45 protein-coding genes and 2 pseudogenes (1 of these 47 running past the window's edge) are annotated in these 57,671 nt (G+C 60.3%); 32 read left to right on the top strand and 15 right to left on the bottom strand.

All coding sequences use genetic code 11. The features are described from left to right. Together EAH78_RS23290 and EAH78_RS23295 are read right to left on the bottom strand one after the other, a co-directional pair. A protein-coding gene (locus EAH78_RS23290; protein WP_140669618.1) for a methyltransferase domain-containing protein crosses the window boundary here: on the bottom strand, positions 1-518 show its 5' portion. Its footprint begins 232 nt before the window's first position; 518 of the gene's 750 nt are visible here — the first part of the coding sequence; it begins with the start codon at positions 516-518; its stop codon lies off the left edge, out of view. Continuing rightward, positions 518-820: a MazG-like family protein gene (locus tag EAH78_RS23295; protein WP_130206432.1), complete on the bottom strand. Its 303-nt coding sequence runs from the start codon at positions 818-820 to the stop codon at positions 518-520. Before EAH78_RS23295 ends, EAH78_RS23290 begins: the two co-directional genes overlap by 1 nt. A 144-nt stretch (positions 821-964) precedes the next feature. Between EAH78_RS23295 and EAH78_RS23300 the strand changes: the two genes are divergently transcribed. Next, complete coding sequence (locus EAH78_RS23300) at positions 965-1,258, top strand: hypothetical protein (RefSeq protein ID WP_140669776.1); 294 nt, start codon at positions 965-967, stop codon at positions 1,256-1,258. Between the two features lie 162 nt (positions 1,259-1,420). Further along, positions 1,421-2,770 carry an MATE family efflux transporter gene (locus EAH78_RS23305; RefSeq protein WP_140669619.1) on the top strand — a complete coding sequence of 450 codons (1,350 nt, stop codon included), beginning with the start codon at positions 1,421-1,423 and terminating at the stop codon, positions 2,768-2,770. On the opposite strand, the gene EAH78_RS23310 is transcribed toward EAH78_RS23305, so the two are convergent. The 7 genes from EAH78_RS23310 to EAH78_RS23340 form a co-directional block, all read right to left on the bottom strand. Further along, positions 2,764-3,639, bottom strand: coding sequence for an alpha/beta hydrolase (locus tag EAH78_RS23310; RefSeq protein ID WP_170219157.1), 876 nt, complete (start codon positions 3,637-3,639; stop codon positions 2,764-2,766). The two genes, EAH78_RS23305 and EAH78_RS23310, sit on opposite strands and share 7 nt — an antisense overlap. An 18-nt stretch (positions 3,640-3,657) precedes the next feature. Then, positions 3,658-4,455: a DUF4123 domain-containing protein gene (locus tag EAH78_RS23315; protein WP_140669621.1), complete on the bottom strand. Its 798-nt coding sequence runs from the start codon at positions 4,453-4,455 to the stop codon at positions 3,658-3,660. Further along, entirely contained in the window at positions 4,452-5,528 is a 1,077-nt protein-coding gene (locus tag EAH78_RS23320) for a contractile injection system protein, VgrG/Pvc8 family (RefSeq protein WP_140669622.1), read from the bottom strand. Before EAH78_RS23320 ends, EAH78_RS23315 begins: the two co-directional genes overlap by 4 nt. A 233-nt stretch (positions 5,529-5,761) precedes the next feature. Beyond that, a complete protein-coding gene (gene speA / locus EAH78_RS23325) occupies positions 5,762-7,675 on the bottom strand; it encodes an arginine decarboxylase (protein WP_140669623.1) in 1,914 nt (637 codons plus the stop codon). 219 nt (positions 7,676-7,894) lie between these two features. Then, entirely contained in the window at positions 7,895-8,266 is a 372-nt protein-coding gene (locus EAH78_RS23330) for a translation initiation factor Sui1 (RefSeq protein ID WP_140669624.1), read from the bottom strand. Between the two features lie 269 nt (positions 8,267-8,535). Then, positions 8,536-9,093: an NUDIX hydrolase gene (locus tag EAH78_RS23335; RefSeq protein ID WP_140669625.1), complete on the bottom strand. Its 558-nt coding sequence runs from the start codon at positions 9,091-9,093 to the stop codon at positions 8,536-8,538. Positions 9,094-9,096: 3 nt separating this feature from the next. Beyond that, complete coding sequence (locus EAH78_RS23340) at positions 9,097-10,164, bottom strand: DUF2333 family protein (RefSeq protein ID WP_140669626.1); 1,068 nt, start codon at positions 10,162-10,164, stop codon at positions 9,097-9,099. 286 nt (positions 10,165-10,450) lie between these two features. Between EAH78_RS23340 and EAH78_RS23345 the strand changes: the two genes are divergently transcribed. The 15 genes and pseudogenes from EAH78_RS23345 to EAH78_RS23415 all read left to right on the top strand — a co-directional run bounded on the left by EAH78_RS23345 (position 10,451) and on the right by EAH78_RS23415 (position 30,756). After that, positions 10,451-12,121 carry a response regulator gene (locus tag EAH78_RS23345; RefSeq protein WP_140669627.1) on the top strand — a complete coding sequence of 557 codons (1,671 nt, stop codon included), beginning with the start codon at positions 10,451-10,453 and terminating at the stop codon, positions 12,119-12,121. A gap of 1,492 nt (positions 12,122-13,613) precedes the next feature. Continuing rightward, positions 13,614-14,120 (top strand): annotated as a pseudogene (locus EAH78_RS33445) (methyl-accepting chemotaxis protein); the annotation flags it as partial. 181 nt (positions 14,121-14,301) lie between these two features. Beyond that, a complete protein-coding gene (locus tag EAH78_RS23355; RefSeq protein WP_140669629.1) occupies positions 14,302-16,047 on the top strand; it encodes a protein-disulfide reductase DsbD in 1,746 nt (581 codons plus the stop codon). A gap of 131 nt (positions 16,048-16,178) precedes the next feature. Further along, positions 16,179-16,634 (top strand): type II 3-dehydroquinate dehydratase, encoded by a 456-nt coding sequence (aroQ, locus tag EAH78_RS23360; protein WP_007947649.1) that lies wholly within the window; start codon positions 16,179-16,181, stop codon positions 16,632-16,634. Between the two features lie 24 nt (positions 16,635-16,658). After that, positions 16,659-17,117, top strand: coding sequence for an acetyl-CoA carboxylase biotin carboxyl carrier protein (accB, locus tag EAH78_RS23365; protein WP_140669630.1), 459 nt, complete (start codon positions 16,659-16,661; stop codon positions 17,115-17,117). A 17-nt stretch (positions 17,118-17,134) separates the two neighbouring features. Then, positions 17,135-18,493, top strand: coding sequence for an acetyl-CoA carboxylase biotin carboxylase subunit (gene accC, locus EAH78_RS23370; RefSeq protein ID WP_140669631.1), 1,359 nt, complete (start codon positions 17,135-17,137; stop codon positions 18,491-18,493). A 200-nt stretch (positions 18,494-18,693) separates the two neighbouring features. Next, positions 18,694-20,076, top strand: coding sequence for a Fic family protein (locus EAH78_RS23375; RefSeq protein ID WP_140669632.1), 1,383 nt, complete (start codon positions 18,694-18,696; stop codon positions 20,074-20,076). 326 nt (positions 20,077-20,402) lie between these two features. Next, on the top strand, positions 20,403-21,281 hold the full coding sequence (prmA, locus tag EAH78_RS23380) for a 50S ribosomal protein L11 methyltransferase (RefSeq protein ID WP_140669633.1): 879 nt from the start codon (positions 20,403-20,405) through the stop codon (positions 21,279-21,281). Positions 21,282-21,311: 30 nt separating this feature from the next. Then, positions 21,312-22,526: a DUF3426 domain-containing protein gene (locus EAH78_RS23385; protein WP_140669634.1), complete on the top strand. Its 1,215-nt coding sequence runs from the start codon at positions 21,312-21,314 to the stop codon at positions 22,524-22,526. A gap of 185 nt (positions 22,527-22,711) precedes the next feature. Next, positions 22,712-23,722, top strand: a complete 1,011-nt coding sequence (gene dusB, locus EAH78_RS23390) for a tRNA dihydrouridine synthase DusB (protein WP_140669635.1) — start codon at positions 22,712-22,714, stop codon at positions 23,720-23,722. Continuing rightward, a complete protein-coding gene (gene fis / locus EAH78_RS23395; protein ID WP_007907419.1) occupies positions 23,719-24,039 on the top strand; it encodes a DNA-binding transcriptional regulator Fis in 321 nt (106 codons plus the stop codon). The genes dusB and fis overlap by 4 nt, the downstream gene beginning before the upstream one ends. Before the next feature lie 81 nt (positions 24,040-24,120). Further along, positions 24,121-25,728: a bifunctional phosphoribosylaminoimidazolecarboxamide formyltransferase/IMP cyclohydrolase gene (gene purH, locus EAH78_RS23400; RefSeq protein WP_140669636.1), complete on the top strand. Its 1,608-nt coding sequence runs from the start codon at positions 24,121-24,123 to the stop codon at positions 25,726-25,728. A 190-nt stretch (positions 25,729-25,918) separates the two neighbouring features. Then, on the top strand, positions 25,919-27,214 hold the full coding sequence (purD, locus tag EAH78_RS23405; protein ID WP_140669637.1) for a phosphoribosylamine--glycine ligase: 1,296 nt from the start codon (positions 25,919-25,921) through the stop codon (positions 27,212-27,214). Between the two features lie 100 nt (positions 27,215-27,314). Beyond that, a complete protein-coding gene (locus tag EAH78_RS23410; protein WP_140669638.1) occupies positions 27,315-30,095 on the top strand; it encodes a hybrid sensor histidine kinase/response regulator in 2,781 nt (926 codons plus the stop codon). Positions 30,096-30,159: 64 nt separating this feature from the next. Then, positions 30,160-30,756, top strand: coding sequence for a MarC family protein (locus EAH78_RS23415; protein ID WP_140669639.1), 597 nt, complete (start codon positions 30,160-30,162; stop codon positions 30,754-30,756). Between the two features lie 21 nt (positions 30,757-30,777). On the opposite strand, the gene EAH78_RS23420 is transcribed toward EAH78_RS23415, so the two are convergent. After that, positions 30,778-37,875: a TcdA/TcdB pore-forming domain-containing protein gene (locus EAH78_RS23420; RefSeq protein WP_170219158.1), complete on the bottom strand. Its 7,098-nt coding sequence runs from the start codon at positions 37,873-37,875 to the stop codon at positions 30,778-30,780. 74 nt (positions 37,876-37,949) lie between these two features. After that, positions 37,950-38,774 carry a hypothetical protein gene (locus EAH78_RS23425; protein ID WP_170219159.1) on the bottom strand — a complete coding sequence of 275 codons (825 nt, stop codon included), beginning with the start codon at positions 38,772-38,774 and terminating at the stop codon, positions 37,950-37,952. A gap of 265 nt (positions 38,775-39,039) precedes the next feature. Here EAH78_RS23425 and EAH78_RS23430 point away from each other — a divergent pair, with 265 nt between their 5' ends. Then, entirely contained in the window at positions 39,040-39,690 is a 651-nt protein-coding gene (locus tag EAH78_RS23430; protein WP_140669640.1) for a hypothetical protein, read from the top strand. Positions 39,691-39,751: 61 nt separating this feature from the next. Here EAH78_RS23430 and cobJ read toward each other — a convergent pair whose 3' ends face one another. The 4 genes from cobJ to cobG are packed head-to-tail and all read right to left on the bottom strand — an operon-like array spanning position 39,752 to position 44,112. After that, positions 39,752-41,455 (bottom strand): precorrin-3B C(17)-methyltransferase, encoded by a 1,704-nt coding sequence (gene cobJ, locus EAH78_RS23435; RefSeq protein WP_140669641.1) that lies wholly within the window; start codon positions 41,453-41,455, stop codon positions 39,752-39,754. Continuing rightward, positions 41,455-42,186 carry a precorrin-2 C(20)-methyltransferase gene (locus EAH78_RS23440; protein WP_033049173.1) on the bottom strand — a complete coding sequence of 244 codons (732 nt, stop codon included), beginning with the start codon at positions 42,184-42,186 and terminating at the stop codon, positions 41,455-41,457. The genes cobJ and EAH78_RS23440 overlap by 1 nt, the downstream gene beginning before the upstream one ends. Beyond that, complete coding sequence (locus EAH78_RS23445) at positions 42,186-42,812, bottom strand: precorrin-8X methylmutase (RefSeq protein ID WP_140669642.1); 627 nt, start codon at positions 42,810-42,812, stop codon at positions 42,186-42,188. The genes EAH78_RS23440 and EAH78_RS23445 overlap by 1 nt, the downstream gene beginning before the upstream one ends. Then, positions 42,805-44,112, bottom strand: coding sequence for a precorrin-3B synthase (cobG, locus tag EAH78_RS23450; protein ID WP_345789808.1), 1,308 nt, complete (start codon positions 44,110-44,112; stop codon positions 42,805-42,807). The genes EAH78_RS23445 and cobG overlap by 8 nt, the downstream gene beginning before the upstream one ends. 144 nt (positions 44,113-44,256) lie before the next feature. On the opposite strand from cobG, the gene cbiE reads away from it, so the two are divergent. The 14 genes and pseudogenes from cbiE (at position 44,257) to EAH78_RS23525 (ending at position 57,513) form a co-directional block, all read left to right on the top strand. Next, entirely contained in the window at positions 44,257-45,468 is a 1,212-nt protein-coding gene (gene cbiE / locus EAH78_RS23455; RefSeq protein ID WP_140669644.1) for a precorrin-6y C5,15-methyltransferase (decarboxylating) subunit CbiE, read from the top strand. Continuing rightward, complete coding sequence (locus EAH78_RS23460) at positions 45,461-46,558, top strand: cobalt-precorrin-5B (C(1))-methyltransferase (protein ID WP_140669645.1); 1,098 nt, start codon at positions 45,461-45,463, stop codon at positions 46,556-46,558. Before cbiE ends, EAH78_RS23460 begins: the two co-directional genes overlap by 8 nt. Then, a complete protein-coding gene (locus EAH78_RS23465) occupies positions 46,555-47,274 on the top strand; it encodes a cobalt-precorrin-6A reductase (RefSeq protein WP_140669646.1) in 720 nt (239 codons plus the stop codon). Before EAH78_RS23460 ends, EAH78_RS23465 begins: the two co-directional genes overlap by 4 nt. Positions 47,275-47,527: 253 nt before the next feature. After that, positions 47,528-47,841, top strand: a pseudogene (locus EAH78_RS23470) (DNA-binding protein). Between the two features lie 34 nt (positions 47,842-47,875). Beyond that, positions 47,876-48,274, top strand: coding sequence for a DUF2946 domain-containing protein (locus EAH78_RS23475; RefSeq protein ID WP_140669647.1), 399 nt, complete (start codon positions 47,876-47,878; stop codon positions 48,272-48,274). 48 nt (positions 48,275-48,322) lie between these two features. Beyond that, complete coding sequence (locus EAH78_RS23480; RefSeq protein ID WP_140669648.1) at positions 48,323-48,802, top strand: copper chaperone PCu(A)C; 480 nt, start codon at positions 48,323-48,325, stop codon at positions 48,800-48,802. A 20-nt stretch (positions 48,803-48,822) separates the two neighbouring features. Continuing rightward, the gene (locus EAH78_RS23485; RefSeq protein ID WP_140669649.1) at positions 48,823-49,272 is read left to right on the top strand and encodes a DUF2946 domain-containing protein; all 450 of its coding nucleotides are present in this window, start codon (positions 48,823-48,825) and stop codon (positions 49,270-49,272) included. 224 nt (positions 49,273-49,496) lie between these two features. Beyond that, positions 49,497-51,614 (top strand): TonB-dependent copper receptor, encoded by a 2,118-nt coding sequence (locus tag EAH78_RS23495; RefSeq protein ID WP_140669651.1) that lies wholly within the window; start codon positions 49,497-49,499, stop codon positions 51,612-51,614. Positions 51,615-51,742: 128 nt separating this feature from the next. Continuing rightward, the gene (locus EAH78_RS23500; protein WP_140669652.1) at positions 51,743-53,125 is read left to right on the top strand and encodes a PepSY-associated TM helix domain-containing protein; all 1,383 of its coding nucleotides are present in this window, start codon (positions 51,743-51,745) and stop codon (positions 53,123-53,125) included. A gap of 241 nt (positions 53,126-53,366) precedes the next feature. Continuing rightward, entirely contained in the window at positions 53,367-54,155 is a 789-nt protein-coding gene (locus tag EAH78_RS23505) for an ABC transporter ATP-binding protein (RefSeq protein ID WP_140669653.1), read from the top strand. Next, on the top strand, positions 54,152-55,099 hold the full coding sequence (locus tag EAH78_RS23510; RefSeq protein ID WP_140669654.1) for an ABC transporter substrate-binding protein: 948 nt from the start codon (positions 54,152-54,154) through the stop codon (positions 55,097-55,099). The genes EAH78_RS23505 and EAH78_RS23510 overlap by 4 nt, the downstream gene beginning before the upstream one ends. After that, positions 55,096-56,106, top strand: a complete 1,011-nt coding sequence (locus tag EAH78_RS23515; RefSeq protein WP_140669655.1) for a FecCD family ABC transporter permease — start codon at positions 55,096-55,098, stop codon at positions 56,104-56,106. Before EAH78_RS23510 ends, EAH78_RS23515 begins: the two co-directional genes overlap by 4 nt. Positions 56,107-56,568: 462 nt before the next feature. After that, the gene (locus EAH78_RS23520) at positions 56,569-56,940 is read left to right on the top strand and encodes a DUF6124 family protein (RefSeq protein WP_140669656.1); all 372 of its coding nucleotides are present in this window, start codon (positions 56,569-56,571) and stop codon (positions 56,938-56,940) included. A 273-nt stretch (positions 56,941-57,213) separates the two neighbouring features. After that, complete coding sequence (locus EAH78_RS23525) at positions 57,214-57,513, top strand: hypothetical protein (protein ID WP_140669657.1); 300 nt, start codon at positions 57,214-57,216, stop codon at positions 57,511-57,513. The last annotated feature ends 158 nt before the right edge of the window (positions 57,514-57,671 follow it).

The raw sequence follows: 57,671 nt of genomic DNA on the forward strand, positions 1-57,671 counted from the left end.
TGCTTTTCGCCAGCCATGTCGTTCTTGCGCATCTTGCGAAAATGGCCCTTGAGCAGGTTGCGGTAAATCAGCGCATCGCGGTTGTAGAAGGCCAGGGACAACCAGCCGTCTTTTTTCGTCAATTGATGCAATACCGGCAAAATCGCGTGAGGTTCTGCGAGCCATTCCAGCACGGCATGGCACAGCACCAGGTCGTAGGGCTCGGTGAGCTGACCGAGCAGTTCCTGCCACGGCGCTTGAATGAACGTCGCGCTCTGCCCGGCTTCGGCGAAACGTTGACGAGCGCCTTCGAGCATCGGCTCGGCGGGCTCGGCCAGCGTGACGTCATGACCGCGCTGCGCCAGCCACAACGACATGTGGCCCAGGCCGGCGCCGATGTCGAGCACACGCAGCGGCCGGTCCGGCAGGGTTTCGGCCAGGTCGGCCTGAAGCACCGCCAGGCGGATCGCGCCTTTGGCCCCGCCATAGATTTTTTCGGCGAAGCGTGTCGCCAGTTGATCGAAATGACGATCGCTCATCAGCTGAACCTCCGTTCGCTGTCGGCGAGTTTGCTGCGCACCACTTCGTTCATGTCCAACCCCAACTCGCTGCACAACAGTAAGAGATAGAGCACGATGTCGCCGACTTCCTGCCCGGCGTGGGCGAGCTTGTCGGCCGGCAGCTGACGCGACTGGTCTTCGGTCAGCCACTGGAAAATCTCCACTAGCTCGGACATTTCCACGCTGGCGGCCATGGCCAGGTTTTTCGGGCTGTGAAATGGGCGCCAGTCGTTGCGGTCACGGATGGCGTGCAGGCGTTCGGTCAGTTCAACAAGGTTCATCGGGCTCTCCTGAAGGCGTATAGCTTCGGGGGGATGATGAGTGAAGGCAAGCGGCAAGCGCTGCAAAACCACTATGCTTGCAGGGAACTCGCCACTGCGATCAATGGCCCAAGGCTCAACCACTTTCATCAGGACGTTAACGACATGCAGGTAGAAGGTTTTTTCGAATGGCTCGGCCAGGCACTCGGTTCGGTCATCCGCTTTATCGTTGACGCCCTCAGTGGCTTGTTCAACCTGTTGAGCCACGCCGGTGGCAACTTTGTCGATGGGCTGTCCCGGACACTGGGGATGGACACTTCGATCATCAGCATCATTGCGCTGATCCTGGGGTTGATGCTGTTGTGGTCGGCGATTCGGGCGTTCATGAATGCGTCGGTCATCATGGGGATTATCTGGTTGTTGCTGGGGCTGTGGCTGCTGAGCTGGATCATTCACTAACACCAAAATCCCAATGTGGGAGCGGGCTTGCTCGCGAAAGCGGCGGTACACCCAACATTGATGTATCAGACAGACCGCCTTCGCGAGCAACCCCGCTCCCACAATGGAGCGCTGCAGATTTCGAATGTGTCGCTACAATGCCGGCTTCGCCAAGGAGCCTGCATGTCCAACCTGATTGCCGACTGGCGTGACCGCCCGACCCATCGCCGGGTCTGGGCGCTGGCTGCGCCGATGATTCTGTCGAACATTTCCGTACCGCTGGTGGCGCTGGTCGACAGTACGGTCATCGGCCACCTGCCCCACGCCCATCAATTGGGCGCCGTGGCAGTCGGGGCCAGTTTGTATACCTTCCTGGCCTGGGCCATGGGCTTTCTGCGCATGGGCTCGACCGGTTTCGCAGCGCAGGCTGCCGGACGCGGGGATGGCGCGGCGTTACGGCAGATTTTGCTGCAAGGCCTGTTGCTGGCCGTGGGCCTGGCGATTGTCCTCGGTGCTGTGGGTGTGCCCTTGAGCGGCGTCGCGCTGCACTTCATGCAACCCTCGGCAGAACTGGATCAACTGACCCGCGAGTTTTTCCACACCCGACTGTTCGGACTGCCGGCGGCGCTGGCCAGTTATGCACTGGTCGGCTGGTTCCTCGGTACCCAGAACGCCCGGGCGCCGCTGGCGATTCTGCTGAGCACCAACCTGGTGAACATCGCGCTGAACCTCTGGTTCGTCCTCGGGCTGGAATGGGGCGTGGTCGGCGCAGCCCGCGCCTCGGTGATTGCCGAATGGACCGGCGCACTGATTGGCTTGCTGATGACGCGCAGAGCCTTGCGAGCCTACCCCGGTCACATCGTCTGGGCCGCGTTGGCGCTGTGGCAGAGTTGGCGACCATTGCTGGCGGTCAATCGCGACATCTTCATTCGAAGCCTGGCGCTGCAATCGGTATTTTTCCTGATCACCGTGCAGGGCGCGCGACTCGGTGACGCCACCGTCGCCGCCAACGCCCTATTGCTCAACGGCTTGCTGCTGACAGCCCATGCACTGGACGGTTTGGCGCATGCCGTGGAAGCCCTGTGCGGGCATGCCATCGGCGCCCGTGACCGCGAGGCGTTACGGCGCTCACTGGTGGTCGCCTGCGGCTGGTCATTGCTGGCGAGCCTGGGCTTTGCCGTGCTGTTTGCGTTCGCCGGGCATCTGTTTATCGAGATGCAGACGAACATCCAGAGCGTGCGCGAAACCGCGTTCATTTACCTGCCCTACCTCGCCGCACTCCCGCTGATTGCGGTGTGGAGTTACCTGCTCGACGGGCTGTTCATCGGCGCCACGCGCGCCCGGGAAATGCGCAACGGCATGCTGCTGACCGTGGTCCTGTTGCTGCCCTTCGCCTGGCTGCTGCAAGGCTTGGGCAACCATGGACTGTGGATCACCTTTTTACTGTTCATGGTGTTGCGCAGCCTGACCCTCGGCGCGATAGCCTGGCACTTGCGCACGAACGATGGCTGGTTCACCGGCAAGGTTCACTGAGTCGGCGTGGCGTTGACGAAGGCCGTGACCTCATCCAGCACGGGCGCCAAATCGCGCAGGGGCCGGGACAGCGTCGCCACCAGCGTGGCGTGACTGGTGCGGGCAAAGTAAAAGTCCTGAACCGGCACCCCGGCCTGGCGCAATTTCAGTGCCAGGCCTGCGGTGTTGCGGGTCGGATTGACGACATCATCATCGCGTGAAGCCATCAACAGCGCGGGTGGAGCGCCTCGACTGACGTGGTTGATCGGCTGGGATTGGGGGGGAGAATCCGGCCAGAAAAACACCGGGCGCACCTCCAGATTTTGTATGGGTAAAAAATCATAAGGCCCGGCCAGGCCAATCCAGCCACTGAGGTCGTGCGGCGACATGCCCTGCGCGCCCAGCAACCTCGAATCCAGCGCCAGCATTGCAACGTTGTAGGCCCCGGAGCTGTGCCCCATCAGGTAAAGGCGCTGCGGGTTTGCGCCAAACTGGCGAATGTGTTCATGCGTCCAGGCCACGGCTTTCGCCGCATCTTCGAGAAACAACGGATACCGCACCTGTGGATACAGCCTATAGTCCGCCACGACCGTCACCATTCCCCGAGACGCCAGCGCTTCGCCGACAAAACCGTAATCACTACGTGACCCGCTGTTCCAACTGCCGCCGTAGAAAAACACCACCACTGGCGTGTTTTCCATGGCGTGTCGCGGTACGTAAACATCGAGTTTCTGTCGCGGGTCATCGCCATAAGCAATGCCCTCGGTTTTGTCGAACGTACCGTCAGGGGTCAGGGCATTAAGCATGTTCAATGGCGAGCACGCCGTTATCACGGTCAGCAAAAGTGCGCCCATGATCAGTCCGAACCAAACGCGGATTTGACTCACCATCAATGGGTAACCTCGTGTTCAGGGCTGATCGTTCTGCCACAGGTTGCGAAGGCTATCAAGACGCTCCTGCTGGGTGAATCCCGACAACGGCTGCTCAGGCGAAGCGTCGGGGTACTGCAAGCGTAGCCATAACCAGTCATCGAGCACCGGCCGCTCGCTGAAGCCCAGTGCCAGCCCTTCCCTCAGATGGGACCATAGTCGGGTGTAGTCTCGACCGGTGGATCGGCTCCAGTGCCAGGCGTGCTGTTCCAGCAGGCAGGTTTGCAAAGCGTCCCGCTGACGCGCACTGAGGTCTTCCTCGATGCCTAGCGGTTTGACGACAAGCCCCGGATTGAACAACTGCTGCCAACCCTGACAACCAATGGCCCGATCAGCCCAGGTTCCACCGAACCAGCGTATCTGGTTGATCGGACCGAGCCACCGACTCAGTTCCCGGGCATCGCACACATCGAAAAAGTAGCTGGCGGTGTGGGGATTGTAGTAACTCAGCAAGGCACGGTGATGCAGGCCAACGGTGACGGTGAGCATGCGGCGCAAATGTTCGAGCAACTGCGACGGCGGCGCCTCACTGATCAGCCACAACCCGCTCCAGAGATGGGGGTCGCGATGGCACCGGTCGGCCAGTTCAGGGCATTCCTTGAGATCAACCAACACCGGCCCGTGCTCCCTCAACGGCTGCCATTCGGTGTCGTCGAACAGCCAGAATTGCCGGACATGAGCAAGTTGCTGGCGCAGTGCACTGCCGGCCCGAGGCTCGCCCGGTGTATCGAGTAGCAACCATTGCGATATGGCGTCAGGAGCCAGGGCGGCAATCATGCAACACCGCTCTGGCCAAGCCGCGTCGCTGCCCGGCAAGCGCAAAGGATTTGTGTGCAATGAACGAAACTGCCCCCGCCGGGCAGCAGACACAGCAACACCAACGGTTCGCTGGCCTGTAGCAGGCGCAACAAGCCATCAGCCGATACCTTGTTATCGGTCACCGCAGCGGGCTGAGCATCGGCCAAGCCTGGCGCCTGGATGACTGGCGGGCCGCAAAGAAATCCGGTGATGAACGGTTGATCGGGATCGCCTTCGATAAAGCTCACCAGCACCTCAAGACCTTCTCTCATTGGCATGTTGTGGGCGCCGCTCAATTCAGGCGCTATCGGCAACCAACAGTGGCTGGGGGCCGCGCCTTCCCCCTGATAGAGCCAGTCAAATTGCACCGCGACAGGTCTGGTTACATCGGGTTGAGGCTCATCGACTTCGACCACCCAAGCCCGTTGCAGGCTGTGCATTCGGGGGCCAATAGCCAAATTCTTCGGCACAAAAGGCCACTCTGCGCCATCCTGAACATGCCCGTCACCCAAGACCAGACAATGACCACGCCTGCGGTGCTCGAAGTGATAATGCAGGCGTTCCTGCGCGCATAGCCTCTGGAAAAACTGCAGGTCCGATTCCTGAAACTGCGTGCAGAAATCCCGAGGCGGGTAATCGCCGGTTAACTCGAAACGCCGGTCCTTGCCAGCGATGCCATGCTCCTTGAGCACTAGGGCGAGGATCTCAGGGACCGAACGGTTGCTGAAAATACGCTGGCTGAACCGCTGGGCCAGACAAGCCAGTTTCGGCCTCAGGCGCACTCGACAACGCCTGGGTGTGGCGCCCTGTCCGGCCTGGACAAGCTCATGCAACTGTCCGTGAAAACCTTTTCCCGGCGGACCCAAATATAAAAAGGCCGGCCGGTACAACAGGCTTGCCAGGTCCAGTGCCGGATCATCGATCAGCAGCTCCATGTTGAACTCAAAAGGTTCGCTGATCGCTTCACTGCCGGTAAAGGCCAAGACCGCAAAGGGATCAGGCAGGCCCTCTACATCCAGACGAAATGACGGCTCGTTGGCTGGATCGAACATCGGCGATTCTCTACAGGAGGGGCGGCTGGGGATTCTCTCCGAGAGAGTTGGCCGAGTAGAGAGCTGAACTACAACTTAGGAAATGACCTACGCGAAAAGAAGACCACATTGCAGGGATAGACGTGGATGTGAGTCATTTCGCTGGAAAACCAAGACGCGTCGCACCAGGTCATCTGAAATTTCCGCAGCGTGCGGTACATTTTCAGACAACCTGATGAGAGCAGTGACCTACCTTACGAAGACAGGTAAGACGAACGGGTCAGGCCCAGGCGCAGAGCGTCGAGGAACTGGGTGCGCTCGGCAGCGGTGATGCGGGCACTGGCGCACTTGTCGCGGTAGTGGGTCATCAACTCTTCCGGCGACAAGTGCACATAACGCAGCATGTCTTCAATGGTGTCGTGGGTTTCGATACCGGCGTGGTACACGCTGCCATCGGCGTTCTGGTAGATGTTCACCGAGTCGGTGTCACCGAACAGGTTGTGCATGTCGCCGAGGATTTCCTGGTAAGCGCCGACCAGGAAGATCCCCAACAGGTAGTCTTCACCGTCGTTCAGTGCGTGCACCGGCAAGCTGGTTTCGATGCTCTGCTCGTCGACGTATTGCTTGATCTTGCCGTCGGAGTCGCAGGTCAGGTCTTGCAGCACGGCGCGGCGCAGCGGCTCTTCGTCGAGACGGTGCAGCGGCAGGATCGGCAGGACCTGGCCGATGGCCCAGGTGTCCGGCAAGCTCTGGAATACCGAGAAGTTGCAGATGTACTTGTCGGCCAGCTTGTCGTTGAGTTCGTCGAGCACCTGACGGTGCGAACGCTGACGGGCTTTCAACGAGTTGTGCAGGCGACGGCACACGGCGAAGTAGCATTGCTCGGCCAGGGCTTTTTGCGCCAGGGTCAGCTTGCCATCGGCGTACTGGGTGGCCACGTCGCTCATGTAGTGCGTCGCGCGCCAGTAGGTTTCGGTGACCATCTCGATGTCGGTCGGACCCAGCAGATCAACCAGCCACTGCACGGTTTCCGGCAGTTCTTCCTTGTTGTCGATCTGCGGCACGTCGTCGTTGTGTTTCTCGACGTCGGTGACCTGCACCACCAGCATGGCGTGGTGAGCGGTCAGGGAGCGGCCGCTTTCAGAGAAGATGTTCGGGTGCGGCAGGTTCTGCGCGTCGCAGAATTCCTTGAGCATCCCGACCACGACACCGGCGTAATCGTCCATGTCGTAGTTGATCGAACTGGCGTTACGCGAATGCGTACCGTCGTAGTCCACGCCCAGACCGCCGCCCACGTCGATGTGATCCACCGGCAGGCCGAGGTTGCGCAGCTCGCCGTAGTAACGAATCGCTTCCTTGAAACCGTGCTGGTAGTCCGCCAGGTTGGCGATCTGCGAGCCCATGTGGAAGTGCAGCAGGCGAATGCCCTGATCCAGGCCAGCGGCACGGAAACGCTCGACCACCGACAGCAACTGCGCCGCCGACAGACCGAATTTGGATTTCTCGCCGCCAGTGTCCGCCCATTTGGACGAGGCCAGGGACGACAGACGTACGCGCAGGCCGACCTGAGGCTTGACCTTGAGCGACGCCGCTTCTTCGATCACCAGGCCGACTTCGGATTCTTTCTCGATCACGATAAAGACGTTGTGACCCAGCTTCTGGCCCATCAGCGCCAGACGGATGAACTCGCGGTCTTTGTAACCGTTGCAAACGATGGTCCCGCCTTTCGGCGCCAGTGCCAATACCGCCAGCAGCTCAGGCTTGGAGCCGGCTTCCAGACCGATGGAGACGTCCTGGGTGGCGATGATGTTTTCGATCACCGCTTCTTGCTGGTTCACCTTGATCGGGTACAGCGCGGTGTACTTGCTCTGGTATTCCAGACGCTCGATGTTTGCATCGAAGGCGCCGGTCAGCTGACGCACACGGTCTTGCAGGATATCCGGGAAACGCACCAGCAATGGCAAGGACAAACCGCTTTTGCGCAGTTGGTCGACTTGCTCGAACAGATCAATAGGCGAACTGGTCGGACCGTTCGGACGAACTTCGACGCGACCGGCGTCATTGATCGCGAAATACCCGGCCCCCCAATGGCGAATCCCGTAAACACTGCGGCTGTCCGCAACTGTCCATTGGCTGCCATCGTCTTTGCGTGTGCGTCGTACGGACATTGAAGTCCCCTATAAAGAAGTCATAGAGCGTCGCCTGGGTTCAGGCCGGCGCAGTCTAAAGAATGAAAATGACGATTAGCCTGCATGCAAGGGCGATAGACCGCACATTCAGGTTTGAGTTTAGAAACCGGTCAGAACAGGCTCTGTGAAAACCATGTAGACGACGCCAGAACCGTTGTCAGGACTGGATCAAGCCGAGGGTGGTTTTCACAGAGGCTGCTAGCCGCCGGACTTCTTCGCTTTGAAACCGAGTTTGATCAGCTCGCCCAAGAGTAGCTCGACATGATCGCCCTGGATTTCAATGATCCCGTCTTTCAACGCACCGCCTGTGCCACAACGCTTCTTCAACGTAGTGGCCAGTTCCTTGAGCGCGTCTTCGGCCAACGGCACGCCGGTGATGGTGGTCACCGTCTTGCCGCCACGCCCCTTGCTTTCGCGACGCACGCGAGCGACGCCGTCGCCGGCAGGGATAACGGTCTGTTTGCAGATACAGGCGTCCACCGGTTTACTGCAATCCGGGCAATGACGACCTGCGTCGGTGGAAAATACCAGGCCACCAAGGGCGGCGAAGGATGCGGCTTTTTTGGCCACCGGCAATCCTCTTGGGAGGACAAAGACTGGTCGCGGCAACCTGGGCAGGTGCCATCGACCGCGAAGCCCCACTCAGGCAGGGGCAGCGCTAATGAAACAGTACAAACCTGTAGGAGCCGAGCTTGCTCGCGATGGACGTCAACGATAAGGCGCGACATCAGACAGCACGTATCGTCCATACGCTCTCTCGCGAGCAAGCTCTGCTCCTGCAAAAGGTCGCGCAGTGTAACGGCAAAAAGCCGACTTGCTAAGAGCCAATCGGCGCCAATTTATAGCTCTTTTGCGACGCCATCCCGCTGCGCGCTCAGATAGCGCTTCAACGCCGCCAGAGAGTCCGGGCAATAAGGCTTTTGCTGGATTTCCAGCATGACCTGATCGATGGGCAGGAAGCGCGCTTCGATCACCTCTTCAGGCTGCAGAATCAGTGGCCCGTCCCATACCGCCGAAAACGCCGAACACCAGAGCCGGTTGCCGGTGTCTTCAAAGAAGAAGTGATCGTGGGCGGTCAGTTCCACGCCGCTCACGCCCAGCTCTTCCTCAAGCTCGCGGGCGGCTGACTCGGCGTAGGTTTCGCTGGCGAGCACCATGCCCCCCGCCGCCACGTCCCAATACCCCGGATAAATGGCTTTGCTCAGGGTTCGGCGGTGCACACAGAGTTCACCGGCCGAATTGAACAGCATGATGTAGGTGCCGCGCCCGATCAGCCCGCGCTCGCGCAGGTCGGAACGGACCAGGGCGCCAAGCAGGTTGTCCTGCTCGTCGACCCAGGCGATCTGTTCGGCATCCGAGGCCGCACGGTGGGCGGCCTCTTTGGCGTTATCAACCATGACTCAGCCTTGATTGAGCAATTGACGCAGATCGATCACTGCCGCGTTGGCCCGGGAAATGTAGTTGGCCATGACCAGCGAGTGGTTGGCCAGCACGCCGAAGCCGCTGCCGTTGAGGATCATCGGGCTCCAGACCGGCTCTTGCGATGCTTCCAGCTCACGAATGATCTGGCGCACGCTGACCGTGGCGTTTTTCTTGGCCAATACGTCGGCGAAGTCGACTTCGATGGCGCGCAGCAAATGCGAGAGCGCCCAAGCCTGACCACGCGCTTCGTAGAACACGTTGTCGATCTGCATCCACGGGGTCTCGACGATTTCTTCGTCAACCTGTGGCACTTGCCCTGGCGCAAGGACTTCGGTTTTCAGCGAGGTATTAAGTTTGACCCGACCGACGCTGGCCGACAGGCGTTGCGACAGCGAACCCAGGCGAGTACCCACGTCACCCAGCCAATTGTTCAGGTTGTCGGCGCGGGCATAGAACAGCGCGCTTTTCTGGCTAGGATCGGACAAACGCGCCTGATACCGGCTCAGGGAATTGATGCCTTCCTGATACTCGGACTCACTGGAAGGCAGCACCCAGCTCTTGTTGTCGAAGTTGAAACGCGGCTCGGCCTTGGCCAGGTCGGCGTCTTCGGCCGATTGCGACTGGGAGCGGGCGAAGTCTTTACGCAGCGCGCGGCTCAAATCGCGAACCTGGACCAGCACGCCATATTCCCAGCTCGGCATGTTGTCCATCCACAAGCCCGGCGGGAAACGGTCGTTGGAAATATAGCCACCCGGCTTGGTCAGCAACGTACCGGCGACGGTCTTGAGGGTTTCCACCGTGGTGTAGCCGACGACCATTTGCTTGCCTTCTTTCTCGGCAGCGATCTGGGCATTTTGCTGGACCGGGAACAGCGCGGGCTCCTCGCTCCAATACCAACCCAGGGCAATCGCCACCAGCAGGTAAAGGCCGATCAAGGTGGCCAGCGCCCGGCTGAACAGCAGGCCGCCGATGTAACTGCGGGTGGCCGACTTCGGTTCAGCGGCACGTTCGGGCGCGCTGCCCGCGCGGTTCTTCCAGTCCAGCATGGCGATATCCTTTCAATCACTTGAGTTCATCGGTTCGACCACAACCCTACGCCATCGTGCCTCGTTTTGCCGCGTATTAATCCGCGCGCTGCGGTGAACCAGGATTGCATCGTCGAGGCACCACTATAAAGGAAGCACACGCCTTGAGCCTATCCGACCGACCGGTCACAAACTGAATGACGCTGCATTACAGATTATTGACGTACGACGCTCATGCAACCGAAAAGAGGTGCTAGCATAGAGCCACCAGTCGATCTCAGCATTTACCCTAACTAGTAGTCAGGATATGACCGAGCCAGAAGACCCCAGCCGTGAGCGCCTCAAGCACCACTTTGCCCAGCGGGTAATTCATCAGGCACGTCAAATTCTTGAGATCTGGCAGCGCCTGCAACGCAGTGAGTGGTCCACCACCGACTTATCAGAACTGAGCGAGGCCAACCTGCGCCTGCTGCGGTTTGCCGAGCGCTTCGAACAACCGGAACATACACAACTGGCGCGTCACATCGGCCAGTCGCTGGAGGCTGTCGACGCCAATCGCGGACGCCTGAGCAGCGGGCTGATCACTGACCTCAATCGCTTGATGCAGCGCCTGTCGCGCACCGGCCTGCGGCATGGCGATCAGTACGAACAAACCTTCCTGCCACCGTTGCGCAAGCCGATCTACGTGATGCTGCAGGATCACGACCGCGCCGAACGCCTGGCCAAGCAACTGGAATTTTTCGGGCTCAGCGCCCAATCCCTGGACAGCGTTGCCGCCTTCCGTTCCGCGATGGTCGAGCGCTTGCCAGCGGCGATCGTCATGGATGTGGACTTCAGTGGCGCCGGTATCGGCCTGAAACTGGCCGCCGAAGCCCAGGAAGGTCTCGATCATCGCCTGCCGCTGTTGTTCTTCAGCCTGCACGAAACCGACACTCCGACCCGCCTCGCCGCTGTGCGCGCCGGCGGCCAGGAGTTTCTCACCGGCACCCTGGAGGCTTCGAGCCTGCTGGAGAAAATTGAAGTCCTGACCTGCGTCGCCCAGTACGAGCCGTATAAAGTGCTGATCATCGACGACTCCCGCGCCCAGGCCCTGCACACCGAACGCCTGCTCAATAGCGCCGGGATCGTCACGCGCACGTTGATCGATCCGATCCAGGCCATGGCCGAACTCTCGGACTTTCAACCTGACCTGATCATCCTCGACATGTACATGCCGACCTGCACCGGTACGGAGCTGGCCAAGGTGATCCGTCACAACGACCGTTACGTCAGCGTCCCGATCATTTACCTGTCGGCCGAAGACGATCTGGACAAGCAACTCGACGCCATGAGCGAAGGCGGCGACGACTTCCTGACCAAACCGATTAAACCGCGCCACCTGATCACCACCGTGCGCAACCGCGCGGCACGGGCACGCAATCTGAAAGCCCGGATGGTCCGCGACAGCCTGACCGGTTTGTACAACCACACGCACATTTTGCAACTGCTTGAAGACTGCAGCTTCCGCTCCCGCCGCGAGAACAAGCCGTTGAGCTTCGCGATGCTCGACATCGACCACTTCAAACGGGTCAATGACAGCCACGGCCACCCCATGGGTGACCGGGTGATTAAAAGCCTGGCGCTGTTCTTAAAGCAACGCTTGCGCAAGACCGACTTCATCGGCCGCTATGGCGGTGAAGAGTTCGCGATCGTGATGCCGGACACCGACCTCGCATCGGCTTACGCCGTGCTGGATGAAATTCGTCAGCGCTTTGCCGAGATTCACTACCCTGCCCAACCTCAAGACCTGTGGTGCACGTTCAGTGCCGGCGTGGTGGAATTGTGCGAGCACTCCGACAGCCTGATGATGGCCAGTCAGGCAGACGAGGCGCTGTACCGCGCCAAGGACGCCGGACGCAATCGTGTTCAAGCCGCGCGAACGTCACAGCAAAGTGCCACTTTTTCATCGGAATCCACCGATTCGGTCATAACCCTGTAACACAAACGCAATAAATTCAGGCGCTTACCATTCTGCCGTTGGTAGATCCGCCATGCGCCTGAAGTTGCTGACCAATCTCAATACCCTCCTTTTAGTCGCCGTGTGCGTGGCCCTTGGCGCCACGCTGTGGTGGTCGCAAAAAGCTCTGGAGCGCCCGTATCTGTTGATGGAGCGTTACCTGGGGCTGTCCCAGCAATTTCAGAATGAAGTCGCGCGCAATATCGAGGACTACCTCGCCAGCGGTGATGCCCTGCGCCTGAGCAGCGCCAGCCAGGCCATCGATGTCTTGCAAAAGGAGCTGGGCGAGTTGCCACCGGCACTGGCCGAGACCTTGCGCCCGAGCCTGTCGACCCTGGAGGAATTCAGCAAAACCGATCTGTTGGCCGCCGGCAAACTCGCGGGTGATCCGCAGGCGCTGCTTCTGCAAGCCGAGCGCGAACTTGGCGCCAGCCTCGACCAGCTCAGCCAGTACGCCAGCGCTAACGCGGCCTACCTGACACCGCTGCTCGCCGCTTCTCAGCATCTGGGCAAACTGTCGCTGGCCCGAGACAAACTGGTGAGCAGCGGCCGCAGCGAACTGGCCGCTGACGTCGAGCGTGAAGTGACCAACATCCGTACTCAGGCAGAGTTGTTGAGCGGCTTGCCACTGCTCGGCGTAACCGCCAAGACCGAATCCAGCACCGATGATTTCGCCTCGATGATGGGGCTGGAGAACACCGAGAAAGCCGCTGCGGAAGACGCTGGTGTCGGCCTCAAGCGTGAACTCAACAGCCTGCTCACGCGCTACCCGGCCGAGTTGTCGCGCACCCGCGATCAGATCCAAAAACGCACCGATCTTAGCGCCGCCACTCACCTGAAAATCGCTGCCGTGCAGCAAGCGATTGCCGGGCTCGAACCGGTGGTCCGCGCCCAGCACGGGCAGATCCAGGGCGAAGTGCGGTTGATGCAAGGCGTGATGATCGGGCTGATCCTGCTGATCGCCCTGCTCATCGACACCCTGCAACGACGCCTGGCGCGAACCCTGACTAACCTCGCGCCAGCCCTGTCCACTTGGGCCGAGGGCGACTTCAGCCGCGACATCGAGCTGGGTAACACCAATCGCGAACTGCATGACATCCAGGCGTCGCTCAATCGCTTGCGCGCCTATCTGGTGGATCTGGTCGGGACCATTCGTCTCAACGCCGAGCAAGTCGCCGGCAGCAGCCGCACCCTGGCCGATTTGAGTAATGACCTGCACAGCGGCGCCGAACATCAGGCGGGCGACACGGCGCTGATCCGCGATTCCCTCGGCGAACTGGAGGCGACCATTCAACAAGTCGCCGGCGATGCCAGCCAGGCCGCCGAAGCCAGTCGCCATGCCGGCCTGGCCGTTGAGCATGGGCAGAAAGTCATCGGCCTGAGCCTGACCGGCCTGCATGCGCTAGTGGGTGAAGTGCAGGGCAACGCGCAGATGATCGAGCACCTGGCTGAAGAGTCGGCGACCATCGGCGGTGTGCTGACGGTGATCCGTTCGATTGCCGACCAGACCAACCTGCTGGCCCTGAACGCCGCCATCGAAGCAGCCCGCGCCGGGGAAATGGGTCGCGGGTTTGCGGTCGTGGCGGAAGAGGTTCGTTCATTGGCGCAGCGCACGGCCGGTGCGACGGCAGAGATTCAGACCCTGATCGCCGGTCTGCAAGCCGCCGCGCGACAATCGGTGGAAGGCATGCGTGCTCAGGTCGAACACGCCGAAGCTACCGCCAATCAGGCGCAAGCCGCGGATGGCGCGCTGGATAAAATTGTCGGGGCAATTCAGACCATTTCCGACACCGCCGTGCGCATCGCCGATGTCACTGCCCAACAGAGTGGCGCGGTCAGCGAGATTCGCGACCACAGTGAGCGCATTCACCAATTGGGTGGGGATAACCTGTTGCGCATTGGTGAAGGGCGTGAACAGGGGGAGAACCTGTTGGTGCTGGGTGGGCGGCTGCGTACGGCCGTTCAGGCCTTCCGCGTCTGACAAATTGCCTTCGCGAGCAAGCCCGCTCCCACATTTGACCGCATTCTCATTGATGAACTCGGTTGAATGTGGGAGCGGGCTTGCTCGCGAAGACGCCGGTACAATCACCGCATAGCTCCCTACCCAGCACACCCCGCCGCCGTCCGCTATCATGCCCCCAATTCCGATACGCGAGATTGTCATGCGCCGTTTGCTCTGCCTGCTGCTTCTAGTGCTCGCCCTGCCGGCCACCGCCGCCGGGTTGCTGGACACTCGGCCCAGCTCCACCCTGGGTTCGATCAACAACAGCGCCGACTTCCTGCCGGTGCGCGAAGCCTTTCAACTGAGCCTGGTAGACAGCACGCCGCAATCGATCAAGCTGCGTTTCGTCGCCACCGAAGGCTATTACCTCTATCGCCATCGTTTCCAGTTTCGGGCTGACCCGGCAGAGGTAACACTGGGCACCGCCCAACTGCCCAAAGGCGAGCAGAAACACGACGAGTACTTCGGCGATGTCGAGGTGTACCACGGGATCATCGAGGTGGAGCTGCCGCGCACCGATCAGCGCGCCTTCACGCTGGCCGTGACTTATCAGGGCTGCGCCGACAAAGGCCTGTGTTATCCGCCGGAAACCGAACGCCTGAGCATTGAAGGCATCGGCGCTCCGGCTCCGGCGCAAAACTGGGGATGGCGCGAGCTCGCGCTGTTCTTCCTCGCCGGCTTAGGCCTGACCTTCACTCCTTGCGTATTGCCGATGCTGCCCATCCTGTCCGGCGTGGTGTTGCGCGGCCAGGTCGGTGGTCTGCGCGGCTTCAACCTGTCCCTGGCCTACGTGTTGCCCATGGCCGCCTGCTTCGCCCTGCTCGGCGCACTGATGGGCATGTTCGGCGCACAGCTCAATCTTCAGGCGCGCCTGCAATCGGCGTGGGTGCTGGTGCCGTTCGCGACGTTTTTTGCGGTGTTTGCCCTGGCCATGTTCGGCGTATTCGAACTCAAGCTGCCGCACGCCATCAGCAGTCGGCTGGATCGCATTGCCGGGCGCACGGAAGGCGGTTCGTTGTGGGGCGCCGCAGTGTTGGGCGTGGTGTCCAGCCTGTTGGTTTCACCCTGCGTTTCGGCGCCCCTGGCCGGTGCGCTGCTGTATATCAGCGCCAGTGGCGATGCATTGGGCGGCGGTTTGAAGCTGTTCATGCTCGGCCTCGGTATGGGCGCGCCGCTGTTGCTGGTCGCCACCGGTGGCGCGGCCTGGCTGCCGAAAAGCGGGCCATGGCTGGTCTATGTGAAAAACGCGATTGGCGTGTTGTTGCTGGGGCTGGCGATCGGCCTGCTCAGTCGCGTACTGCCGGGCCAGATCACCTTGCTGTTGATCGGGTTGCTGGCTGGCGGTGTCGGCTTGTTCATGGGCGCACTGGAGTTCGTCTACAAGCCCCCTCGAAAACGCCTCGGCCAATTGCTGGGGATGTTCCTGCTGTTTTACGCACTGGCGTGCTGGTTCGGGGCGTTTAGCGGTCAGACCGATCCGCTCAACCCCATCGGCCAATCGCGCGCGATTGCGAGTAACGCCCCCGCGCAAAACACCGGCGCCTGGCAAACCATCAACACGCCCTCAGAGCTGGATCGCGTGCTCGCCGAGGCTCAATCCTCTGGCACCCCACTGCTGCTCGACTGGTACGCCGACTGGTGCATCAGCTGCAAAGTCATCGAACACGAAGTGCTCAACGACGCCAACGTCATGGAACGCCTGCAAGGCTATCGATTGGTTCGTTTCGATATCACCGCCAGCAATGCCGAACAACGCGCCCTGCTCGACCGTTACAAACTGTTCGGCCCTCCGGCCTTGATGTTTTTCGGCAAGGACGGCGTTGAACGTGCCGATGTGCGAGTCATCGGCGAAATCAACGCCAAGGACTTCGCCGAACGTGTTGCGAAGGCAAATGACCGGATTTAATCAGCCGGTCACATATTTCGCGCAAACATCGGCTATCGTGCTGGCTATTGCATAGAACTGGACAGTCACAAAGGCTTTGCGGCATAGTCGCCGGGTTCTGACACTTGCACACAGATAACAAGGAACAGCAGATGGCGACCCTATTGGTGCTGCACGGCCCCAACCTGAACTTGCTCGGCACCCGTGAACCGGGCACCTACGGCGCTACGACACTGGCGCAGATCAACCAGGACCTGGAACGCCGCGCCCGTGAAGCCGGCCATCATCTGCTACACCTGCAAAGCAACGCCGAGTACGAATTGATCGACCGCATCCACGCCGCTCGTGGCGAGGGCGTGGACTTCATTCTGATCAATCCAGCAGCTTTTACACACACAAGCGTCGCATTACGTGACGCGCTGCTGGCGGTGAGCATCCCATTCATCGAAGTGCATTTGTCTAACGTGCACAAACGCGAACCTTTCCGCCATCACTCTTACTTCTCCGACGTAGCGGTGGGAGTGATCTGCGGCCTTGGCGCCAGCGGTTACCGACTGGCCCTGGAGGCTGCACTAGAGCAGCTTGAACAACAAGCTATACGCCCCTGACCGACCCTTGGGAGTTGATGATTCATGGATATCCGTAAAGTTAAGAAACTGATCGAACTGCTGGAAGAGTCCGGCATCGACGAGCTCGAGATCAAGGAAGGCGAAGAGTCCGTTCGCATCAGCCGTCACAGCAAGACTCCAGCTCAGCAGTATTACGCGCCGGCTCCGATGCACGCTCCGGCACCAGCACCTGTTGCTGCTGCTCCGGTTGCCGCCGCACCGGCTGCTCCAGCCGCACCTGTCCTGAACGGCACCGTTGCCCGTTCGCCGATGGTCGGTACGTTCTATCGCAAATCTTCGCCGTCCTCGCCTTCGTTCGTTGAAGTCGGCCAGACCGTTAAGAAAGGCGACACCCTGTGCATCGTCGAAGCCATGAAGATGATGAACCACATCGAAGCTGAAACCAGCGGTGTGATCGAATCCATCCTCGTCGAAGACGGCCAGCCGGTTGAGTACGACCAACCGCTGTTCACCATCGTTTGAACCGCGGAGAAACTTTGATGACTGCGAAGTTGGAAAAAGTTCTGATCGCCAACCGCGGTGAGATTGCCCTGCGGATCCTGCGTGCCTGCAAAGAGATGGGCATCAAGACTGTCGCCGTTTACTCCAAGGCTGACAAAGAGCTGATGCACTTGGGCCTGGCAGACGAATCCGTCTGCATCGGTCCGGCCTCGGCCGCGCACTCTTACCTGCACATCCCGGCAATCATCGCAGCAGCTGAAGTGACCGGCGCTACCGCCATTCACCCAGGCTACGGTTTCCTCGCGGAAAACGCTGATTTCGCTGAACAGGTCGAGAACTCCGGCTTCGCCTTCATTGGCCCGAAAGCCGACACCATTCGCCTGATGGGCGACAAGGTATCGGCCAAGCACGCCATGATCGCTGCAGGCGTTCCAACCGTTCCGGGGTCCGACGGCCCGCTGCCTGAAGACGAAGAAACCGCTCTGCGCATCGGTCGCGAAGTCGGTTACCCGGTGATCATCAAGGCCGCTGGCGGCGGTGGTGGTCGCGGCATGCGCGTTGTGCACAAAGAAGAAGACCTGATCTCCTTCGCCAAACTGACCCGCACTGAAGCTGGCGCGGCGTTCGGCAACCCAATGGTCTATCTGGAAAAATTCCTGACCAACCCACGTCACGTGGAAGTCCAGGTGCTTTCCGACGGCCAGGGCCACGCCATCCATCTGGGCGACCGCGACTGCTCGCTGCAACGTCGTCACCAGAAAGTTCTCGAAGAAGCGCCGGCACCGGGCATCGACGAGAAAGCACGTGCTGAAGTCCTCGCTCGCTGCGTCAAGGCGTGCATCGACATCAACTACCGCGGCGCGGGTACTTTCGAGTTCCTGTACGAGAACGGCGCGTTCTATTTCATCGAAATGAACACCCGCGTTCAGGTTGAGCACCCGGTTTCGGAAATGGTCACCGGCATCGACATCGTCAAGGAGATGCTCAGCATCGCCGCTGGCAACAAGTTGTCGTACACCCAGGACGACGTGGTCATCCGCGGTCACGCCCTGGAATGCCGTATCAACGCCGAAGACCCGAAAACCTTCATGCCGAGCCCGGGCACGGTCAAGCATTTCCACGCCCCAGGCGGCAACGGCGTTCGCGTCGATTCGCACCTGTACAGTGGTTATGCCGTTCCGCCGAACTACGATTCGTTGATCGGCAAGCTGATCACCTACGGCGCAACCCGTGACGAAGCTCTGGCGCGTATGCGCAATGCGCTGGACGAAATCGTTGTCGACGGGATCAAGACCAACATCCCGCTGCACCGCGACCTGGTCCGTGATGAAGGCTTCTGCAAAGGGGGCGTGAACATTCACTACCTCGAGCACAAGCTGGCAGGCGAGAAGCACTAAGCTTCGACCCGATCAACAAAGCCGCCTTCGGGCGGCTTTGTTGTTTCTGAGCACAGCGATTCTGGCGGGATATCGCGTATAACGAGGCCACACTTCTCACAAGACAGCTGCCCCCTGAAGAAGGCATCATCCCCCCTCTACCCAACGCCTCCATCAGCTTCTGCGGACGCGTAATCCTTTATGTTTTGCAGAGCTCATCCATGCCTGAAAAACTGCCAATCAACCTCAACGACCTCCTGCGCCAGCGGACTGTCGAGGGCGAGCGAATAGAATACAAAACGGGTTGGAATCCGGACCCGATCATCCGCACGCTTTGCGCCTTCGCCAACGACTTTGAAAACCTGGGCGGTGGTTACGTGGTAATTGGGCAGGACTGCGATACCAATGGACTGCCGATATTTCCGCCCACCGGCCTTGCCATTCAGGAGCTCGACAAAATCCAGCTCGAACTCCTTGCGGCTTGCCAAACGATTCAGCCCGCCTACTTTCCAGTGTTAAGCGGGGAAGAAGTCGAAGGACGAAAGTTAATCGTACTGTGGGCACCCGGCGGGCAAAATCGTCCCTACAAAGCCCCAGCCGCCGTGACGGCCAAACACAGAAGTCTGCACTATTACATTCGTCGCTACAGCAGCACAGTCGAAGCCAAGGGCGAGACCGAACAGGAAGCGCTGGGGCGGCAAATGAACGTCGTGGGTGGTCCAATTGAGTCGCCCTGGCCCAAGAATGCAGGATTGATGTTCTTCAGCTCCGCCCCCGAGCATTTCTTCCCCGGCACACAAATAGACGTTCTATGGTTTCCCGACGGCGCTGGGGGTGATCGCCTTGACGAAAAAATCTTCAAAGGCCCACTGGCAACCATCACTAAAGAATCGCTGACCTACATCCAGCGCAACTACTTGCGTGAAACAGTGATCAAACATGGCGACCGTGCCGAAGCTACACGCATTTGGAACTTTCCGTTCGCTGCAATTGAAGAAGCGCTCGTCAACGCCGTGTATCATCGCTCCTATGAAGAACGCGAACCGATCGAAGTTCGCATTAGCCACGACGAATTGGTGATTTTGAGCTTCCCGGGCCCGGACCGCTCGATTCGAATGGAAGACCTGCGCATAGGGCGCGCCGTTAGCCGCCGCTACCGAAACCGGCGAATCGGGGAGTTTTTGAAAGAACTGAATCTGACGGAAGGTCGCTCGACAGGCATCCCCAAAATCCTCAAGGTCATGGCGCTCAATGGTTCGCCATTGCCACTCTTTGAAACCGACGACGAGCGGATTTCCTACGTCGTACGGCTTCCCGCTCATCCTGTTTCGCTGACGCAAGAGGCAACGACCATGGAAGTCACCATGGAAGTCGCTGCACTGCTGAAGGTCGTTGATGGCGATATGAGCAGACGAGAGCTTCAAAACGCCATGAACCTGAAAAACGCCGACCATTTCCGCAAGGCTTACGTACTGCCAGCGATTACTTCCGGAGTGCTTGAGATGACGCTACCCGAGCAACCGAACAGTCGCCTGCAACGCTATCGACTGACGAACAAAGGCCTGCAATGGCTCAAAACCAATAGTGCAAGAAATCGCCAGTAAGCTGTGTACCAGATCAACAAAGCCGCCTTCGGGCGGCTTTGTTGTTTCTGGACATTGCTGAACACAGCCCCCTGTGGCGAGGGGGCTTGCTCCCGCTCGGTTGCGCAGCAACCGCAAGACCATTCAACAGAGCTGTATCAGACAGATCCGGTTCGGGCATTTGGGGACCGCTGCGCGCTCCGGCGGGAGCAAGCTCCCTCGCCACAAGTCATTCGTTCACTTGTGATCCCTGTCTACCCGGTCGTCTTCTGCCGCGCGCTCGCGTAAACTTGCGCGCTTCTCGCAGCCCGCTAGGCTGCAATCAATATTTTTCAAAGGTGCCCGCCATGCCTTGGCTGCAAGTCCGTCTCGCCATCAGCCCAGAACAAGCCGAAACCTACGAAGACGCTTTCCTTGAAGTGGGCGCCGTGTCGGTGACCTTCATGGACGCCGAAGATCAGCCGATCTTCGAGCCAGAACTCAACACCACGCCGCTGTGGTCGCACACGCACCTGCTGGCCCTGTTCGAGGACGGCACCGAAGCCCCCAGCGTATTGGCCCACCTTGAGCTGCTGACCGGTAGCCCGCTGCCCGAGCATCACAGCGAAGTGATCGAAGACCAGGATTGGGAACGCAGCTGGATGGACGGTTTCCAGCCGATGCGTTTCGGTCAGCGCCTGTGGATCGTCCCGAGCTGGCATGCCGCGCCCGAGCCTGACGCCGTGAATCTGCTGCTGGATCCGGGCCTGGCGTTCGGCACCGGCACCCACCCGACCACCGCGCTGTGCCTGGAATGGCTCGACGGTCAGGACCTGAAAGACTGCAACGTGCTGGACTTTGGCTGCGGCTCTGGGATTCTGGCGATTGCCGCCCTGCTGCTGGGTGCCAAGGAAGCCGTCGGCACCGACATCGACGTGCAGGCGCTGGAAGCGTCACGTGACAACGCCGGGCGCAATAACATCGACGAAGCGCTGTTCCCGCTGTACCTGCCTGAAGACCTGCCGCAGGTGAAGGCCGACGTTCTGGTCGCCAACATCCTCGCCGGCCCACTGGTTTCCCTGGCACCGCAACTGTCCAGCCTGGTCAAGCCGGGTGGCCGCCTGGCACTGTCCGGGATCCTCGCCGAACAAGGCGAAGACGTTGCCGCCGCCTACGCTCAAGACTTCGATCTGGACCCGATTGCCAATCGCGATGGCTGGGTGCGCATCACCGGCCGTCGGCGCTAGAATGAACGCCTGCATAAACCGGATCGCCGCATGACCGACAGCTTCGTCACCCAGTGCCCGCATTGCCAAACCAGCTTCCGCGTCAGCCATGCTCAGTTGAGCGTGGCACGCGGAGTGGTTCGCTGCGGCTCGTGCTTGCAGGTGTTCAACGCCGCCAAACAATTGCTGGAACAACGGTCCGGTAAAGAAGCCGTGGCGCCGGTGGCCCCGACCATTGCCGAGCCACCGGCGCAGCGCGCCATCAGCCAAAAGCAATGGTCGGCGTCCGAACTGGACCTGGACAGCCTCGACCTGGACGAAGAACTCGCCCGGCTCGAACAACGAGAAATCCAGCCAACCACAGAGTTTGGCCGACGCAGCGAAGACGGCCTCAGCGCTCGTCGCGACTCCATCGAACACGAAGAACCTTGGTCCGACAGCCTCTTCAGCGAGTCGGCGGCCGACCGCGCCCAAGCGGCCAAGCTTGGCGTGCCGGACACTGAAGTCGAGCCGAGCAAACACTCGCGCACCGAACCATCGTTCTCGCTGGAACCGGTTGATCTGGACGACGAGCCGCAGGCGCCACACCTGCGCCTGAATGATCCGCTCGACATGCCCCTGCACCATGATCGTCTGTCGGCAACCGATGCACCTGACGACGACCTGCCCCCGGTTGTCCCCTTGCGCAAGCGACACGAACGCAGCGAGTCGACCGAACGTGCCGACGCCTTGCAAGACCTGACCGACGATCCGCTGCAACTGGATTGGCAGAAACGCCGCTCGCCGTGGGGCCGACGGTTGTTCTGGATATTACTGGTATTGCTCGGCGCCTCAGCCCTTGCCGGCCAATACATCGCCTACCACTTCGACGAACTGGCCCGCCAGGACCAGTACCGCCCCTGGTTCCAGCAACTGTGCCCGCAACTCGGCTGCACGGTTCCGTCCAAGGTCGACATTGCGAAAATCAAAAGCAGCAACCTGGTGGTCCGCAGCCATCCTGAGTTTAGTGGCGCATTGGTGGTCGATGCGATCATCTATAACCGCGCCCCGTTCTCGCAGCCCTTCCCGCTGCTGGAACTGCGTTTTGCCGACCTCAATGGCCACCTGATCGCCAGCCGTCGCTTTAAACCCGGCGAGTACCTCAACGGCGACCTCGAAGGCATGGCGGAAATGCCACCGCAAACGCCGATCCACATCGCGCTGGATATTCTCGACCCGGGCGCCAAAGCGGTGAACTACAGCCTGAGCTTCCACTCCCCCGAGTGAAACGGTTCACCGTTACAGGCTTGGCGGCAGATTTCTGACTGGGACCGTCCGTACCAAACTGCTGGCAATAACAGAATAACTGTTCAGATTTTGTTCAATTCAGCCTTTATCCAGTCATCGAGAGCGGGTATCATGCCAACCCTTTTTCGAACTCTAATGATCCGGCCCCACAACAGGGAAGTCCTATGTCGGCGGTACGCATCGGTCCATACACATTGCAAAACGGCTTGATTCTCGCCCCGATGGCGGGAGTCACCGACCAACCCTTTCGTCAGTTGTGCAAGCGATTGGGCGCGGGACTTGTAGTCTCGGAAATGGTCACCAGCGACATGAGTTTGTGGAACACCCGCAAGTCGCGGATGCGCATGATCCACGAAGGTGATCCCGAGCCACGCTCGGTACAGATCGCCGGTGGTGATGCGCAGATGCTGGCGGACGCGGCCCGGGCCAACGTCGAACTGGGTGCGCAGATTATTGACATCAACATGGGCTGCCCGGCGAAGAAGGTCTGCAACAAGGCCGCCGGTTCGGCGCTGTTGAAGGATGAAACACTGGTGACCGAGATCCTGCAGGCCGTCGTGGCTGCAGTTGATGTGCCGGTGACCCTGAAGATCCGTACCGGCTGGGACCGGGACAACAAGAATGGTTTGACGGTGGCGAAGATCGCCGAGCAGGCGGGCATTACGGCGTTGGCGGTCCATGGCCGCACCCGTGCCGACCTGTACACCGGTGAAGCCGAGTACGACACCATTGCCGCGATCAAGCAGGCAGTGTCGATACCGGTCTTCGCCAACGGCGATATCGATTCGCCAGAGAAAGCCCGGTACGTGCTCGACGCGACCGGTGCCGATGGCTTGTTGGTAGGCCGGGCTGCCCAGGGGCGGCCATGGATTTTTCGCGAGATCGACCATTTCCTGCGTACCGGCGAGAAGCTCCCGGCGCTTGAATTGATCGAGGTGGAACGCATTCTGCTAGAGCATCTGGCTGCCCTGCACGTCTTCTATGGCGATGTCATGGGTGTCCGTATCGCTCGAAAGCATGTGGGCTGGTATCTCGCAACCTTGCCGGGCGCCAGGGAGTTTCGCGCCCACTTCAATCGTTTGGAAGATACGGAAGCACAATGCGCCAACGTTCAGGGCTTCTTCGCCGAACGTTACAAGAGCCTGACAGGGGACGGAGAAGGGGTGGCCGCATGACGATGATGACCGAGACTTTAGTGAGTGGAACAACACCCGTGAGCGACAATGTGAATTTGAAACAGCACCTCAATACGCCCAGCGAAGAAGGTCAGACCCTTCGCGGGAGTGTCGAGAAGGCGCTGCACAATTATTTCGCCCACCTTGAGGGCGCTGCCGTCACGGATGTGTACAACCTGGTGCTCTCCGAAGTCGAGGCTCCCCTGCTCGAGTGCGTGATGAACTACGTCAAGGGCAACCAGACGAAGGCCAGCGAGTTGCTCGGGCTCAACCGGGGCACGCTGCGCAAGAAACTCAAGCAATACGATTTGCTGTAAGCATTCAATCAAACCAGAAAGGCGCCCGCGTAAAACCGGTCGCCTTTTTTGCTGACTCCTTTGCTTTTGATGGAAATTGAAATGACCGACCAGACTACCCGCCTGCCGATCCGCCGCGCCTTGATCAGCGTTTCCGACAAGACCGGGATCCTCGAATTCGCCAAAGAGCTTGAAGCCCTGGGCGTCGAGATCCTCTCTACCGGCGGGACGTTCAAGCTGCTGCGTGACAACGGCGTTGCCGCAGTGGAAGTCGCGGATTACACCGGTTTCGCAGAAATGATGGACGGTCGGGTGAAAACCCTGCACCCGAAAATCCACGGCGGGATCCTCGGTCGTCGCGGTATCGACGACGCCATCATGAACGAGCACGGCATCAAGCCGATCGATCTGGTTGCAGTCAACCTGTACCCGTTCGAAGCCACCATCAACAAGCCAGGCTGCGACCTGCCGACCGCGATCGAGAACATTGACATCGGCGGCCCGACCATGGTCCGTTCCGCGGCCAAAAACCACAAAGACGTGGCCATCGTGGTCAATGCCAGCGATTACGCCAGCGTCCTCGAAGGCCTCAAGGCCGGCGGCCTGACCTACGCTCAGCGTTTCGACCTGATGCTCAAGGCATTCGAACACACCGCGGCCTACGACGGCATGATCGCCAACTACATGGGCACCGTGAACCAGGCCGCTGACACCCTCAGCACCGAAGGTCGCAGCGAATTCCCGCGCACCTTCAACAGCCAGTTCGTCAAGGCTCAGGAAATGCGCTACGGCGAGAACCCGCACCAGAGCGCGGCGTTCTACGTTGAAGCCAAGCCTGCCGAAGTCGGCATCGCCACTGCGACCCAACTGCAAGGCAAAGAACTGTCGTACAACAACGTGGCCGACACCGACGCCGCGCTGGAATGCGTGAAGAGCTTCGTCAAGCCAGCCTGCGTGATCGTCAAGCACGCCAACCCGTGCGGCGTGGCCGTGAGCCCGGACGCCGAAGGCGGTATCCGTCAGGCCTACGAACTGGCCTACGCCACCGACACCGAGTCGGCGTTCGGCGGCATCATCGCCTTCAACCGCGAACTGGATGCTGAAACCGCCAAGGCCATCGTCGAGCGTCAGTTCGTCGAAGTGATCATTGCCCCAAGCGTCAGCGCAGAAGCCCGCGCCATTGTTGCCGCCAAAGCCAACGTGCGCCTGCTGGCCTGCGGCGAGTGGTCGGCTGATCGCGCCGCTGCGTGGGACTACAAACGCGTCAACGGTGGCCTGCTGGTGCAGAGCCGCGACATCGGCATGATCGGTGCCGACGACCTGAAAGTCGTGACCAAGCGCGCCCCGACCGAACAGGAAATCAACGACCTGATCTTCGCCTGGAAAGTCGCCAAGTACGTGAAGTCCAACGCCATCGTCTACGCCAAGAACCGTCAGACCATCGGTGTCGGCGCCGGCCAGATGAGCCGCGTCAACTCCGCACGCATTGCGGCGATCAAGGCTGAACATGCTGGTTTGCAGGTAGCCGGTTCGGTGATGGCATCGGACGCGTTCTTCCCCTTCCGTGACGGCCTGGACAATGCGGCCAAGGTCGGCATCACGGCGGTGATCCAGCCAGGCGGCTCGATGCGTGATGCAGAAGTGATTGCTGCTGCTGACGAAGCCGGCATCGCCATGGTATTCACCGGCATGCGCCACTTCCGTCACTAACTAGACGACGGCCGCACTGAAGCCGGCATCTGCTGCGTTGGAGCCGACCTCGATGATGCTCATTGCCAAAAGGCAACTCCGCTCATCGAGGTCGACTCCGCCTTGCATCTACCGACTTTATTGCGACCTCCTAGAGCGTGAAGCGCTTTAGGTTCTAAAAACAGAATTAGCGTCATCCGAGGTTTTTGAAATGAATGTTTTGATCATTGGCAGCGGTGGCCGTGAACACGCACTGGCCTGGAAAGTGGCTCAGGATCCGCGAGTGCAAAAAGTATTCGTGGCCCCCGGCAACGCCGGCACCGCCATCGAAGCCAAGTGCGAGAACGTCGCCATCGACGTGCTGGCCCTTGAGCAGCTGGCAGACTTTGCCGAGAAAAACGTTTCCCTGACCATCGTTGGCCCGGAAGTGCCACTGGTGGCTGGCGTCGTCGACCTGTTCCGCTCCCGTGGCCTGGATTGCTTCGGTCCGACCGCTGGCGCTGCCCAGCTGGAAGGTTCGAAAGCCTTCACCAAGGACTTCCTCGCGCGTCACAAGATCCCGACCGCCGACTACCAGAACTTCACCGAGATCGAGCCAGCCCTGATTTATCTGCGTGAAAAAGGCGCACCGATCGTGATCAAGGCCGATGGCCTGGCCGCCGGCAAAGGCGTGATCGTTGCCATGACCCTGACCGAAGCCGAAGACGCCGTGCGCGACATGCTCGCGGGCAACGCGTTTGGCGAGGCTGGCTCGCGCGTAGTCATTGAGGAGTTCCTCGACGGCGAAGAAGCCAGCTTCATCGTCATGGTTGACGGCAAGAACGTGCTGCCAATGGCCACCAGCCAGGATCACAAACGCGTCGGCGACGGCGACACCGGTCCGAACACCGGCGGCATGGGCGCTTACTCGCCAGCCCCGGTCGTGACTGCCGAAGTGCATCAGCGGGTCATGGATCTGGTGATCTGGCCGACCGTTCGCGGCATGGCCGAGGAAGGCAACGTCTACACTGGTTTCCTGTACGCCGGCCTGATGATCGACAAGGCTGGTAACCCAAAAGTCATCGAGTTCAACTGCCGTTTCGGCGATCCTGAGACCCAACCGGTGATGCTGCGTCTGCAGTCGAGCCTGGTCTTGCTGGTCGAAGCAGCTCTTGCGCAAGCGCTGGACAAGGTCGAAGCGCAGTGGGATCCACGTCCGAGCGTCGGCATCGTGCTGGCCGCTGGCGGTTATCCGGGTGACTACGCCAAAGGCGTGGCCATCAACGGTCTGGATGCAGCCGCCGCACTGGAAGGCAAAGTCTTCCACGCCGGTACTGCACTCAAGGACGGTCAAGTGGTCACAGCCGGTGGTCGGGTGCTCTGCGCCACCGCCATGGGCGCCAGCGTCGATGCGGCTCAGCAGCAAGCTTACAAACTGGCGGCAAAAATTGACTGGGAAGGCTGTTTCTACCGTAAAGACATTGGCTACCGTGCCATTGCCCGTGAACGTGGCGAAAGCCAGGAGTAAGGCCATTCATTCGGCCGGGCAAGGGCCGCTGGTCCTTGCCCCACTTTTCCGGCACCGCGCATCGTTATAATCTGGCATCAACCTACGAAGGGATTTCGCCGTGCGCTGGCTCAGGATTGCCATAAGCCTTACCGTCACTCTGCTGACCTTGCTCTGCATGCTCCCGGCCCAGGCCGCGCAAGGCAGTGGCTGGGCAGTGTTGCTCGACGAACAGGGCGATCTGCAGCTTAGCGACATCCGTTCCGCTCGCTACACCAACCAATTCAGTCCCATCGAACTTGATCGCCTCACGGCGTCCGAGCCCGATGGCGCGTTATGGCTACGCTTCAGGCTCGCCCCCGGCAAGCATGAACAATTGCTGCGGGTGTTCGCGCCCGACCTTTCATCGCTCAAACTGTATGTGCTCGACGGCGACAAGCTGATCGATCAAGTGCACACCGGCACCGGGCAGCCCCAGGCTGACCGCCCCCTGCCCAGCAGCGAATTCATGTTGCCCCTGCCGCAAAGTGACACGCCCCTCGACGTCTACGTGCGACTGGTCTCTGACCATCAGCTACGGCCTTATATCACCCTGCAATCGGCGGTCATGACCGCAGCCAGTCAGAACCAGACGCTGATCTACGGCCTGCTGTTCGGTTGCCTTGGCATGCTGATCCTGCACAACTTCGTCCGTTACGCCTACACACGTTCGCGCAGCAGCCTTTGGCTGGCCTGGTGTGAAGGGCTGTTGATGCTCAGCTTGCTGTTGCTGCTGAACCTGGCCGGGCCCTGGTTGCCGAACTGGCATGCCATCCAGACGCCGGGCGCCTACATCGCGTTATTGCTGACGGCACCGAGCGGCTTAATGCTCGCCTGGTGCTTCTTTGCCCCGCTCGGCCCTCACCCGCTGAACAAACTGCTGCTGGCGGACATTCTGTTCATCGTCGCCTGCGGCCTGCTGTTGTTGTTCGTCAATACCCTGCCGTTGAACATCATTACCTACGCCCTGGTGGCTCTGGCAGGCCTGAGCATGTTGTTCGTCAGCGCTTATCACTGGCAAAAAGGTTATCGTCCGGCACGGTTTTTCGTCGCGGCGATGGTGGCGTTCAACCTTGGTGCCCTGATCATCCTGCCCGCCCTGTTGGGACTGACTCAGGTCGCGCCGCAAGGTCTGATCACTACACTTCTGGTGTTCGTCTGCATCAGCGGCCTGCTGATGAGCATTGCCCTGAGCGAACGTCAACGCAGCATCACTGAAGATCGCTTCAGCGTCAGTCGCGACCTGGCCGCCAGCAACGCAGAGATCAACGCCAAGGCCGAATTCCTGGCGAAAATCAGCCACGAAATCCGCACCCCCATGAACGGCGTGCTGGGCATGACCGAGCTGCTGTTGGGCACACCACTGTCGGTCAAGCAACGCGACTATGTGCAAACCATCCATAGCGCCGGCAACGAACTGCTGACGCTGATCAACGAGATCCTCGACATCTCCAAGCTCGAGTCAGGGCAGATCGAACTGGACGATGTTCAATTCGACCTCAACGCCTTGATCGAGGACTGCCTCAGTATCTTCCGCGCCAAGGCCGAGCAGCAGAATGTCGAACTGATCAGCTTTATTCAGCCGCAAGTGCCGCGCGTCATCAGCGGTGACCCGACGCGCCTGCGCCAGACCCTGCTGAGCCTGCTGGAAAACGCGCTGAAGAAAACCGAAGAAGGCGAGATCCTGATCGTTGTCGCCCTTGATGAACGCAGTGCCAAACCACGGTTGCGCATTGCCGTGCAAGACAGCGGTGTGCCGATGGAAGCCGAAGAACGCGATGCCCTGATGCACGCCGAACTGCACAGCAAGCACTTCCTCTCGGCGACGCGTCTGGGCGGCAATCTGGGGCTGGTGATCGCGCGTCAGCTGATCCGCCTGATGCAGGGTGAGTTCGGCATCAAGACCGGCGCCAACCAGGGCAGTACCTTGTGGCTGACGTTACCCCTGGACCCGGACCGGCTCGAGCATCCGACCTCTGACCTCGACGGCCCGCTGCAAGGTGCGCGCGTACTGGTGGTGGACGATAACGACACTTGCCGCAAAGTGCTGGTGCAACAGTGCAGCGCCTGGGGCCTGAACGTCAGCGCCGTGCCGTCCGGCAAGGAAGCCCTGGCATTGCTGCGCACCAAGGCGCATCTGCGCGATTACTTCGATGTGGTCCTGCTGGACCAGAACATGCCCGGAATGACCGGCATGCAACTGGCCGCCAAGATCAAGGAAGACCCGAGCCTCAATCACGACATTCTGCTGATCATGCTGACCGGCATCAGCAATGCCCCGAGCAAGATCATTGCGCGCAACTCGGGCATCAAGCGCATCCTCGCCAAACCCGTGGCCGGCTACACCCTCAAGACCACCCTCGCGGACGAATTGAATCAGCGCAACAAAGGCCTGGCCGTGTCGCACCATATGCCTTCTGGCCCGGCGCTTCCGGTCAAGGTCCCGAGCGACTTCCGTATCCTGGTGGCCGAGGACAACACCATCTCGACCAAGGTGATTCGCGGCATGCTCGGCAAGCTCAACCTGCAACCGGACACCGCCAGCAATGGCGAAGAAGCCTTGCAGGCGATGAAAGCCCAACGCTACGACCTGGTGCTGATGGATTGCGAAATGCCCATCCTCGATGGCTTTTCTGCCACCCAGCAACTGCGCGCCTGGGAAGTTGGCAATCAGCGGATTCGCACACCCGTGGTGGCGTTGACGGCGCACATCCTCGCCGAGCACAAAGAGCGCGCACGTCAGGCCGGCATGGACGGGCACATGGCCAAACCGGTCGAGCTGTCGCAGTTGCGCGATTTGATCGAACACTGGGTGGCGCAGCGTGATCAGCAAAACCGTGCCGCAGCGACGCCTGCCTCCTGAGCCGACAGACCTCGCAACGCCTGATAGACTCCCCATCGACCTCCCTGACCTGCGAGCTCGCGCCATGCTCCAAGTGTTGTTTAGCGTTTACCTGAAGATGCTGGTGCTCTACAGCCCATTCTTCGTGTTGTCCTGTTTCATCAGCCTGACCCGCGGTTATTCGCGCAAGGAACAACGACGCCTTGCCTGGAAAGTGGCGCTTGCCACGCTGGTGTCCAGCGTCTTGCTGTATCTGTTCGGGCGGGTGATTTTCAGTGTGTTCGGTATCACCGTGGACGCGTTCCGCATCGGTGCCGGCAGTGTGCTGTTCATCTCGGCACTGGGCATGGCCCAAGGCAAGTCGGCGGTGCAAACCGACAACGTGCAGCAGGACGTCACCATCGTCCCGCTGACCATTCCCCTGACGGTCGGCCCCGGCACCATCGGCGCATTACTGGTGATGGGCATAGGCCAACCTCATTGGGACGACAAACTCACGGCCATTCTCAGCATTGCCCTGGCGAGTTTCACCGTCGGCGTGGTGCTTTATCTGTCGAACCACATCGAGCGTATTCTCGGTGACCAGGGCTTGCAGATTGTCAGCCGGTTGATGGGATTGTTTGTGTGCGCGCTGGCGGCACAGATTATTTTCACGGGTGTGAAAGGTTATCTGGTGCCGTAAGCAGGCAAGGGACGCTACGCCCTAAAAAGACGGCTCTGCCATCACCTCTACCTGATCATGCGACATCAGCTCTTTTAACGTTGCACTGACGGACGTGCCTTTTTGCCTCATCAACTCGGCCACTATCTGCGATACCGCGCAGGACCTGTAACCACTGAGCGCAAGAAACACATCACCACGCAACGTCACATCCGATGAGTAAACCCCACGAAAGATCAGGCTGTGCCCGCTGGACGAGTCGTTCATCACCAGGTGTTCATCGACCAGGCTTACCCACCACTGATCCGTAACCAGGGCGTCCAGAATCACCTTGCCCGGGATCGACGGTGGCTGCTCAAGCGGATAACGGCAATCGACGATGACAGACTCAAGTTTCAACCACGCCGCTCTGGTAAGCCGGCTGGTCGTTGCACCTTGACCCATTTTGAGCACCAGTATGCGGACATCATCGGCAATCAACGGGAGCAGGTCCGCACTCATTTTCGGCCCTTCGATCACCAATACCTCGGCGTTTCGCTGGATGTAGTCGAGAGGGCCGACCTTGGTGTTTTGCGGATACGTGTGCAAAAAGCCGTCCCCGTGTTCATGCAGCATCACACTGGTTTGCTGCCGGGTGCCAACGAGCGTGTACTGCGCAGCAATGGTGGCCTTCGGGATGCGGATCAATCGTGCGGTCCGGACCACGTACCATTGCAAGTAGTCAGGGTCTTTGACGGACACAAACTCAGCGCACCGGTGTTCGTTCGCCATCCGTGCCAGGCCTTCACTCAATTCTCCTTCCAGTGCAGCGACCCAATGGCTGCCAACGCCTGTAATCCGTGGCTGCTCGTTATGCTGTAAATCCACCTCCAGACCTTCTGAGGTCGTTGCCCTCAGGCCAGCCCCCGCCACTGCAACATCGGCAAAGGTCCAAGGCGCCCATTCCTGTTGCGCGGACGGTAATGCCTCAGCCACCAACAGTCTCACTCCCTGTGCAAATGCCCCGCTCAAACGGTCCGGATCGATAAAGCGCTGGCGAAAAATCTTGCCCGTGGAAAGATCAAACAGCCAGACGGCCTGGTTGTCCGGGGTAATACTCAGCAACCGTACTTCTTTTCCATGACCAGGATCCGAGAGCAACAGCCGATCGTCCAGGTACCAGGCGCACAAACCGGTATCGCCCTTGAAACTGGCTAATCCCAGGATGGCAAAGCTCGACACAGGGTAGTCCGTGGCCACCGTTGCCAGCGCCGACCACCACTGGGTTCGATCCTTGAACCAGGTCTCGGTCAGCCCGCCCAATCGCAGATTCCCGTCAGGCGTCATATTGAAAAACAGCCCAGAGTCGGTCAGCACAAGATAGTCCTGCCCGACGGCAGCAACATTTTTCAGCCCTTGGGGCCCGACGTCTCTGAATGTCCATTGCACGCGACCATTCACCATCGACTTTTGCAGTCGAATGAGGCGTTGCTCAGGCTTGTCGTAGGTGACAAACACTTCGCCCTCGGCACCGGCAGGAGCGATGAGCAGAAGGTCGGCCAACGCCTTGACCGAGTCCGCCCATCCTCGCGTACGGTGACGCCTGGCAGGTGCACGGATGATCAACCCGTCACCGTCGCGCACCCAGACCAGATCCCGCCACGTGGCATCAATCTGCCAACAAATCGATACCAGCGCACCAGGGCGCCAATCCACCGTATTCGCGGACTCTCCCGGCAACACAAAGTGACCCAGCACCTGCTTCCAGTCCGTCAGCGTGTCCGCGTCCAAAACAGCCTGCAGCGCAGGATCCTGACCGCGAGTAATCGAGTTGAGCAACACTGCCTGATCACGGATCCGGTAGGTCAGCTCATCAGGCTCGCCTTCTTTTCGAGTGAGCTGCTGCACCACCTGAATGCTGCCATCGGCCATGGCCTCACAACCGACAATCGCCAGGCCATCTCCTACCAACAAACGATAACGCCGAACCAGTGTGCCGGTGGTTGCGTCGACCTGCCAGACGTCGAAACTCTCAGGGTGATAGAAAAAGGCCGAGCCCTCGACCACTGCTCCCAACACGGCCTCATCGGCCAACAAGACACTCGGCTCGCGGATATACAGAAAACGATCCTGAGCCGAATCGTAATACGCGGCCACCTTCCTCGGCTCGTCCGGTTTTTCGAACGGAACCACGAACTCATGAACGGGGGTATAGGGCATGACCAGACGATGTTCACGGGCCAGTGACTTGAAGTGATCCAGCAACGCTTGCTCCCCGAGAGCCGGGTCGGCCGACTCTTCGACCACCTCCAACTGTCGGGCAGCAAGATCAACACGCACGATTTTGTTACCCGCAAGCTTAAGCAACACATCATGAACGCCGCGGCCAATGAACTTCACGTTCAGCGTGCCTGAGATCAGGCTTGCCGACTGTTCGACTCGAACATCTGCCTCATTCAACCAGGGAGCCAGCAGCATCCAGCGCATTGCGGTGTGGCCCGGCGCATCGAGTTCCAGGCTCACGCCGGGATTGAGCAGCACGGAACATTGAGCACCTGCACCTTCAATCCGGTAGGTGATCATGTTGTGCCACACCTTGGGTAAAGCAGGCACTACCAGCGAGCGCTCGACGTTGTCGAGTCGAACGTCGAAAACCGTTGGTTTGTAGACGGGATTCAACTTGTTGACGACGTACTCACCGGGAAACGAGTAGAACGAAAACAGAAACTGCCATTGCCCCTGTTCGTTCTTTTTCTCCAGCCGACGTGCCGTGTCGAATCCACCGGCATGACGAAGCGTGACAAATGGCAACGCCTTGTATTCGTAGCCGTACCACGTCTTCGGTGTGCAAGGCAGAACGATCGTCTGTCCAGGCTGCGGTGCGAAAGGCGCCGAGTCCGGCAACTCAAGTCCCTGGCGGATATCGACGGCGCGGTCGTAATCCACATCGAAATCCGGAACCCCGAAATGGTCCCGAAGCGGAAACAGCTTCGGGCTGTCGAAACGGACCCTGGATGCGCGTAAATCAAGATCGGCGAATACCAGCAACGGATGCGCAACCCAGGCATTCGACGCCGTGTCCAGGTGATAGCCGCCTTGCTGATAAGCTTTTTCCACACCCTCAAAAAACAGACCGACCTCTTTAACCTCCTCGGCAATGCTGGCAAAACCTTCCGCCAGCGCAGTAACACCCACCGCCAGTCCGCCTAAAATGACACCGGCGCCCCCCAGCACCGCGGCCACCGTACCCGCGCCAGCCAGCGCGGCACCCAGACCGGCGATGCCCAACACCGCACTCGCAGAGTCGAACGCCAACTGCGTCCCGAACTGCGCCTTTTCAATGTCATTGGTGGCCTGGTTCAACTGATAAATATCAAACCCGACATTCACCATCCCCAATACCGTTGCGACACCTTCATTGGCAACATGCCCCAAGGCTTTTTGTACCAGCGGTACGCTGGTGCGAGCGATCAGCTTTTCATCATCAAGTGCCTGACGCACCAGTGTCACCACGCCAATCACATCCACCACGTTGCCATGGGCCAGTTGGGCGTAGTTGACGTAGGCATGCAAACGAATGGCGGTGGTCAGGGCCTTGTCACCACCGCTGGACGCGCGCTCTTGATGACGTAGCGAGTTCATCAAGGCCTGAATGGTGAAACCGGCATTGAGGGTATGAACGCTGCCGGCGTCCGTAGGATCCGGCGCATTGATCGGCCCACGCGGACGGGTTGCCAATGAACGGAAGGTTTCCGTGAGGAAGTTTTTAATCCTCAGGAACCGGTGGTCGTCGGTGGTGACACGCTCAATGGTTTGCGGACTCGCCGGATCGACCAGACTGATTTTGTAAGCCCCTTGAGGGGTTATTTCCAGTGTCTCGAACAGTACAACAGCACTCGACGTCAGCCTGTGTTGCTCCTGCAACTGCCGTGTCGCCTGCGCGATCTGCCCACCCCACCAGTGAGCGTCCAGTTCCAGCAATGAACTGCCCAGCACCACGTTATTGACCAGCGATTGCCCACGGGCGCTGGCCAGCCGTTGCCTTACCCGAGGTGCCGTTTGCTCCGGCAATGTTCCTGGGGCGGACAGGCTGGAAACCCGGGCACCCGATGGCAACACCCGTTCATTGAGCAGGGCAGCGTCGAGTTCAATCAAGTCAAAGGTCGGACGCGTAGCCTCTCCGTAGGCCGCGTAATGCCTGGCCATCTCCTGACCAATGAAAAAATGTTCCAGCGCTTCGCCGAATGCTCCAGCGGTATCGAACTCGAAAACACCAAAATTCGGGTCGTAAAAATGATAGGTGCTGCGTCTACCGTCGGATGTTTTTGCCACCAGCATCGAGTGATTGTCAGAATTGAGCATCAGCGTGCGGGTGCCGGTTTTTTCTTCCAGCTTAGTGATGACTTGCGCCAGATCCGAGAGAATTACCGCTGCACCGATGTCGTGGACGTCGGTATCGCGCAGCTCCTCGATGATGCTCACAAACGCATTCGAATCGCTGGCGTCGGGCTCCATGACCGCCAGGTAAAACCGCTCCCGCAGGATGTTGGCTGCGTCGCCGCCTTTACCGATTGCAGCGGCCATGGCCAATGCCAGCGGGTAACAGCGCCCGGCGATCCGGTCACCTGAGCCCTGAAGCAACAAGTCTTGCGGCACCAGTTTGAAACTGCCGCGGTCGAAGCTTTCCAACACGTCAGTCATCCGCTCGCTAACCCGGTCACGGTATTCGAGTTTTGCCACCTGCTGGATCCGGGCAACCTGACGCCCCCATTGCTCCAAGGTCAGTGAGCGCTCAAGCGCCTGTTTTTTCAGCTCGATACTGGTCTCGGACAACGCAATGGAGGGCGCCGAGGCACCGGCCATGCCCGCCACGAACGCCGGGTGATTTTGTTTGAAAAGCTCCCGTTCAATGGCCCCATATCGGTGCGAAACACCCAATTCGGACACCGTATTGGCAAGGTTCTCCAACCCGGCGTTAATCGCGCCGAAGCTGCGGTCATCCATTCCCCGTGCACCCAGCAACGAACCGATCAACAACCGCTGCAGTGGGTTCAGTTGCTCGACCTTCAACATGCCCCTGCTGATCCGGTGAAGCAGTTCATCGAGTGGAAAAACCCGGGCCGCCTCAACAACGACAGACGTCGGCGGTACCTCGACTTCTTGCGCGAAGATGGATTGCCGCTCGTCAAAATCCAGCAGCAATGACTTGTCGAAGATCACTTCACCGGTGATCTGCTCGCTCATTGCTTGCAAAAATGGTTCGCCAAGCCACTGCGCCAGCGACTGCAGCCGCTCGGTCGATAACACATGCCGTCCCTCGATCACCGGCCAGCCATGGTCGAAATGGAGGGTTTGGTTATCCAGCAACTGGTCCATGTTGCCGACGTAGCGCGCCTTAAAGTTATCCTTCTCCCACCGTTGTTTTTCTTTAATCAGCCATTGAGCCGTATCGCTTTCGTTTTCCTTCCAGGAGTGATCCAGCTCCTCCTCGGTTGCCCGGTTGACGGTCGCAGTGGCGGCAATAGCGACGTCCGCTCGCCAGGCTTGAGCCGCCATAGGAGTGAAGTACGTTTTGGCGTACGCTGCGATTGCGTCTCGCATCGCAGCAGGTCCGGTCAGGTAGATCGTCACTTCGCTTTGCGGCCGGATACCATCGCTGTAATAGGCCGCTGCCGCTTCAACCAGAAAGCCGAGGGACAGTTCTTCTTCCGGCGGCAGTGCGACCAAGGGACCTACTCTGTTCTCGACGACCTCCAGCGCAAGACCGCTCATGGCCTCGGTGTCGATCAAAGCAATCTTTCGCTCCATGGCCAATCGGGCAGTGGCATCGACAATTTCATAGTTGAATCTGAATCGTTCGATGACGGCGCTGAGCATTGCCGACCCGGCATGAGCCATCAGGAATGCATTATTCAAACTACTTTGTTCGGCGACAGCCCGCAGACCGTTCGGACGAACAAGGCCCTCTGCGGACGGGCGGAAAACGCGGTTCAAGGCAGGGCGACTTTTTGCAAAACGTTCCAGATTCGAACGATGTGCCTCGGGGATTTCCTTGAAATAGTCAGTGTACTTGCTGCGAAGTGCCTGACGGCCCGGTATCCATTCAGGATTATGATCAAGCATTAACTGCAGCACACCCAGACGCGCATCACTGCCGAACTGGCTAATGTCCACTTCGTCCAGCACGTCCAGAAGAGGCGGCAGGTTATCTACATCTGCGTAACGTCCCCCTTCAGTAAACAACGCCTCGACGCGTACAACATCGGAAGCGGCGGCCAGGTTGCCGCGCAGTCTGATTTCTCGTTCGTAAACAGACTGTAGTTGCAGCGGTGCGCCATTGTTCGCCAGATCCCGAAGTTCAACACCGCCCTCGCCCAGCGCCGAAATGCTCTTGTTGTTTTTTGCCTTCAAGGCGTTCAAGTCCGCTTCGTTCTGGCCATAACCCCGGACCAGAAGATCGATTCGTGCGTCGTCGGCTTTTTCTCCGCGCTCGACAGCCTGGGTTATATGCGCGCTCATTTGTTGCTTCAGGACAATCGCCCGCTCTTCGTACTTGTCGCCGAGTTCGATGGCCGTCTTGCTGCTGCTCCCTCCCTTGAGCATCGCCTCAGCTTTCGCCGCCTCGACAATGATCCGATTGGTCTCGTAGGCCATTAGCGCGTCGCTGTCATACCAGAGTTTGATGCTGTGGCCTTCCCCGGCCATGACCTGCTTCCAGAGAGTGATGTAATCGCGCTGAATATCCCCGATGCCGCCGCCGAGCCAAACGAAGTGCAGGTTCTTCGGCACTTCAATCGCTGCGACGGTCAGTTCTTCGACGCTATGGGACAACCGTGTCTGGAACGTTTCGACCCGCTCAAGAATGTCCGTCAGGGTCGCAGACGGACCTGCTCCCGGTTCTGCCAGCACCTTCACCTCTGCCGAGCGCCGGCGTCGCCCCGAGGGTTGGGTAAAAGACTTGAGCGCCTGAAGCAGCAAGCCGAGCGGCGTACGCATTCGTGGAAAATCAAGCACGCTGATACAACCGAAGTAATAACGAAAGACCGCGTCATAATCGTCTGTCCCTTTGTGTTCCTGTAACGCCTGCTCAAGTTCAGACACTTTAAAAAGATCGACAAAACTGACGTAGCCGTTCGCACGACGAACTTCCTGCTCATTCATAGAAAACTTCCTTGTTAAAAAATAGCCGGCAGCGAGCGGGTCGATTGACTTAACTTAACTTAACTTAACTCAACTTAACTTAGCTTGTTCTTGCGTCGCTGGAACCGTTTGCTCAGCGCCGCCTTGAAATGCTCGCCAAGGTACTCTTCCAGATCCGCCTTTATTTCCGCATAACGAATTGGATTAAAAGTAATGTAGGCACTGCCGCGAAAAATATCGCGCCCTGCTGTTTTCCAGTCGAAAAAAACCAGCCCGGTATCGTTATTGCCACCGACGCTGTCAATCGATGCTAACGACGTCAGAATAATACCGTTCGCCAATTGGTCGCAGGGCATGATTGCCAGTCTTACGCCTTTGCTCTTGACCACTTCACGATTAAGTAAATTGATGGCCTCTGGCTCCTTCTTCAAGGCGTCCAATGTCGAATCAACGATCGCGCTGAGTACTGCAGCGCCAGGTATTACAGCTTTCGCCGCATCGACCCCGGCTTTGACGATATCGGTAACGATATTATCCATGGTCAGTTGATAGGAGCGCTTTTGATAGGCCGTATACCCCGCATCCGCGACAAAGCAACCCGAATCATCCATGCATTTCAGAAACTCCAGGTACCACGCTTCGGGATCATCACCTGGCACTTCATAACTGGCTTCCAGCTTCGAAAATTTAATCAGGTTTTCAATAACTGCCATATTTTCAAGCGATATGTTGGCGCCATAACCCACCAGTGTATCGGCCAAGACCACGGCATCCAGTTCTTTGGTCGGGCTGGCAGGGTCTGCTACGGCCAGTGCCCGTGCACGAGCAACAACAGGTCGCATCAATTGACGCTTGCTGATGCGAGCTTTAACTAAAGCAGTACTTTCATCAATGCTGACAACACTTTCCATACAGTCCATGTAGATACTTCCCTTAAGATTGATTAACACCCACTATTGGGTGAGCCGAGAAATTAACGCACTGCTTTCCAGTCAACAATAAGAATTTGTATTCCATATATGTATAACTTTCTTAACGCGCTCGTCACTCACCCGACAAAAAAACACAACAAGAATAACTTTCGCAACTGACCTTAGTGCTCCACATAGTAATCTGCATGAAGTGTCTCCCGCTCGCAGTCTCCTTGCGAAATATTCAACCCCTTCTATCAATCAGGAATAGCTCATGAGTAGCCAAACACCGACCGGTGTCGTCGCAGGCCACAACCTTGTTTCGTGTATCGGCGAACTGTCCTTGCAAGACTTTGATGATTTGACGGACTGCACTCGACTGGCCACAAGGTCGGCTGACCTTACTCAGAATCGCTTTGCGAACTCCAACTACTGGCTGGATGAATACGTTCGCACATTGATGTTTTTGGGCTGGTCGCTGCATGACGGCGTCATCACGACACGCACACGCTCAACCCTTACGGGGAGCGTTGCCGACTTTCTGGTGCAGCGTGCGAAAACCATGGAGGATCCACGGCAAGGAAACGCCATGATTGACACCCTTGATGCATTAAAAGCCGACACGCCTGCCGCGCTTTCACTGGACCAGGAAAGTCTTAGAGGACGTCGCTTCCAGGTGGCGCCTTCGCGTTATGACACCAGAGGCAATCTGCACATGGCGGTTTTCAATCTCGAACTGGTTGCCGATACCCAAAAAAGCGGTTTTTTGTTTTGGCCTTGGGAAAAACAATCAGCAACGCTGGTGCAGCAGAGCGCCTTTCTAAAATTGAACAGGGCCGAACTCGACACGAAAAGAGAACTGATGGCGAACAAGCTCCGTGATCAGGTTATGAAACGATTTGCATTGAGGCGGCGGCAGCCATAAAGCGGCCGAAGAGGCTGTTGCTCAGACAGGAACAACAACGCCCCGAAAGGGGCGTCAAGACTCAAGTCGCTGGTTTGTCGCCATACCAGCGCGGCGTATAGACCCACTCGCCGCCGTCGGCACGCGCAAATACGCAGGTGGTCGACGAGCCGATCAGCACCATGGTGCGCATGTCGACCTGATCCGGGGTCAATTTCCCCAGCGTCGTGACGCGCAAGGTCTGCCCCGGGCGACCGATATCACGGCCCAACACCACTGGCGTCTCTGCGCTGCGATGCTGCGCGACAATCTCCAGTGCCCGCCCCAACTGCCAGGGACGCGAGCGGGAGATCGGGTTGTAGAACGCCAGCGCCAGGTCGGCTTCGGCCGCCAGATCCAGCCGCTTCTCGATGATCGCCCATGGCTTGAGGTTGTCAGACAGCGACATCACGCAGAAGTCATGGCCCAGAGGCGCACCGGCCTGTGCAGCGGTCGCCAGCGATGCCGAGACACCCGGAAGAATGTCCAGATCAACGTTGTGCCACGCTGCATCAGAAGATTCGTGAAGCGCTTCCAGCACCGCTGCCGCCATGGCGAACACACCGGGATCACCCGACGACACGACCACCACCGAGCGCCCTTGAGCGGCCAGTTCGAACGCATGACGCGCCCGCTGCATTTCTTCGCGATTGTCGGTGCAGTGCAGCACCTGATCGTCGCGGAACGGCCCGGCCATGCGCACGTAGGTTTCATAACCCAGCACATCATTGGCGCGCGCCAGTTCGGCCTTGACCGCAGGCACCATCAGTTCGGCGGCACCCGGGCCCAGACCGATCACCGCCAGACGGCCGCGTGCACGACCGATCTGTGCAAGCTCCAGTGGTTCGTTGGCCACCGCGATGGCGATGCCGGTATCCGCCGACACAACGGTAGCGTCCGGCACGGTGTGGCGGGCCAGTTCGCTGACGCCGCCGTTGACCGACGCAAACCGCAGCGGCACGCCCAGTTCAAGCGCCGCTTCGCGCAAGGCCGGGTTAGCCATGTGCAGATCGCTGGCCAACAGGCACGCCAGCGATTGCACGGCGATGTTGGCCAGATGCAACGCCGCGCGAATCGCAGTCGGCAGGTCCGCCACCTCGGCGTTCACCGCCACCAGCACGCTGCGCGGGTAGATCAGCAACTCGTTGGCCGCTGGCATGCGCTCGGCACTGCCAACATGGATCGACAATGGCGCCTCGGGATCTTCCGGCAACTGAGCCTGCGCCAGCCATGGCGCCGCGCCTTCGATGCGCACGCTCTGGCCGGCCAGCAAATCCGAGACAAAGCGTTTACCCAGTTCCAGATCACCGAGCGCATAACCGCTGGGTGGATTGAGCAGGCAAGTGCCAAAGCGCAATTCACCGCTGGTGGTAATCGCCGCTGCGACCTCCAGCCCCGCCGCAATTTCTCGCGCCATGACGTTCACGCCACCCAGCCCGCCGAGCAGCGGCACCACGGCGCTGCCGTCTTCGGCCACGGCCAGCACCGGCGGCTCGGCGCCCTTTTCCAGCAACAACGGCGCCAGCGTGCGAATGACAATGCCGGCCGCACACAGCGCAATGATCGGCGTGTCCTGTTGATAAAACTCACGCAACGTTGCGCCGAACTCGTGATACACACGGTCCGCGCCGTCAACCCGTTCAGCCAGGCCATGGATCATCGCGCCTGGGTAGACCTGCTGAATTTTGCGCGCCGTCGCGAGGCTGCCATTGCCCAGAATGACAATCGCCGGAACTGGACGGGCCATCAGCCTTGCCACCTTTCACCGGGAACGATGATCAGCGAGAAGTACGGCGAAGACATCGGCTCGACCTCATTGAGCGGCACTATTTTCTGATTGGCCATGGTTGCGCGCTCGACGTACAGCGCTCGCTCCGCCAGGCCGAGCTCTTCGAGCACCTGACGGACTTTGGGAAAGTTACGCCCCAGCTTCATGATCACCGCCGCATCGGCATCGGCCAGCCGACGCTTGAGGTCGTCGTGAGGCAGCACGCCGGACAGCACCGACAAACTCTGATTGCGGTACACCAACGGCGCGCCCAGCACCGAAGCGCCGCCGAGCATCGAGCAAACGCCTGGCACGACTTCGGCTTCATAGCGCTCGGCCAGACGATCGTGCAGGTACATGTAGGAGCCGTAGAAGAACGGATCACCCTCGCAGATCACCGCCACGTCACGGCCCGCGTCCAGATGCGCCGCGAGCTCTTCGCCGGCCGCATCGTAGAAATCACTGATCACTTGCTCGTACGATAGCGGTGCCGGCAGTGCTTCGGTGGTCACCGGGTAGACCAGCGGCAGCAGCGTTTGCGCGTCCTGCAAATGCGCTTCGATGATGCCGAAGGCGTTGCCCTTTTTGCCCTTGGCGACGAAGTACGCCACCACCGGCGACTCGCGCAGCAGGCGCAGGGCTTTGACGGTAATCAGTTCCGGATCACCGGGGCCGACACCCAGGCCGATCAAGCGTCCAGGTTGCTGCATCATTCGATCTCCGTGGCGAGGGCGTTAACGGCGGCGGCGGCCATGGCGCTACCGCCGAGCCGGCCTTGCATGATGACAAACGGCACACCGCGACTGTCGGCAGCCAGTGCTGCCTTGGATTCGGCGGCACCGACGAAGCCCACCGGGAAGCCGAGGATCAGGGCCGGTTTCGGCGCACCGGCGTCGAGCATTTCCAGCAGGTAAAACAGCGCGGTCGGCGCATTGCCGATCACCACCACGCTGCCTTCCAGATGCGGGCGCCACAGTTCCAGCGCGGCGGCGGAGCGGGTGTTGCCCAACTCGCGGGCCAGCTCCGGAACGCTGTCGTCACGCAGGGTACAGATGACCTGGTTGTTCGCTGGCAAGCGCGTGCGCGTGACGCCTTCACTGACCATCCGCGCGTCGCACAGGATCGGCGCACCGGCGGCCAGCGCCTCGCGCCCGGCCTTGCCCGCGCCTTCGGAAAACTGCAGGCCGGCGATGGCATCGACCATGCCGCAGGCGTGGATCACGCGCACCGCGAGCTTTTCCAGATCAGCGGGGATGCCCGCCAGGTTGGCCTCGGCGCGAATGATCGCGAAGGAGTTGCGATAGATCTCCTGACCGTCGCGGATGTAATCAAGCATCTAGGGGGCTCCGTGAGCGGTCGTCGAACAAGGCTGCGACCGCTTCAATAGTAAGATTGCGTGCGTGCAGCGCCCCGAAACCGGGCTGTGCTGCATCGCGAAAATAGAGGTCGTAATGACCGGCGGAAACCGCCAACAAGGTGATGGGCGCGATGTGCGCAGCGGCGCAGGAACGCGAGCACCCCGACAGGTGAACGTTTGGCGAATGACCGTGACGTTGCAGCAGCGCGGCCAGTTGCCGGGCATCGCCCTTGGTGTCGGCCAGGCCTTTGCCGCAACCGGTCGAGCCGGTGCAGGCGATCAGGTGGGCCAAGGCGTCGTCGGCCGAGCAGCGCAGGCCGAGTTGTTCGAGGCTGTGGATAACTTGCGGGGCATTGTCGGCCCGCACACCGGGCAGCAACAGACTTTGCCACGGCGTGAAGCGCAGGCTGGCGTCGCCGTGTTCCCGTGCCAGTTGTGCGACACCGCGCAGCATCGCTGGATCGAGACGCCCCAGTGGCGGCACTGCGCCGATGTACACGCGCTTGGCGTCACGCTGCGCATGAGCGCCGATGTGCAAGACATTCGGACTTGCGACGCGTTGCCAACCCTCGATGGCTTTCAGCGGCACTCGCTCGGCCAGTCGAGCGAGAAACACGTCGAGTGAACATTCAGCGAGCAGATGGCGCATGCGTGTCTGCTCGGGACGTGCCTCTTCAAGAAACAACTCCAGCACCGCAACGACCAGCGCATGGCCCTGATCCAGCGCCACCGAACCAGCGGGCACGTCTGTCGGGCACCCGGCCAGACCGAAAGCCCAGCGTTGTTCGTCGTCTCGCTCAACCGCTGCAAGCCACAGGTCATGGGGATGTTCGAGCATCGCCAAGGCTTCGCCGCCATCCAGTTGCACGGCAAATTTGGCGCTGAGGTCATGCATGCGTGCATCGCTTTGCAGCGTGGCGAGCATCTGCCCGGCCAACGGACGCGTGTCGATCAACAGGTGCTGATCGATGCCGGCGCTCGGGCTGAGCATCAGGTTGCGCACATCATCGCCAGCGGCGCTGCTCGGGCCAAGCCCGGCCGCCATCAGGCTGTCGATCAATGCACCCTGTTCACCGCCGATCCCGCGAATTTGCAGGTTGGCGCGGTTGGTCGCCTCGATCACGCCACCGGCATAGCGTTCGGCAGCATTCGCCACCGCGTCAGCCTGATCGGCGCTGATCGAACCGCCATTCAACTTGATCCGGCAGATGCCGCCATCCAGTGCCTGAACAATACGCAGCAACCCCGGGCAAGCCGAGGGGCGTAAGGCAGTGGACATCGGACGTTCGTTCAAGGGGGAGACCGGCTAGGTGGGAAAGGCGCTTCGCGGGCGAAGGCGCGGTATTATGCCTGCTTTGTCGGGCGGCATGAAAAGCCTGCCCGTCGGAACAGTCCGTTTGAGGACTATTTTTGAGGACGGTAGATGTCACCCTGGCTGACGGTAGTGGGAATCGGTGAAGACGGCTTCAAGGGCCTGGGCAGGAACGCCCGGCATGCCCTGCTGCGCGCTTCGCGGATTATGGGCGGTCAGCGGCAACTGGATTTGCTGCCGGTGTGCATCCGTGGCGAGCGCCAGTTGTGGCCGAGTCCTTTTTCACTTGAGCCGCTGTTGGCCCGTCGCGGTGAGCCGGTGTGCGTGCTGGCCAGCGGCGATCCGATGTTCTTCGGCGTCGGTGCCAGCCTGGCGCGCCAGGTATCCGCTGAAGACATGCAGATTCTGCCGGCGCCCTCCTCCTGTTCGCTGGCTGCTGCGCGAATGGGCTGGCCGTTGCAGGACGTGGTGACGCTTTCCGTGGTTGCCCGGCCGCTCGCCACCCTCAATGCGCAGGTGTTCAGTGGCGTACGTTTGCTGGTGCTGAGCAACGACGGTCAAAGCCCGGCGGCGATTGCCGCTCTGCTGCGCGAAAGCGGTTTTGGTCCGAGCCGCCTCACCGTGCTGGAACATCTGGGCGGTGCAGCCGAACGGCGTATCGATGGCGTTGCCAATGACTGGAACGATCCGACAGTCGCCGACCTGAACCTGATCGCTATCGAATGCATCGCCGAGCCAAACACGTTGCGCCTTTCGCGACTGGCCGGGCTGCCGGACTCGGCCTTCAAGCACGATGGTCAACTGACCAAGCGCGACGTCCGCGCCATCACCCTCGCACGTCTCGCGCCGGTGCCGGGTGAACTGCTGTGGGACGTCGGCGCGGGCAGCGGCTCGATCGGCATCGAATGGATGCGCGCCCACCCGACGTGCCGCACACTGGCCATTGAAGCCGATGACGGTCGGCAACTGCTGATCGAACACAACCGCGACGCCCTCGGTGTTCCCGGCCTGCAACTGATTCGCGGCAACGCGCCGCAGGCCTTGGCCGGGCTCGAACGCCCGGACGCGATTTTCATCGGCGGCGGCGTCACCCGCGAAGGCGTGCTCGACACCTGCTGGGCGCAACTCAAACCCGGCGGTCGATTGATCGCCAACGCGGTCACGCTGCAAAGTGAAATGACCCTGATGGCGTGGCGCGAACAGCATGGCGGCGAGCTGACCCGCATCCACATTGCCCAGGCGCAGCCGCTGGGTGAATTCGACACCTGGCGCCAGGCGCTGCCGATTACCTTGCTGGACGTGACGAAGCCCTGCGATGCGTGATGAAACCGCCGAACAACCTGCCCCACTACGCAGCGGCCTGACCACCGGCAGTTGCGCCACCGCGACCAGCCTGGCCGCAGCGCGTCTATTGTTGGGCGGGATGGGTGCGGATGCGGTCGAGATCGTGTTGCCCAAGGGCAAGCACGTGCAGATGCGCCTGGAATTTTGTCGCCTGACCGACGACGGCGCCGAAGCCGGGACCCTCAAGGATGCCGGTGATGACCCTGACGTGACCCACGGCGCCTTGCTCTTTTCTCAGGTGCGGCTGACTGGCGAGCCGGGGGTCCGCTTCATTGCCGGTCAGGGCGTCGGCACGGTGACCCGTCCCGGATTGGTACTGGCCGTCGGCGAACCGGCGATCAACCCGGTGCCGCGCAAAATGATCACCGATCACCTGACCTTGCTGGCCGAAGAACTCGGCTACAGCGGCGGTTTCGAGGTCACCGTCAACGTCGAGGACGGCGAGGCCCTGGCGCTGAAAACCATGAACCCGCGACTGGGGATTCTCGGCGGTTTGTCGATCCTCGGCACCACCGGCATTGTCCGGCCGTTCTCCTGTGCGGCGTATATCGCCTCGATCCACCAAGGCATCGACGTCGCCAAAACCAACGGCTACCTGCACATCGCCGCCTGCACCGGCAACGCCAGCGAAGACACCATGCGCCGGGTCTACGACTTGCCGGAAATCGCCCTGATCGAAATGGGCGACTTCGTCGGCGCTGTGCTCAAACACCTGCGCAAAGTGCCTGTGGATAAACTCAGCCTGTGCGGCGGCTTCGGCAAGATCAGCAAACTGGCGGCCGGGCACATGGATTTGCACAGTCGACACTCCAGCATTGATCTGCCGCAACTGGCCGAATGGGCGGCAGCGGTCGGCGCGGATGAAACGCTGCAACAGGCCATTCGCGAAGCCAATACCAGTCAGCAAGCCTTGGCCATGGCTGCCGCTGCGGGCATCGCCCTCGGTGACGCGGTGTGTCAGCACGCCCTGGATTTTGCCCGCAGCGTGGTGCCGGCGCAGGTTCAGGTCGAAGTGTTTGCCATCGATCGTCAGGGCGGGATTGTCGGCCATGCGGGGGCTTTTCAATGAAGCGCATGTTGCTGCTCGGTGGCGTGACGGAAGCGCTGGCCATCGCTCGCACCCTTGGGCCTGAACACCTTTACAGCCTGGCCGGTGTTGGCCGGGTGCCGACGGATCTGACCTGTCAGGTGCGCGTCGGCGGCTACGGCGGCGCGGATGGTCTGGCGCAATTCATTCGCGATGAAGGCATTGACCTGCTGCTGGACGCGACCCATCCCTACGCCGCACAAATCAGCCACAACGCCGCGACTGCCGCGCAGTTGACCGGCATCACCTGCTGGGCGCTGCGCCGTCCGGCCTGGCAACCCCAGGCAGGGGATGACTGGCGCGAAGTCGCTGACTGGGCCGAACTGATCGACGCCCTGAAACCCTTCCACCGCCCCTTGTTCACCCTCGGCCGCGAACCTTTGCAGCACCTGCACGAAATCCCGCCGGAGCAATTCTGGACGCTACGCGCGCTGGACGTTTACCCCGGCAACGACCGCTGCGAAGTCATCGGCGCACGTGGACCGTTTGTGATCGGGGATGAACGCGAGCTGTTTGAGCGTCGGCAGATTGATGTGCTGATCAGCAAGAACAGCGGCAGTACCGCGACCGAGCCGAAGCTGGAAGTGGCACGGGAGCGGGGGGTGCCGGTGATGGTGTTGAAGCGGCCGGTTTTGCCACAGGTTGATCGTGAGTTTGTTTCGGTAACCGAAGTCTTGACGGCCCTGGTTGACGAATAACCCCTGTGGCGAGGGAGCTCGCTCCCGCTGGGCTGCGCAGCGGCCCCATCATTTGTCAGCCACACCCTGCTGGCAGGATTTACGACTGCTGCGCAGCCGGACGCAGCCTTCGGCAGCTACTACAGAGATTGCGCAACGTCTTACATGTCTATCGGACCGCTCACACAGCATTATCCAAATCGGCTGACTAGCCGGGCCGCAACCCGGGTCTTATGTTTCAGAGCCCCCTAAAAGAAGCGGCCCGGAGACTCCAATGACCGAACAGTTCAGCCGTTTCGATGCCGCCGAATTTCTCAAGACCCCGGAAGAAATGGCTGCCTACCTGGATGCCTGCTTTGAGGAAGATGCTGGCGACGGAGTACTCGTACGTGCCGCCCTCAAGGACATAGCTCGAGCTATGGGTATGACTGACAGCACAAACACCACATAACCTGTAGCAGCTGCCGAATGCTGGACGGCACTGGCAATCTGAAATTCGCGACTATCATGAAGTTTATGAAAGCGTGGCACTGCGACACCACACCGCACGCCGCTTTTTTACTTATCGGCCCTGATCAGGCTAAATAGCCGCGCTTGATCGCCCACCCAAACGGATTTCCCCATGTCCCGACATCGGCTTGCAATTGCCTGGATCGCCTGCTTCGCAGTGCTGTTCAACATGCTCGCCATGCCGATGAGCAATGCGATGGCGCAGTCGGCGAAATCGCCTGCCGAGCAGTTGTTGTGGGGCAGTTTCTGCACCTCCAGTGGCACGAAAATGGTGGCGATTTCCCTAGGGGATCTCGGGCAGAAAGCACCGCAAGGCGACGAACATTCCAACATGCAGCATTGCTGGTGTTGCTCGGGCGCAGCGCCTGTGGTGGCGCTGCCAGGGCATGAGCCGCAGCTGTACTTCGCGCAGTTCGAGGCCAATCGAAGCCTGCCTGCCGTCACACTCGATATCCCCACACCGCGCCAACAATGGCCCAGTCTCAATCCCCGCGCCTCCCCTCTGGTGTGATTTTTTCTCGCAATTGACCTGCGTTTTGAATCGCTCTGGAGAACTGCCATGTTGAACAAATTTATCGTTCTGGCCGCGTTGCTGCTGCCTGCCTGTTTTGCCAATGCCCACGAATACACCGTCGGCGAGCTGGAAATCGCTCATCCGTGGTCGCAGGAGTTGCCGCCCAATGCGCCAACCGTTGCCACCTATTTCGTGATTCACAACAACGGCAAAACCGCCGACCGTCTGCTCAGTGTCGCCTCGCCGATTTCGGGCAAGGCCGAGTTGCACGAACACGTGATGCAAGGCGATCTGATGAAGATGCAACAGGTGCCGAGCGTCGATGTTCCGGCGGGCGGCAACGTCACGTTTGCGCCGATGGCCTATCACGTGATGCTGGTCGACCTGAAAGACCGCAGCCTGTTGAGCGACGGCAAACGCTTCCCGCTGACGATGCATTTCGAGAAGGCCGGTAACGTGACGGTCGAAGTCTCGGTGCAGAAGAAGCCGCCAGAAGACATGCAGATGCACGCTCACGCCCAGTAACCGGCTGAGCAAACTCCGCCATGCGCCCATCTAGCGCCAGGTCATCCGCGTCACGCCGTCAGTCATTGAGCCTGACGCACGGCAGCTGGATCAGCCTGTTCGCCATGCTGATGATCTTTATCGGTCCGCTGATTTCTCAGTCGATGCCGATGGACCCACGCGCCTCGGCAATGACCATGAACATGTCGATGGACATGAGCATGGACATGTCGGCGATGGAGCACGCCGACCACGGCGCGCAACCCGCTACCGAGCACTGCCCACCCACCCCGTCGCACCACGCGATCTGGGAAAAATGCGGCTATTGCAGCCTGCTGTTCAACTGCCCGGCGCTGACCGGCGGCGTTTCATTCACCGCGTTCAACACCCCGCCCCCCCACACTTTCACCACCCAGTCCCCCCGCTTGGGCCACGCCCGGCAAACCGTCTTCCCCGGCGCCCGAACCCGCGCCCCGCCCACCGTCGCGTAAACACCCACCTCTGATCTCACACGGTTTAGAAGCCAGCCAGGCAAACCTGTGGGAAACAGCTTTTGTGGCGAGGGAGCTTGCTCCCGCTTGAGTGCGCAGCACTCACAAAAGGGGCCGCTACGCAGCCCAGCGCGAGCAAGCTCGCTCGCCACAAAAACTCGCTCCCGCAAGGAATCTGCCTCGGCTGTCGGCCGTGTCGTTTATGCCGTTCGATGGAAATTGTCATGTCCAGGTTTTCTGCTGACTCACGCTTGAGCACTGCCCAAGCCTCTTTTGCCCTGAACGACGCCAGTGTTCGTTTCAGGCACGCCACCGCTTTCCTTTGTGGCGCTCTGCTGGCCCCGATGGTGCTGGCCGATGAACATGCCGGCCACACGGAAGAACTGAGCCCGACGGTGATCACCGTGATCGCCCCCAGCTCGCCCCTGACCATCGTCACCAACCCCAAGGACCCGCGCCAACCGGTGCCGGCCAGCGATGGTGCCGACTATCTGAAAACCATCCCCGGCTTCGCCCTCGTGCGCAACGGCGGCACCAACGGCGACCCGGTGCTGCGCGGCATGTTCGGTTCGCGGATGAACATCCTCACCAACGGCGGCCAGTTGCTGGGCGCCTGCCCCGGCCGGATGGACGCGCCAACCTCGTACCTGTCGCCGGAAACCTACGACAAACTTACCGTGATCAAAGGCCCGCAAACCGTCCTCTGGGGGCCGGGCGCGTCTGCCGGGACCATCCTCTTCGACCGTGAACCAGAAAGCTTCGGCGAACTCGGTACGCGGGTGAACGCCAGCGTCCTGGGCGGCTCCAACGGCCGTTTCGACAAAGTGGTGGACGCTGCTGCCGGCGGGCCGCAGGGCTACGTGCGGGTGATCGGCAACACCGCGCACGCCGACGATTATCGCGACGGCAACAACGACACCGTGCCCTCGCGCTACGACAAGTGGAACGGCGACGTCATGCTTGGCTGGACCCCGGACGCCGACACCCTGCTGGAACTGACCGCCGGCAAGGGCGATGGTGAAGCGCGTTACGCCGGGCGCGGCATGGACGGCTCGCAGTTCAAGCGCGAGAGCCTGGGCCTGCGTTTCGAGAAGTCGAACATCGGCGACGTGCTGGACAAGGTCGAGGCGCAGATCTACTACAACTACGCCGACCACGTGATGGACAACTACACCCTGCGCACGCCTTCCGGCACCGGGATGATGGCCGGGCCGATGGCCTCCAACGTCGACCGCCGCACACTCGGCGCGCGGCTCAAAGGCACTTGGCGCTGGGCCGATGTGCAATTGATCAGCGGCCTCGATGCGCAAACCAGCCAACACCGCCAGCGCGGCGGCATGGGCATCGACACCTACAAAGACCTGCCCTATACCGAAGACGCCGACTTCCACAATTACGGTGTGTTCAGCGAATTGACCTGGTACGCCGCCGACCGTGACCGGCTGATTACCGGCGCGCGCCTGGACCGTGCCTCGGCCAAGGATTACCGGCAAACCACCGGCTCGGGGATGACGACCCGCCCCAATCCGACCGCCGACGACACCCGCGCCGACACCCTGCCAAGCGGCTTCGTCCGTTATGAGCATGACCTGGCCGACAGCCCGACCACCCTCTACGCCGGCCTCGGTCACACCGAACGTTTCCCGGATTACTGGGAGCTGTTTTCACCCAAGCTCGGCCCCGTCGGCTCGGTGAATGCCTTCGATTCGATCAAACCCGAGAAAACCACCCAGCTCGACGTCGGCTTGCAATACAAAACCGAAGACCTCGACGCCTGGGCCTCGGGATACGTCGGCAAAGTCCACGACTACATCCTGTTCAACTACCTCCCGACCCCGACGGGCACCCTCTCACAGGCGCAGAACATCGACGCGCGAATCATGGGCGGCGAGCTCGGTGCGGCCTACAAGCTGACCTCCAACTGGAAGGCAGACGCGACGCTGGCCTACGCCTGGGGCAAGAACAGCAGCGACGGCAATGCACTGCCGCAAATGCCGCCACTGGACGCGCGTTTCGGCCTGACCTACAGCGAAGACAACTGGAGCGCCGGCGCCTTGTGGCGGGTGGTCGCGGCGCAAAACCGCATTGATCAGAACAAGGGCAACGTCGTCGGCAAAGACTTCGACAAGACCTCGGGCTTCGGCGTGTTCTCGCTCAACGGCGCCTACCGGATCGACCAGCACTGGAGGGTCAGCACCGGCGTCGACAACCTGTTCGGCAAGGCGTACGCCGAGCATTTGAACCTGGCCGGCAACGCCGGTTTTGGCTACCCGGCCAATGACCCGCAGGCCATTAAAGAACCGGGGCGAACGCTCTGGACCAAGGTGGACATGAGCTTTTAAAAACATCGCGAGCAAGCCCGCTCCCACAGGTACACCACCGGCCAATGTGGGAGCGGGCTTGCTCGCGAATGACTGCGCAGCAGTCACCGGACAACAACAAAAGACCCAAGCCAAGCGGAGCACAACCGATGAAACAGCCCAAAGTGAATTTCTACAACCTGGCCTGGCGCTGGCATTTCTATGCCGGTCTGTTCGTGGCCCCCTTCATGGTGATGCTGGCCCTGACCGGCACCCTTTATTTATTCAAACCGCAACTTGACCCAATGATGTACGGCAGCCTGATGAACGTCCCGGCCGGCCACCACACCGTTTCCGCCGACAACCTGCTCAAGCGCGTGAAAGAGGCGTATCCACAAGCCACGATCAAACAGTACCGGCCACCGGTCAACGCCGAACGCAGCGCGCAATTCGTCGTGATCAACGGCGGCACCGAACTCAACGTGTTCATTGATCCGTACCACGGCGACATCCTCGGCGAGCAAGACGCCAAGAACAACCTGCAAGCCATTGCGCGGGCGATTCACGGCGAGCTGATGATCGGCACCGTCGGTGATCGACTGATCGAAATGGCCGCCGGTTGGGGCATCGTGCTGGTGGTGTCCGGGGTGTTCCTGTGGTGGCCGCGTGGCCAGGCAGCAGGCATTTTGTGGCCACGCTTGAGCAGTCGCGGTCGCGTGTTGTGGCGCGACCTGCACGCGGTCACCGGGTTCTGGGGCGCGTCGTTGCTGCTGGTGATGCTACTCAGCGGCATGACCTGGACCGGGTTCTGGGGCCAGCAATACGCCGGCGTGTGGAACGTGTTCCCGGCCGCCATGTGGGACAACGTGCCCACGTCCGATGTCGAGGCGCGCAGCCTCAATACTGCCACTCGCCAGACCGTGCCTTGGGCGATGGAAAACACGCCGATGCCGATGTCCGGCGGCGACCACGCCGAACACATGGCCCACGGCGGCGCACAAGCCGGCCCGGCCGCCCCGACCATCAGCCTGCAAGACGTGCAGAACATCGCCGAGCAACGCAAGGTCGAGCCGGGTTACAGCATCACCTTCCCGAAAACCGCCACCGGCGTGTTCACCATTGCCGTGTTCGCCGACGACCCGCGCAACGACGCCACGCTGCACGTCGATCAATACACCGGCGACGTCCTCGCCGACGTGCGTTTCGAGCACTACGGCACCGTCGCCCGCGCCACGGAAATCGGCGTGATGCTGCATGAAGGCAAGATGTTCGGCGTGGTCAACCAGATCATCGTGTTGCTGATTTGCCTGATGATTCTGCTGAGCGCCGTCAGCGGCGTGGTGATCTGGTGGAAGCGTCGTCCACAAGGCAAGTTCGGGGTGCCGCCACTGCGTCATGACCTGCCGAAATGGAAAACCGCGATGGCGATCATGTTCGCCCTGGCGGTGATGTTTCCGCTGGTGGGGGCTTCGCTGGTGGTGGTCTGGGTGCTGGATCGCGTGTTGTTGTCGCGTTTCAGCCGACAAACTGAATCGGCCTCATCTTCATCATGAAACAGGCGAGATGCGCGGGTTAGAGAGGCCTGTAGACTTCCCGCGCTTATCTCGCGCTCATATTTAGTGTTACTGTGTAACGCAAATTAGCGTTCTGATCCAAAGGCCCCTTCGCGAGCAAGCCCGCTCCCACATTTGATCTGTGTCGGTCACAAAATTTGAGTACAAACAGATCAAATGTGGGAGCGGGCTTGCTCGCGAAGAGGCCATCAGCAACACCCCAAAATCTCCGAGCAAACGCATGACCTCGCTGAACCTCAAACACCTCGCCTGGACACCCCTGGGCCACGGCCATTGTCATCACCAGTTCCAGCTGCGTGATGCCTCGCTGCACGTGGCCGCCGGCGAGTTCGTCGGGTTGATCGGCCCCAACGGCAGCGGCAAGACCAGCCTGTTGCGCTGTGCCTGGCGCTTCAGCAAACCCGAAAGCGGCGAGGTCCAACTCGATCACCACAACGTCTGGAAACAATCCTCCCGTTGGTGCGCACAACGCATCGCCGTGGTCTTGCAGGAATTCCCCGACGCCTTCGGCCTGACCGTTGAAGAAGTGGTCGCCATGGGCCGCATGCCGCACAAAGGCCTGTTCGACGGCGACACACTCGAAGACCGAAACCTCGCGACCCAGGCGCTGGAATCCGTCGGCCTCAAGGGCTTCGAAGACCACGCTTTCGCCACCCTCTCGGGCGGTGAAAAGCAGCGGGTGATCCTCGCCCGCGCCCTGGCTCAACAACCGCAACTGCTGATCCTCGACGAGCCGACCAACCACCTCGACCCGCGCTATCAGCTGGAACTGCTGCAACGGGTGAAACGCCTGCAGATCGGCACCCTCGCCAGCATCCATGACCTCAACCTCGCCGCTGCTTTCTGTGATCGGTTGTACGTGATCAACCACGGCCGCATCGTCGCCAGCGGCCCCCCCAAAGAAGTCCTGACCGCCCCGCTGCTGCGCAATGTTTTCGGCGTCGAAGCCTTGATCGACGAACATCCCCTGCACGGCTACCCACGAATCACCTGGATTACCCAACCATGACGTTGCGCCCCCTGCTTTGCGCCGCCCTTCTGCTGGGCAGTGCCCAGGCATTGGCCGAGGCCACTCAATACCCGCTGACCGTGCAGAGCTGCAACCGCGAAGTGACCTTCCAGCAAGCGCCGAAACACGCGGTCAGCCACGACATCAACATGACCCAGATGATGCTCGCCCTCGGCCTCAAACCGAGCATGGCCGGCTACAGCGGCGTGAGCGGCTGGAAGTCGGTGACGCCCGAGATGCAGAGCATCCTCGACGGCTTGCCGGAGCTCGCGGCCAAGTACCCGTCGGTGGAAACCCTGCTCAATGCCAACGTCGATTTCTTCTTCGCCGGTTGGGATTACGGCATGCGCGTGGGCGGCGACCTGACGCCGCAAACCCTGCAACCGTTGGGCATCAACGTCTATGAGCTGACCGAGTCCTGCGCCTTCGTGATGAAGCGTCCGGCCGCCAGTCTCGAAGACACCTACAACGACCTGCGCAACCTCGGCAAAATCTTCGACGTGCAGGACCGCGCCAACGTCCTGATCGCGCAGATGCAGGGGCAAGTCGACGAGGTGCGCCAGGACCTGCCGACGGACAAACCGCGCGTGTTCCTTTACGACAGCGGTGAAGACCGCGCCATGACCTCCGGCCGCCTGGGCATGCCGCAAGCGCTGATCGATGCGGCGGGTGGGCGCAACATTCTCGATGACGTCGACGCGAGCTGGACGCGGGTCAACTGGGAGAGCGTGGTCGAGCGCAATCCACAGGTGATCGTCATCGTCGACTACGGCGAAGTCACTGCCGAACAGAAAGAACAATTCCTGCTCACCAACAAGGCGCTGCAATCGGTGGATGCGATCAAGAACCAACGCTTTATTGTCATTCCTTACGTGCAGGCCACGCCCGGCATCGACAACGTGCTGGCAGTCGAAACCCTGGCCAAAGGTTTCCACGGCGAATGATCAATCGTCGCTACGCGTTGTTGCTGCTGGCCCTCGGTGCGTTTTTGCTGGTGTCGTGCGTGGTGTCGCTGGGCTTCGGTCCGGCGCGGGTGCCGGTGGACGTGGTGTGGCGGATTTTGCTGCACAAAGTGTTGGGGCTTGGTGAGGTGAGCTGGACGGCCGGGCAGGAACACATCGTGTGGCTGATCCGTGTGCCGCGCATGCTACTGGGTGCGTTGGTCGGTGCAGGGCTGGCCTTGATCGGCGCGGTGTTGCAAGCGGTGACGCGTAATCCGTTGGCCGATCCGCACTTGCTCGGGGTCACGTCCGGCGCGACCCTCGGCGCGGTGATTGTGGTGTTGCATGTCGGTGAGATTGTCGGGCTGCTGACCTTGCCGATTGCGGCGTTTATCGGTGCGTTGGTCAGCATGTTGATCGTGCTGGTGATCGCCCATCGTCACGGGCGGCTGGACAGTGATCGGCTGCTGCTGTGCGGCGTCGCGGTGTCGTTCGTAATGATGGCGATGGCCAATCTGCTGCTGTTTCTGGGTGATCACCGGGCAAGTTCGGCGGTGATGTTCTGGATGCTTGGGGGGCTTGGGTTGGCACGCTGGGAATTGCTGGCGGTGCCGGCCGCAAGTGTGTTGCTGGGATTGGTGTTGTTGCTTGGCATGGCCCGCCCGTTGAATGCGCTGATGGCTGGCGAGCAGACAGCGGTGACCCTCGGACTGAATGCGCGCAGCGTGCGGTTGCGCGTGTTTTTGATTGCGTCACTGATGACCGGGGTGCTGGTGTCGATCAGTGGGTCCATCGGCTTTGTCGGGTTGATGGTGCCGCACATTGCGCGGCGGTTGGTCGGGGCCGAGCATCGGCGGTTGTTGCCGGCGTGCGTATTGCTCGGCAGCCTCTTCCTCGTCTGGGTCGACGTCGCCGCCCGTACCCTGATCGCCCCGGAAGACCTGCCCATCGGCGTCGCCACTGCGGCGATTGGCGGCCTGTTTTTCATTGGCCTCATGCGCCGTCGCTGATCCCGCATGCACCACAAATCCAATGTGGGAGCGGGCTTGCTCGCGAAGGCGGCGGCACAGCCAACATCTTTGTGACAGACACACCGCTTTCGCGAGCAAGCCCGCTCCCACAAGGGGATGGTGATTCTGGAGTTGTTTAGATGTGTTTATACCGATGCAAAAATGCCGGACGTTTCCCACGACTTTTTCAGGTTGTTCGTCGGACGTGGGCTGTCTAGTCTGGGGCTGTCACTGCACATCAGTGATCGGGTGTGAGAACCCGGCAACCCCTGTTAATCCAACATCAGTACCACCATAATTGCCGCCGGCTAATGCGCTTGCGTCAATGCTCTATGGCGGCTGTGTGCGGGCGGACTTCGGTCCGGCCGGGTTCGGGGTTACCGGTTTCTCACTCCGCACATAGCTGCCACCACTTTATCGTGTGAGAACGATAGGTGGTGGCCCCAAATGAGATGACCCCAAATGAGCAAAAAGATTGTTCCAGACCCACCCATCGACACCACCACGCCCGAACCCGAAACATCACGCAACGAAGACCTGCTCCGAGACCGCGAAGCCATCAAACGCGCCCTCGACTACCACCTCGATCCCCCGGACATCTACACCGAAAAACCCCGTCGCCCCAGCACCATGTACATGATCGCCCCAAACAACGACACCGAAAGCCTGCTGGTCCATGCCTGTGAATCCCTGGCCTCCGCCAGCGTCCTGGCCAGCGACTTCGCCACCGACCTGATCGGCCCGCAACGTCACAAGGCGATGGCCATCCAGCAAATCATCATGCTCGCCGAACTGGCGGTGAACCGCGCGGTGGATAACGTCGTTCCCACCTGAATACACCGCAATAAGAAATGTGGGAGCGGGCTTGCTCGCGAAGACGGCGGCACATCCAGCATCAATGTGACTGACACACCGCTTTCGCGAGCAAGCCCGCTCCCACATTTGATTTGTGTCGGGAGCGAGATCTGTGGACGACGATATTCCCCTGTAGGAGCGGGCTTGCTCGCGATAGCGGTAGGTCAGTCACTGCGATGTTGTATGTGCTCGTTCCCACCCGGGCTCAACATTCCTTACACTGTGTGTCTCACGACTCTCAGGATGAGCCTCATGTTGAAATCTGTTTTCCTGTCGTTGCTGGTGTTCGGCTCCAGCGCCGCATGGGCCGATACCACCGTCGATGTCTCGAAGATTTACGGCAAGATCCAGTTCGTCGACAGCTTCCCGGACTACAAGGTGCAGGTGGTGGACTCCTTTCCCGATCTGAAGGTGCAGCAGGTCGACTCGTTCCCGGACTCGCCAGGCAAGTGGAAAACCGTCGACAGCTTCCCGGATTACAAAATCCAGATCGTCGATTCCTTCCCCGATTTCAAGATCCAATACGTCGACTCATTTCCCGGCCCGAACTGAGACCTCTGCATCCCCGCTGCCGCCAAGCGGCAGCACCACAATGACGCACACCCTCGCACCACCGCCCCGCCCTCGTCCCTTCATGGTGCGCCGCCACCGCGCGCGAGCGCTCTAAACCGACATTTCCCTGCCTTTTGCCGACCGGGCACAGCCTTTGC

Source organism: Pseudomonas arsenicoxydans, from assembly GCF_006438915.1.
Lineage (GTDB): Bacteria > Pseudomonadota > Gammaproteobacteria > Pseudomonadales > Pseudomonadaceae > Aquipseudomonas > Aquipseudomonas arsenicoxydans_A.

Coding starts and splice junctions, on each gene's coding strand:
- EAH78_RS23295 (WP_130206432.1), bottom strand. CDS start 820: ATGAACCTTGTTGAACTGACCGAACGCCTGCACGCCATCCGTGACCGC.
- EAH78_RS23300 (WP_140669776.1), top strand. CDS start 965: ATGCAGGTAGAAGGTTTTTTCGAATGGCTCGGCCAGGCACTCGGTTCG.
- EAH78_RS23305 (WP_140669619.1), top strand. CDS start 1,421: ATGTCCAACCTGATTGCCGACTGGCGTGACCGCCCGACCCATCGCCGG.
- EAH78_RS23310 (WP_170219157.1), bottom strand. CDS start 3,639: ATGGTGAGTCAAATCCGCGTTTGGTTCGGACTGATCATGGGCGCACTT.
- EAH78_RS23315 (WP_140669621.1), bottom strand. CDS start 4,455: ATGATTGCCGCCCTGGCTCCTGACGCCATATCGCAATGGTTGCTACTC.
- EAH78_RS23320 (WP_140669622.1), bottom strand. CDS start 5,528: ATGTTCGATCCAGCCAACGAGCCGTCATTTCGTCTGGATGTAGAGGGC.
- speA (WP_140669623.1), bottom strand. CDS start 7,675: ATGTCCGTACGACGCACACGCAAAGACGATGGCAGCCAATGGACAGTT.
- EAH78_RS23335 (WP_140669625.1), bottom strand. CDS start 9,093: ATGGTTGATAACGCCAAAGAGGCCGCCCACCGTGCGGCCTCGGATGCC.
- EAH78_RS23340 (WP_140669626.1), bottom strand. CDS start 10,164: ATGCTGGACTGGAAGAACCGCGCGGGCAGCGCGCCCGAACGTGCCGCT.
- EAH78_RS23345 (WP_140669627.1), top strand. CDS start 10,451: ATGACCGAGCCAGAAGACCCCAGCCGTGAGCGCCTCAAGCACCACTTT.
- EAH78_RS23355 (WP_140669629.1), top strand. CDS start 14,302: ATGCGCCGTTTGCTCTGCCTGCTGCTTCTAGTGCTCGCCCTGCCGGCC.
- aroQ (WP_007947649.1), top strand. CDS start 16,179: ATGGCGACCCTATTGGTGCTGCACGGCCCCAACCTGAACTTGCTCGGC.
- accB (WP_140669630.1), top strand. CDS start 16,659: ATGGATATCCGTAAAGTTAAGAAACTGATCGAACTGCTGGAAGAGTCC.
- accC (WP_140669631.1), top strand. CDS start 17,135: ATGACTGCGAAGTTGGAAAAAGTTCTGATCGCCAACCGCGGTGAGATT.
- EAH78_RS23375 (WP_140669632.1), top strand. CDS start 18,694: ATGCCTGAAAAACTGCCAATCAACCTCAACGACCTCCTGCGCCAGCGG.
- prmA (WP_140669633.1), top strand. CDS start 20,403: ATGCCTTGGCTGCAAGTCCGTCTCGCCATCAGCCCAGAACAAGCCGAA.
- EAH78_RS23385 (WP_140669634.1), top strand. CDS start 21,312: ATGACCGACAGCTTCGTCACCCAGTGCCCGCATTGCCAAACCAGCTTC.
- dusB (WP_140669635.1), top strand. CDS start 22,712: ATGTCGGCGGTACGCATCGGTCCATACACATTGCAAAACGGCTTGATT.
- fis (WP_007907419.1), top strand. CDS start 23,719: ATGACGATGATGACCGAGACTTTAGTGAGTGGAACAACACCCGTGAGC.
- purH (WP_140669636.1), top strand. CDS start 24,121: ATGACCGACCAGACTACCCGCCTGCCGATCCGCCGCGCCTTGATCAGC.
- purD (WP_140669637.1), top strand. CDS start 25,919: ATGAATGTTTTGATCATTGGCAGCGGTGGCCGTGAACACGCACTGGCC.
- EAH78_RS23415 (WP_140669639.1), top strand. CDS start 30,160: ATGCTCCAAGTGTTGTTTAGCGTTTACCTGAAGATGCTGGTGCTCTAC.
- EAH78_RS23420 (WP_170219158.1), bottom strand. CDS start 37,875: ATGAATGAGCAGGAAGTTCGTCGTGCGAACGGCTACGTCAGTTTTGTC.
- EAH78_RS23425 (WP_170219159.1), bottom strand. CDS start 38,774: ATGGACTGTATGGAAAGTGTTGTCAGCATTGATGAAAGTACTGCTTTA.
- EAH78_RS23430 (WP_140669640.1), top strand. CDS start 39,040: ATGAGTAGCCAAACACCGACCGGTGTCGTCGCAGGCCACAACCTTGTT.
- cobJ (WP_140669641.1), bottom strand. CDS start 41,455: ATGGCCCGTCCAGTTCCGGCGATTGTCATTCTGGGCAATGGCAGCCTC.
- EAH78_RS23440 (WP_033049173.1), bottom strand. CDS start 42,186: ATGCAGCAACCTGGACGCTTGATCGGCCTGGGTGTCGGCCCCGGTGAT.
- EAH78_RS23445 (WP_140669642.1), bottom strand. CDS start 42,812: ATGCTTGATTACATCCGCGACGGTCAGGAGATCTATCGCAACTCCTTC.
- cobG (WP_345789808.1), bottom strand. CDS start 44,112: ATGTCCACTGCCTTACGCCCCTCGGCTTGCCCGGGGTTGCTGCGTATT.
- cbiE (WP_140669644.1), top strand. CDS start 44,257: ATGTCACCCTGGCTGACGGTAGTGGGAATCGGTGAAGACGGCTTCAAG.
- EAH78_RS23460 (WP_140669645.1), top strand. CDS start 45,461: ATGCGTGATGAAACCGCCGAACAACCTGCCCCACTACGCAGCGGCCTG.
- EAH78_RS23465 (WP_140669646.1), top strand. CDS start 46,555: ATGAAGCGCATGTTGCTGCTCGGTGGCGTGACGGAAGCGCTGGCCATC.
- EAH78_RS23475 (WP_140669647.1), top strand. CDS start 47,876: ATGTCCCGACATCGGCTTGCAATTGCCTGGATCGCCTGCTTCGCAGTG.
- EAH78_RS23480 (WP_140669648.1), top strand. CDS start 48,323: ATGTTGAACAAATTTATCGTTCTGGCCGCGTTGCTGCTGCCTGCCTGT.
- EAH78_RS23485 (WP_140669649.1), top strand. CDS start 48,823: ATGCGCCCATCTAGCGCCAGGTCATCCGCGTCACGCCGTCAGTCATTG.
- EAH78_RS23495 (WP_140669651.1), top strand. CDS start 49,497: ATGTCCAGGTTTTCTGCTGACTCACGCTTGAGCACTGCCCAAGCCTCT.
- EAH78_RS23500 (WP_140669652.1), top strand. CDS start 51,743: ATGAAACAGCCCAAAGTGAATTTCTACAACCTGGCCTGGCGCTGGCAT.
- EAH78_RS23505 (WP_140669653.1), top strand. CDS start 53,367: ATGACCTCGCTGAACCTCAAACACCTCGCCTGGACACCCCTGGGCCAC.
- EAH78_RS23510 (WP_140669654.1), top strand. CDS start 54,152: ATGACGTTGCGCCCCCTGCTTTGCGCCGCCCTTCTGCTGGGCAGTGCC.
- EAH78_RS23515 (WP_140669655.1), top strand. CDS start 55,096: ATGATCAATCGTCGCTACGCGTTGTTGCTGCTGGCCCTCGGTGCGTTT.
- EAH78_RS23520 (WP_140669656.1), top strand. CDS start 56,569: ATGAGCAAAAAGATTGTTCCAGACCCACCCATCGACACCACCACGCCC.
- EAH78_RS23525 (WP_140669657.1), top strand. CDS start 57,214: ATGTTGAAATCTGTTTTCCTGTCGTTGCTGGTGTTCGGCTCCAGCGCC.